Genomic DNA, 53,952 nt, shown 5'->3' on the forward strand with positions numbered 1-53,952 from the left:
TACGTGGTGAACCAGAACGAGGTTCACGACATCTCGGGGCACATCGGCTTCGAGTACATCGACGCCAGGACGGTCTATGTCGAACTCAGCCTCGACGCCGACGCCGATGCGGTGAACCGGATGGCCTCGTCTGATCAGGTCGGCGTGGCCGTGAGGGGCCAGCAGGGTCTCGGGTTCCCCACCGGCCGCGCCACGCGAGCGGTCGGCGTCGCGCGGCGCTGTCTGGCCAGCTTCCGTTGAGAGCGGTTTCCTACCTGCGCCAGCCCCCGCCGCGGGTCCAGCGGTCATCGCCGCGCCAGCGCTCGTCGCCGATGTAGCGCCCGTCGCGGTCGTACCAGCCGTAGCCGTCGCGGTACCGGTCGTAGCCGTCGAGCTGGTAGCCGTCGTCGTAGTAGGGCAGGCCCAGCATGCCGTCCTCGGCCTCCCACCAGTCGCGCGGATAGGCCCCGTCGGCGCACTCCCAGCCGTCGCCGGGGCGCCAGTACGGCTCATAGCGGCCGCGGTAGCGATCGCGGAACTGCGGGCGGCAGATCGACTGCGACCAGACGCGGTTGCCGTGCGCCTCCACGCTGGCGCGCGGTTCCCGGTAGATGACCTCCTGCATGCGGCCGGCGAAGACGTTGTCGATGATCACCGCATGGCCGGCGGCGGCCGCAACGCCGACCGTCGAGGCGCGGATGCGGCTGTCCTCGAGGCGCAGTTCGCCGCTGTAGAGGACGGCGCCCTTGTCGGACCGGCAGATGCGGCTGTCCTTGACGGAGACCGAGGCGCCCTCGACCACCACGCCCTCGACGTAGCCGCAGATGGCGGTGTTCTCGACCTCGACGCGGCCATAGTCGCGGCCCGAGCGCACCATCAGACCGATCGAGCGGGGACCGAAGCTGTTGGGCGCGTTGGTCCCCTTGAGGGTCGTGGCGGAGATGCGCGACGTCTGGCCGGGGCCGGGGATGAGCTCAAGGCCCGACTGGGCGCCGAGCACCGTCAGTTCCCAGGCGTTCAGCACCGCCCCGTCGGCGACGATGGCCGGGGCGATGGTCTGGGCGTCGAGCACGGCGTTGCGGATGTCGACCAGGCCGCCATCGGCGTAGATGGCGGCCTCGTCGCCGGCGTGGCGGAAGCCGACCCGGTTCATGACGATCTCGGCGCCGTAGCCGACGATGCAGGCCGCGTCCCCGGCGCGGGGCGAGGCGAAGACCACGTCGCGGACGTCCACCCGCACCCCCTGCGCCACCGTCATGCACGGCAGACCGTCGGGGGCCTGCAGGGTCAGCTGGTCCGTGCGGTCCCAGTCGCGCGGGTCGAAGCCGCCCTCCCCGATCAGGGTCAGCGGCTTGTCGATGTTCAGCCATCCCACGCAGGGGCCGCCGCGGGCGCGCAGCACCAGGGTTCCGCCAGGACGCACCCGACGCACCGCATCCTCGACCGCGCCCGTGCCGGGATTGCCGCCGCAGTCGACCAGCACGATCTCCTCGCCGCCGGGGCGGTAGCCGCCGGGATGGTAGTCGGGCCGCCAGTCCGGACGGTGGCGACGGTAGTCGTACCGGCGATGGTGGGCGCCGCGGCTGCGATACGTCCGGGTGGGCGGGTCGAGCAGCAGGCCGAAGTTCGGACGCGTCTGACTCTCGACCTTGGCCGCCACCTGGGCGTTCGCGCCCGGAGCATCGAGCAGGGCGAAGGCTGCGATCGCCGCGAAGATGACGGCGCCGCCGCCGATCAGGCCGATGGGGGTGCGGGTCGACATGGTTCACGCCCTCCTTAGCGGCGCTGCGAACGGGAGACCTGGGCGAGCACCGCCTGCAACCGCCCGGCCGAGGGGCCGAAGCCGGAGAGGGCGGAGTCGATGCGGAGCGCCACGGCCTGGGCCTTGTCCTGGTCGGCGACGCCCGACACCCCCAGGGCGAAGTAACTGGACATGGCGAACTTGGCCTCGGGGCTGCCCTGCCGGGCCGCCTCCTCGAACCACTTGAAGGCGCGGGCGTAGTCCGCCGGCAGGCCGATGCCCTCGGCGTACATGACGGCCAGCACCAGCTGGGCCTCGGACGAGCCGTTGACCGACGCGAGCTGGATCGCCCGGACGCGCTCCAGGTAGGACAGCCGCCCCTCCATCGGATGGCCGAGCATGGCCTCGAGCGTCTCGATCTGGCGTTTCGACAGATCTTCCGGCCGCTGCGCAGCCGTGTCGGTGATCCCCAGATAGCGCAGGGCCCGCCCGACGTGGATGAACGGCAGTTCCCCGCCCATGCGCGACAGGGCGTATTCCCAGGCGTCGCCGCGCGGACGGCTCTCGTCGGAGAACGGCACCCCCGACTGAGGCGCATCGTTGGGATAGAATTCGTAGGGCGGCGTCCACTGCCGGGCCTTGGCCTCGACGAACCCGCGGTAGCGGCTGCGTCCCGGGGCCGAGCGCTCGAAGTCGCTCATCAGCACATAGGCCCCGACGTCGCCGGTCTGCACGGCGAGATAGTTGTAGAGGTACGCGTCCACGTCGTTCCGCTGGAACAGGTTGACCGCGGTCTGGTAGCCGCGCCGGCGCCGGTCGCCGCCGGCCCGATGGTCGCCGCCCCGGCCCCAGGCCTCGCGCGCCTCGCGATTGTCCTCCGGCTCCCCGAACGGGCCATAGAGGCCGTCGTGCAGGCGGGCGAGCGTGCGGAAACCGTCGGCGTCCTGTGTCGACAGCACATAGATCACCCGGTCGCGAACCTCCTCCTGCTCCTCGCGGGTCATCTGGCCCAGCAGGCGGTCGAGGCGCTGGTAGGCGTTGTGACGTTCCCAGGCCCGGCAGTCGTCGTAGCGTGACAGGGGCCGCCATCCGCCCCAGCCGTTGCGGTTCACCCGGTTGATCGGGGCGTAACCCTCGTCGTTGGCCAGGGCCATGGCGTACCAGGTCGCCGCCTCGATCGGATCCTCGATGTTCTTGTCGGTGGCGCGCGTCGCCGAGTAGCGCGAGCCGAGCTCCAGCTGGGCGAAGAAGTCGCCGCGAAACGCCGCGCGACGCAGCGCCCGCAGCCCGGTTTCCTGGGCGTTGAACTCGGACCCGGTAAGCGACGCCGGACGCGGGCAGCTGTTTGCGCGCACGTCGCCCTGCCAGAAGCGAACGCCGCCGCGATCCCCGCAGGACGCCATGGTCAGGGCCGCCACGGCGAGCACGCCCGCCACCGCGGCCACCGCCGCGGGTCCGCGCGAGCGGCCGGACCGCGAGCGCCCCTCCTGCCTGGCTTCGCTCTCGGCCATTCTCCCTCGCACACCCCTGAACGGCGGGCTCCGCCCCTCCGTTAACCTTTGCGCGACCGAACAGTCCGGTCCAGTTAAGGTCCTGTCAAGGTTAACGCCGTTTTGCGACAAAGCGTTGCCGCAGGGCGGCCATTTTGTGACCGGTAGCGGACTCTTCGAAGCGAATCAGACAGTTGCGGGTTCGCCTGTCAGGCGAGTTCCGGACCTCTCGCCAGCGGCGGGCCGCCCGCCTATATCCGGCCCCCTCCCGGAGATTGCCCGATGTCCTACGTCGCCCGCGACGACCGCCCCGCCGACAAGGCCGAACGCTACGCCGAACTGGAAGACGAGATCCTGGCGGTGCTGGACGGCGAGCCGGACCGGGTCGCGCGGATGGCGACGGTCGCTTCGATGCTGGCCGACGCCTTCCCCGCCTTCTTCTGGACCGGCTTCTATGTGGTCGACAGCGCCAAGGGGAACGAGCTGGTGGTCGGACCCTACCAGGGCACGCTCGGCTGCCTGCGCATCCCGTTCGGGCGCGGCGTCTGCGGCGCGGCGGCGGCCACCGGGACCACCCAGATCGTCGAGGACGTCCACGCCTTCCCCGGCCACATCGCCTGCGACAGCCGCTCGGCCAGCGAGATCGTGGTCCCGGTGTCGGACGCCGACGGCCGGCTGATCGCCGTTCTGGACGTCGACGCGGTGGAGAAGGCCGCCTTCGACGCGGTCGACGCGGCCGCCCTTGAGCGGCTGATGGCCAAGGTGTTCGCCGCCTGATCATCTGCTAAGCCGGACGCACAGGAGGACGACATGACGCAACGGGTGATCGCCGTGACCGGCGGACACGGGGTGCTGGGCCGCGCGGTGGTCGAAGCGGCCGTCGCCGACGGCCTGCAGGTCGCCGTGATCGACCATGCCGCCGGTCACCCGGTCCCCGAGGGCGTTCTGGAGCTGGGCGGCGTCGACCTGACCGATGCAGAGGCCGCGTGCCGCGCCATGGACGCGGTCGGCGAGCGCTTCGGCCGCCTCGACGCCCTGCTCAACGTCGCCGGCGGCTTCGTCTGGCAGACCACCGACGACGCGGAGCCGGCGTGGGACCGGATGCACGCGCTGAACCTGAAGACGGCCCTGAACGCCAGCCGGGCCGCCCTGCCCTGGCTGAAACAGTCGGACGAGGGCCGGATCGTCAACGTGGGGGCCAATGGCGCGCTGAAGGCGGCCGCGGGCATGGGGGCCTACGCCGCCTCCAAGGCCGGGGTTCACCGCCTGACCGAGAGTCTGGCCGAAGAGCTGAAGGCGACCTCCGTCACCGTCAACGCCGTCCTGCCTTCGATCCTCGACACGGCGCAGAACCGCGCCGACATGCCCGACGCCGACCCGGCGAAGTGGGTGCGGCCGGCCGATCTCGCCCGGGTCATGCTGTTCCTGGCCTCGCCGGAGAGCCGGGCCGTCACCGGCGCCCTGATCCCGGTCGTCGGCCGCGTCTGATGCGCCCGGCCCGCTCGGTCCTGTTCCTGCCGGCCAGCAATCCGCGGGCGATCGACAAGGTCCGCAGCCTGCCCTGCGACGTCGCCATCCTCGACCTCGAGGACGCCGTCGCCCCCGAGGCCAAGTCCGACGCCCGCGCCGCCGCCGTCGAGGCGGTGCGCGCGGGCGGGTTTGCGCCGCGTCTCGGGGTCAGGATCAATGGCCTGGACACGCCCTGGGGCGAGGCCGATCTCGCGGCCCTGGCGGCCAGCGGCGTCCAGTTGATCGTCGCCCCAAAGGTGGACGACGCCGCGGCGGTTCGGAGTCTCGCAGGACGCGTTCCCGCCGGGGCGGCCCTGTGGGCCATGATCGAGACGCCGGGCGCCCTGCTCGACCTCCCCGCCATCGCCCGCGCGGCCTCGGCCACGCCGCTGGAGGCGCTGATGCTGGGCGTGAACGACCTGGCGGTCGGTCTCGGGACCGGAGCGGCGCCGGATCGTGAGCCGCTGAAGCCGTGGCTCGCCGCCGCCGTCGCGGCGGCCCGGGCGCACGGCCTGCTGGCGATCGACGGGGTATACAACGACTTCGCCGACGCCGACGGCCTGACCGCCGAATGCGCCCAGGCCCGCCTGTTCGGCTTCGACGGCAAGAGCCTGATCCATCCGTCCCAGATCGAACCGGCCAACGCCGCCTTCTCGCCTTCGGCGGAAGAGGTGGCGCAGGCGCGCGCCCTCGTGGCGGCGTTCGCCGCGCCCGAGGCGGCCGGCAAGGGCGCCATTCGCATCGACGGACGCATGGTCGAGCGGCTTCATCTGGCCGCAGCCGAGCGACTGCTGGCCCGGCTCGACCCGGGGCGCTGAGCGGCGTATCCAGTCCGTCCAGAAACAGAACGCGCCCGGTCCGGGCGCCGGAGCGCATCGGGACTCCATGACCCAAGCCGTCATCGCCGCCACCGGCCTGTTCACGCCGGAACAGTCGATCTCCAACGCCGAACTGGTGACCGCCTACAACGCCTTCGCCGACCGCTACAACGCCGACCACGCCGCCGAAATCGAGGCCGGAGCGGTCGAGCCGCTGACCCACTCCTCCGCCGAGTTCATCGAAAAGGCCTCGGGCATCCGCTCGCGCTTCGTGCTCGACAAGGCGGGCGTGCTGGACCCGTCGCGGATGGCCCCCCACCTGCCCGAGCGCAGCAACGACGAGCTGTCGATCCTCGCCGAGATGGCGGTGAAGGCGGCCCGGCAGGCGCTGGAACGCTGGGGCAAGCCGGCCTCGGAGATCGGAGCGGTGATCTGCGCCGCCTCGAACATGCAGCGCCCCTACCCGGCCATGGCCATCGAGGTGCAGCAGGCGCTGGGCGTCGAGGGCTTCGCCTTCGACATGAACGTGGCCTGCTCCTCGGCCACCTTCGGGCTGAAGACCGCCGCCGACTTCATCGCTTCGGGGTCGGTGAAGGCGGTGCTGATGGTCAATCCGGAGATCTGCTCGGCCCACCTGAACTTCCGCGACCGCGACAGTCACTTCATCTTCGGCGACGTGGCGACGGCGGTGATCGTCGAGGCGGCGGATCAGGCTGTCGACGGCTGGGAAATCCTCGGCACGCGGCTGAAGACCGTCTTCTCGAACAACATCCGCAACAATTTCGGCTTCCTGAACAAGGCGGCCCTGCCGACCGGCGGAACCGAGCCGGTCGCCGCCACCGGGCTGACGGACAAGATGTTCGTCCAGCAGGGGCGGAAGGTGTTCAAGGACGTGGTGCCGATGGTGGCGGAAATGATCGTCGACCACGCCCGCGACCTGGGGCTCGACCCGGCGCAGCTGAAGCGGCTGTGGCTGCACCAGGCCAACATCAACATGAACGAACTGATCGGCCGCAAGGTGCTGGGCCGCGAGCCGACGCCGGAGGAGAACGTCATCATCCTCGACGACTACGCGAACACCTCCTCGGCCGGCTCGATCATCGCCTTCCACCTGCACCAGGACGGCTTCGCCCCCGGCGAGACCGGTCTGATCTGCAGCTTCGGCGCCGGCTATTCGGCCGGGACCGTGTTCGTGCGGAAGCGCGCCTGATGGTCGACCGGTCCGACATCGGGGCGGTGGTCGACGCCATGTACGCCTGCATCTCCGGCCCGGCCGGGCCGCGCGACTGGGCGACCCAGCGCGAGATCTTCCACCCCGACAGCCGCCAGGCGCGCACCTGGCTGGACGCCGACGGCCGGCCGGCGATGCTGGTCATGGGCCGCGACGCGTACGAGGCGAACGTCACGCCCTTCTTCGAGACGACCGGCTTCTACGAGGTCGAGATCGACCGCCACATCGACGTGTTCGGCAACATGGCCCACGTGTGGAGCGTCTACGAGGCGCGCAACGACCCGGCCGACCCCGAGCCGGAGCGGCGCGGGATCAATTCCATCCAGCTGTGCCGCGGTCCGGACGGCCTCTGGTCGATCCTGCACATGATCTGGGACAACGAGCGGCCCGGGCAGAGCGTGGGAGGCTGAACGCAGCCGTCAGTCCCGGCCCCTCCTCAGCCGAGGAACCGCGCGCGATCCTCAGCCGACGGAACCATGCACGCTTCGGTCCGTCCGAAGATGCGGTACCGGTTGCGGGCGACAAGATCGTAGGCGAAGTCCCGCGGCGCGCGCGGCGCGAACTTCAGAATCGCCATCGGCCGCGTGGACGGAAGCGCCCCCAGCACCGTCAGCGCCGCGTCGGACTTGAAGAAGATCCGCCCGCCCAGGACCACGGCGTTGGTCTCCGGGACGTCGGGGTCGATACCGAAGCGCCCGGCCAGTTCCCTGCCCCGGACCGACTGGATCGGCACTAAGGTGAACCGTCGCGCCCGGTCACGGGCGATGACGAAGCGCACCCAGCGGGAACAGAAGACGCACGCGCCGTCGAACAGGATCAGTCCGTCGGGATCATCGGGGGCGGGCTTGGGCGACCAGCGGCTCATCGCGCCACGCTGCGCCGCAAGACTGCGATCGACAAGGCGGCGTTACGCCGCCGCCACGGCCTCGATCTCGACCAGCCAGGCCTCGTCGAAGATGCCGGTGACGATCACCGTCAGTGCGGTCTGACGGCCGCCGAGCCGACGCAGCCGCACCTCGCGGTTCTCCAGGGCGTATTTCCGGTCCGACAGGAAGGTGGTCACCTTGACGAGGTTGTCCAGCGTCATGCCCGCCGCGCGCAGCTGGGTTTCGAGATTGTCCCAGGCCTGCTCGCACTGGCCGGTGAAGTCGCGCGCCAGCGAGCCGTCGGGGGCGACCGGGATCTGGCCCGAGAGGTAGAGCCAGCGGGTCGCGCCGGTCACCTCGGCGGCCTGGGCGTACTGGCCCTCGGCGGGCGGCGAGCCGTCGCCGGTCAGCGGGCGGACGACGACGGCCACGCCTCGCGCCCTATTGCCGCGCCGCGTCGGAGCGGGCGCGGACGACGGCGAACTCCGAGCTCGGCTTCCAGCCCGGCCAGTCCTCGCTGTTGGCGAGGTCGAGCCCGAGCCGGTACAGCAGGGTCAGGTTCTCCACCGCCGAGGTCAGGTCCCAGTCGGCCGACCATTCGTCGGACGGCTTGTGGTAGTCGGCGGCGAACTTCGCCCGCCACGCCGCCTCGCCGGCCGCGCGACCGCCGTCGACCCAGTCCCAGCCGTGCCAGGGCATGATCGCGGGCACGCCCATACGGGCGAAGGGGAAATGGTCGGAGCGGTAGTAGAAGCCCTGCTCGGGCATGCCGTCGTCGGAGACGTAGCGCCCCAGCGGCTCGGCCAGCGCCTGCAGCCGGTCCTCCAGCTCGTTCTGCCCCTTGCCGAAGATGGGGATGTCCCGGGTCGGGCCCGACAGGGGCAGCATGTCGATGTTGATGTCGGCGACGGTGGTCTCGAGCGGGTACACGGGGTCGGCGGCGTAGGCGTAGGCGCCCAGCAGACCCATCTCCTCGGCGGCCATGTGGGCGAAGACGATCGAGCGCTCGGGACGGGGCGCCTGGCTCAGCTGGCGGGCCATCTCAAGTACGCCGATGGTGCCCGAGGCGTTGTCCCAGGCGCCGTTCCAGATGTTGTCGCCCTCGACGCCCGGATGCTGGGCGGCCCCGCCGACGTGGTCCCAGTGGGCGGAGTAGATGATCGTCTCGTTCGGCCGCTCGGTCCCGGGGATGCGGGCGAGCAGGTTGTGGGTGACCAGGGTCTCGACGGTCTCTGACGCATCGACGGAGAGGGACACGCCGTCGAGGGCCATGGCCATGAACGAGCCGTCGGCGACGTTCGGCAGCTGGCTGACGTCAAGGCCGGCCGCCGTCGCCCACGCCAGGGCCGTGTCGTGACTGATCGCGCCGGAGAACTCGAGGTCGGCCGCGCCCGGCGTCATCGTTCGGGTACGGCTGTTGGCCCGCACCAGGCCCTGCCACTGGGGCGACCCCGCCGGCTGCTGGACGAGGGTCAGGACGCCGACCGCGCCGCGGCGGAAGGCCTCGTCGGCCTTGTAGGCGGCCGACTGGTAGTTGGTGGCGTACGGCCCGTTGAAGAGCTCGCCGTCGGGCTCTCCGGCCATGACGATGACCACCTTGCCGCGCACGTCGAGGTCGCCGTAGTCGTCCCAGTTCCGCTCCGGCGCGTAGATGCCGTGGCCGGCGAAGACCACGCCGGCGTTCTGGATCGAAGCCCGGCCGTCGTTGGTCGCCGCCCGGATCACGACCTCGGTTCCGACCGTCAGCGGATGCGCGGCGCCGTCCGGACCGGTCCAGCTCGCTGTGGCGCCCTCCACGGGCGTGAAGCGCCTGAGCTCGACGCCCTGCAGCCACTGGCCGTCCGGGCCGCCGGGCTGGAGACCCATGGCCTCGTACTGCCCCTGCAGCCACTCGAGGGTCATCCGCTCGCCCTCGGTCCCGGGATAGCGTCCCTGGAATTCGTCGGCGCTGATGGTGCGGATATCGTTGCTGATCCGCTCCGCCGAGAAGTCCTGCGCCGATGCGGCGCCGGCGGCCAGAAGCACGGCGGCGAGGGCGACGCCGCCCGCGAGCTTGCGAAACATGAAGGACTCCATCCCCGGAACGAGGAGGGCACTCTAGGGCGGCCCCGCGGGACTGCCCGTTAAGTTTTCGTCATCTGCCGGGCTCAGCGCCGGGCGTTCTCGCTGGCGGCGCGGGCCGGGCCGAACTCCGAGCCCGGCTTCCAGCCCGGCCAGGCGCGGCTGTTGGCGAGCTCCAGACCGAGGCCGTAGATCAGCGCCAGATCCTCGGCCTGCCCGCGCAGGTCCCACTCGGGCGACCATTCGTCGTCGGCCTGGTGATAGCGACGGGCGGTGTACTCGTCGCGGGCGGCGTTGCGCGGCGCGATGGGTTCGTCGAGGAACTCGCCGCCGCCGTCGACATAGGCCATCGGCACGCCGCGCTTGGCGAGCGGGAAGTGGTCGGACCGGAAGTAGCTGCCCGCGGCCGGATTGGCGTCCGGCCGGATGGTGCGACCCTGGGCCTCGGCTGCGGCCTGCACCCGCTCGTCCAGTTCCGACTGGCCGTAGCCGATGACGTCGACGTTGGCGACGCGGCCGTAGACGTTCATCGCGTCGATGTTGAACCCGGCCACCGTGGTCTCCAGCGGCCAGACCGGATTGGCGGCGTAGTATTCCGAGCCCAGCAGGCCGCTTTCCTCGGCGGTGAAGCTGATCATCACGATGGAGCGCTCCGGCCGGGGGCCCTGGCCGAAGGCGCGGGCCAGCTCCAGCAGGCCGGCGGTGCCTGTGGCGTTGTCCACGGCGCCGTTGAAGATGGCGTCGCCATTGGCGTCGGGCTCGCCGACGCCGATGTGATCCCAGTGGGCGGTGTAGAGGATGGTCTCGTCCGGGTGCGTCGTCCCCGGCAGGCGGGCGATGACGTTGCGGGTGGTCACCTGCTGGGTGGCCACGTCGAACGAGCCGCTGAAGGTCGCGCCCGGCAGCTCGACGGGACGGAAGTCGCGGCTGCGGGCCGAGGTCTTCAGGGCCTCGAAGTCGAGGCCGGCGCGGCGGAACAGGTCCACCGCCACGTCGCGCTGGATCCACGCCTCCATCGGCGCCCGCTCGGCGGCGGCGTTCTGGCGGACGATGTCGAATTGCGGACCGGTCCAGCTGTTCTGCACCGTGGCCCACCCGTAGGACGCCGGGTCGTTCTCGTGAACGATGATCGTGCCCGCCGCGCCCTGCCGGGCCGCCTCCTCGTACTTGTAGGTCCAGCGGCCGTAGTAGGTCATGGCCCGGCCGTTGAAGGTGTTCAGCGACGGATCCTCGAAGTCGGCGTCGTTGACCAGCACGACGATCACCTTGCCGCGCACGTCGACATCCTTGAAGTCGTCCCACTGGCGCTCGGGGGCGTCGATGCCGTAGCCGACGAAGACCAGCGGCTTGTCGCGCAGGTCGACCTCGGAGCCCGGCAGGCGGGTGGAGATGATGATCTCCCGACCCTGGTTCAGCGGGATGGCCTGGCCGTCCACCTCCAGCCGCGCCTCGACGTCGGAGGCCGAAAAGCGGTTCAGCGTCACGTCCTGGGTCCATGAGCCGTTCGGACCGCCGGGCTGGAAGCCCGCGGCGGCGTACTGCTCGCTCAGATAGCGCACCACCATGTCTTCCGCCGGGGTGGCGATGCCGCGCCCCTGGAAGCTGTCGTCGGACAGGACGCGGGCGTGCTCGGACAGCCGGGCCGGATTGAAGAGGGCGGCGTTGCCGCCGGATGTCGGCGTCGTGGCGCAAGCGGCGAGCAGGAAGCCGGCCGCGAGCGCGGCGGCGGAAGCGAACGGACGCATGGACAGGTCACCCTCAGCCTTTGAACAGGGGCCGGACCCTAGGGCGCCCATCGGGGGCTGTCGATGCGCCCCGCCTGCGGCGGAGGCCAACGAAAACCCGCCGGAGCGATACTCCGGCGGGTCCATCGTCTCGTCGGCTGGCGGTTCGGCCCTAGTGGGCCACGCCCTTCCAGATGCGGCGGTAGCTCATGTAGGTGATGCCGGCGAACAGCAGCAGGAAGATCAGCGTGCCGACCCCGGACTGCTTGCGCTGCACCTGCTTGGGATCCGAAGCCCAGGCGATGAAGGCGGAGACGTCGCGGGCGTACTGGTCGGCCGTCTCGGCCGAGCCGTCGTCATAGGTCACCTGGCCGTCCATCAGCGGGTTGGGCATGGCGATGAAGCCGCCCGGCGGAACGTCGTGCGACCCTTCCGGCATGAACGGCGTCAGATCGCCGGCCATGTAGGCGTTGTAGTACTGGCCCGGCCGGATCTGCAGCTCGGCCGGCGGGTTCAGGTAGCCGGTCAGCAGCGAATAGATGTAGCGGGCGCCGCCGTGACGGGCCTTGGCCATCACCGACAGGTCCGGGGGAGCGGCGCCGCCGTTCGCCGCGGCCGCGGCCGTGGCGTTGGGATACGGGTTGGGGAAGCGGTCCGCCGCCGTGCCGTCCCGCATGATCGGCTCGCCGGTCTCGGTGTCGATGTCGGCGATCTGCACTTCCTTGGCCAGCGCCCTGACGAAGCGGTTCTCGGCCGCGCTCGCCTGGTGGGCGTCGTAGAAGGGGCCGCCCGGCTCCGCGAGCGTGCGGAAGGACATCAGGTCCATGGCATGGCACGAGGCGCAGACCTCGCGATAGACCTTGTAGCCGCGCTGCAGCTGGCCCTGGTCGAAGGTCCCGAACGGGCCCTCGAAGCTGAAGTTGCCGTCGCGGAGGGCGTGGCCCTTGCCGCCGGCCGCGGCGGCCGGCTGGGCGACGAGCGCAAGGCCGGCTGCGGCCGCGATCAGGACCAGGGTCTTCTTCATGGAGCGCATCGAAGTCTCGGGGAACATGGTCGCCATCAGCCCTTCTTCTCGGTCGAAGCCGGAGCCGCCGCCGTCATGGCGTCGCCGCCGCCGGGCAGGACCGGTTCGGAGATGGTCGCCGGGATCGGCAACGGCGTTTCCTTCAGGCCGACGATCGGCATGATGATCAGGAAGAAGGCGAAGTAGTAGGCGGTGAACAGGCGCGTCAGCCACAGGTAGCTGTTCAGCTGGCCGTCGAAGAGCTGGAAGCTGGGCATGCCCGGAACGACCGGGGCGTCCGGCAGCTGGGCGCCGCACCAGCCGAGGCCGAGGCCGACCAGCACGAAGATCACGAAGAAGGTGCGCATCGCCGGGCGGTAGCGCATCGACCGCACCTTCGAGGTGTCCAGCCAGGGCAGGACGAACAGCACGCCGATGGCCGCGAACATCGCCACCACGCCGCCGAACTTGTCGGGGATGGCGCGCAGGATCGCGTAGAAGGGCAGCATGTACCACTCGGGCACGATGTGCGCCGGCGTCACCAGCGGGTTGGCCGGGATGTAGTTGTCGGCGTGGCCCAGCGCGTTCGGCATGAAGAAGACGAAGGTCGCGAACAGGATCAGGAACAGGATGATCGCGAAGCCGTCCTTCACCGTGAAGTACGGGTGGAAGGGCACGGTGTCCTTCTTCTGGCGATCCTTGGGGATCAGGATGCCGACCGGGTTGTTCTGGCCGGCGTGGTGCAGGGCCCACAGGTGCAGCACCACGCAGCCGGCGATGACGAACGGCAGCAGGTAGTGGAGCGAGAAGAAGCGGTTGAGGGTGGCGTTGTCGATGGCCGGGCCGCCGCGCAGCCAGATCAGCACCGGCTCGCCGACCACCGGGATGGCCCCGATCAGGTTGGTGATCACCTCGGCGCCCCAGTAGGACATCTGGCCCCACGGCAGCACGTAGCCGAGGAAGGCGGTGGCGATCATCAGGAAGAAGATCACGCAGCCGACGATCCAGATCATCTCGCGCGGCGCCTTGTAGGAGCCGTAGTACAGCCCGCGCAGCATGTGCAGGTAGACCGCGATGAAGAACATCGAGGCGCCGTTGGCGTGGGTGTAGCGGATCAGGTCGCCGCCGTTGACGTCGCGCATGATGCGCTCGACCGAGGCGAAGGCCAGCTCGACGTTCGGCACATAGTGCATGGCCAGAACGATGCCGGTGGCGATCTGGACCGCCAGGCAGAGGGCCAGGATGCCGCCGAAGGTCCACCAGTAGTTGAGGTTCTTCGGGGTCGGCAGCGACATGTAGTCGGCGCCGAAGCGGACGATCGGCAGACGGCTGTCGAGCCACTTCTCGACGCCGGTCTTGGGGACGTAGGTGGATTCGTGATCGCTCATGGGTCTCTCGTCCGTCCTCAGCCGATCTTGATCCGGGTGTCGGACACGTATTCGTAGTCGGGCACCACCAGGTTGAGCGGCGCGGGACCCTTACGGATGCGGCCGGACGCGTCGTAGTGCGAGCCGTGGCAGGGGCAGAACCAGCCGCCGAATTCGCCGGTGCCGAAGGTCGGGACGCAGCCCAGATGGGTGCAGTTGCCGAGCACCACGAGGTACTGCTGATGACCTTCCTTGGTTCGGGCGGCATCGCTCTCCGGCGGGCTGCCGGCTTGAGGCTCGGCCGCAAGACGCTGGATTTCGGCCGGGGTGCGGTAGCGCACGAATACCGGCTTGCCCTGCCATTTGATGACGACCTGCTGGCCCTCCTGGACCTTGGTCAGGTCGAACTCGATCGACGCCAGCGCCAGGGTGTCGGCGGCGGGGTTCATCTGGTTGATCAGCGGCCACACCGCCATCGCCCCTGCGCCCACGGCGGCCGCCCCGGCCGCGATGTGGATGAAGTCGCGGCGGGTGGCGTCGCCGCCCTCGCCTTCGGTCACGACCGATTCGGCCACGTGCTGCTCCTCATACGCCGCAGCCGCGCCCTGACGGGCGCGGCGAAATCGCGGCATGACTGGTCCTGCGGACCCGAAACTCCCGCCCGGCCCGGCCTCGCGGCCGTAAGCCGCGAGTTGCGCTGCTGCCTGAGAAACAGTCGCATTTCGAGCCGCGACAAGCCCCCGGGCCGCGCGTATGAGGGCCTTAGAATGCGTCTCGCCCTTTTTCAACCAGCCATTCCGCAGAACGTGGGGGCATGCATCCGCCTGTCGGCCTGTTTCGGCGTGGAGTTGCACGTCATCGAGCCCACCGGGTTCCGGTTCGACGACCGCGCCATGAAGCGCGCCGCCCTCGACTACGGCCCGTTGTCGCACCTCGTCCGCCACGCCGACTGGGACGCCTTCCAGCGCGACCGCGGCCCGGGCCGGCTGGTGCTGTTCACCACCCGGGGGGCGACGCCGCTGCAGGCCTTCGCCTTCCGCGAGGACGATGTGCTGCTGTTCGGGAGCGAGCCGACCGGCGCGCCGGATCACGTCCACGCGGCGGCCGACGCCCGCGTCGTCATCCCGCTCCAGCCGGGCGCGCGCTCGCTCAACCTGTCGGTCAGCGCCGGGATCGCCCTGTGGGAAGGGCTTCGGGGCGGTTGATCCGCCTCAGGGCGTCCGCCGGCGCCCCGCGGCAAAAGTGCGGCATGCAGCGGATTCTGCTCTTCGCCGGCCGGGGCCTCGCGATGCTTGGCATCGGCTTCATCTCGCTGTTCGCCCTCGACGTCTTCGGCATGGAGGGGTCGCTGGCCTGGCGGCTGGGGGGAGTTCTGGTCCATCTGGCGCCAAGCTTCGTGCTCGCCGGCATACTGGCCGTCGCGTGGAGATGGCCGGCCCTCGGCGGGGCGCTGTTCATCGCCGCCGGCCTGTCGCCTGGTCCTGCTCAGCAATCCCGTGGCGACCAACCTGCTGCTGGGCGGGCCGTTCCTGCTCGCGGGGGCGGCCTTCATCCTTGGACGCAAGGCGGCGCGCCGGCCCCGCTGAGGGCTGGATCGTTCGGTCGGGCCGTGGGACCCGACGGAGGCGGGCCCGACGGCGGCGCGCCGCCGGGCCCGCCCGCCGTCACCAGGCGCTGCGCAGGGTGACGAACACGCCCCGGCCGGCGCCGGGCAGTCGCTCGCCGACGGCGACGTCCGACCCCGTCACGCGGTTGCGGCCGGCCAGATGCGGACGGTATTCGCGATCGAGCAGGTTCTCGATCCCCGCTTCCACCGAGACGCCGGCCCCGAGTCGCCGTTCTCCCCGAAGGGAGAAGACGGCGTAGCCGCCGGTCGACGCCTCGCCGTTGGTCACGGAGACGTCGCGCTGGCGCAGGGCCCCCGTGGCCTCGAGGCCCAGCGACCAGTCCGCCTCCTCCCAGATCGCCGCCAGACGCAGGTTCGGCGGCGCGATCCGGTACAGGTCGTCCTCGATGTCCCGTCGCCGGCCGCGCACGTGGCTGGCCGTTCCCTCGACCCGCAGACGGTCGGTCAGCGCGGCGCCGAAATCGACGTCGAAGCCGTACAGCTCGGCGTCGACGTTGGCCCAGCGCAGCGGCGTGGGATCGCCGTTCGCCGCCGAGACCATCTCCACGAGCGAGTCGGCGACCCCCGGCGTGGCGTCGTAGGCGACGCCCTGGATGTAGTCGTCGACGCGTCGATAGTAGATCGTCGGCCGCGCCCAGGTCCCGCCGCGGCGCCAGTCGAAGCCGGCCTCGGCGATCCACGCGATCTCGGGACGCAGCTCCGCCTCGCCGACGTAGATGTTGCCGTCGGCGAGGCCGCCGCTGGCCTCGGTCGGGAGCCAGGAGAAGCGCTCGACCGGGTTGGGAACTCGCGTCTTCCGGGCCAGCGTCACGCGCGGCGTGAACGCGCCGAGGTTCCGCCAGAAGCGCGCGGCGACATCGTAGGCGCCGCCGCTCCACGAGCGGTCGCTCGCATTGAACGCCGTCGCGAGCCGGGTCGGGCCGACCGGCAGGGCCGGGCCGGTGCGGGCGACCCCGGCCCGGGCGCGATGGGCGTCGACCCGCACGCCGACCTCGGCCTCCACTCCCGACAGGGATCCCCGCCACTCGACATGGCCGCCGAGGCGCCCGGTCTCGATCCCGGGCAGGGAGGTGGCCAGGAAGGCGGGATTGTCGGGATGGGTGATGCTCACCGACTTGTCGGCGCGCTCGAAGTCGAGGCCGACGTTCAGGCGTCCGGCCGGCGCCTCGAACGCCAGCCGCAGGTCGCCCGACAGGCTCTCCGCATCCGCCAGCGAGAGCCGGCGCATGGCCGCCATGGCGGGGCCGGGGCGGAGGCTGAAATTGTCCATCGCGTGTTCGACGCGGCTGTGGCCCAGCGACGCCTCCACCTGCACCGGCGCGCTGGCCGGACCGGTGTAGGCCAACCGCGCGAAGTCGGTGTCGAAGTAGCGGATGTCCATGCTGAACGGCGGCGTTCCGGTCGGACCGGTCTCCTGCCCGCGCAGGTCCAGCGACAGATCGCCGGCGCCGCTGCGAACGCCGGCCGACAGGCCGTAGGTGTCGCGCTCGAAGGCGCTGTCACGGATCACCCCGCCCGGAAAACGCGTGTCGCCCCCCTCTTCCCTTGATCCGATCAGGTTCAGCCGGAAGCGCTCGTTCGCCACGCCGATCACGCCGCCGACGGCGTGGGCGTCGTCGACGGAGCGCCAGTTCGCCGCGAGGTCGCCGGCAGGAGTCAATTCCGGTCCAGGACCGAAATCGACCTGCTTCAGCTCGGCGTTCACGCCGCCGGCGAGGGCCGGTCCGTTGCGCACCGGACTGACGCCCCGGTCGACCTGCATGCGCGCGACCAGCGGCATGGGCGCGTAGTGGAGCGGCGGATCCATGGCGTTGGGTCCGCCGGTGTGGAACCTCTGGCCGTTGATCCGCACCAGAACGCGGTCGCCGAACAGGCCGCGGTACTGCACCTGTCCGGACAGGCCGCCATTGTCGACGCGGGCGCCGCCGGGCAGGCGGGCGATCAGGCCGGAGCTGTCGGCCGTCACGGCCACGCCGCCCTCGGGCCGGACATTGTCGACGACGGGGTCACGGCGAACGCCGGTGACGACGATTTCGTCCAGCAAGGACGGATCCTGCGCGTGTGCAGGAGAGGCGGCGAGCAGGGGCGCACCGAGAAACAGGGCCAGGGCCCCTCGGGTCAGTGTCATGGGAATACTCGATCTGGACGCCGGACAGCCGGCGAAACCGGGCGGCCGTCGTCAGACGAGCCTGCCCCTCGGCGGAGAAGAGATCAGACAGCCAGAGGGGGAGCCCGGGCGGGCGGCGGCGGTCCCTCGGAGGGACCGTCGATCCGCACCAGTCGCGCCGGCCGGACGGGATCCGGCGGGGTGACCGCGAAGGGCCAGCGCGGCGTCGGCGGCGGCGCCTCAGGGGCGAGTTCGGGCCCCACGCCGGCGAAGGCGCAAAGCGCCTCCCGCCGGGTCGACTCGTCTTCTCCGCCGTGATCGTCGTGGGCCGCCGGCGAATGGGCCATGGCGGGCGCGGGCGGCGCCTGATCCTCGCAGACCACGATCCGGAACCCGCCCGCGTCGAACCCCGGCATGTAGCCCGGAGCGACCAGGCCGCGGAGCACGAGCATCAGCAGCAGGGCCGGCAAGGCCGCCGCGAATCCCGCTGATTGTCGCCACCCCCGCGTCATGCCGGGGCTCTGGGCCCGCCCGGAAGCGGGCGCAACGTGGCGCTACGTCGCGGCGGACTACTCCGGCGCGGCCTCGGCATGGAGCCGCGCCAGGATCGGCCGCTCCGCCGCCTTCGACGCCGCCGTCGCCTCCACGGCGCGCATGACCCTCAGCACGTTCTCGCCGGCCAGCTTGCGGATGTCGGCCTCGCTCCAGCCGTTGCGCATCAGCGCGGCGAGCAGGCGGGGGTAGGCGTCGACGCCCTCCAGCCCGTCCGGCAGGCTGCCGACGCCGTCGAAGTCGCCGCCGAGGCCGACATGGTCGACGCCCGCCACGTCGCGGACGTGCTGGATGTGGGCCGCCACGTCGTCGATCGAGGCCCTCGGCGCCGGGTTCGCCGCCGTCCAGGCCTGCAGGCCGGCGCTCACCGCCGCGGGGTCGCCCGGATTCAGCGACTGCAGCCGGGCCTGCTCGGCCGAGCGGGCGGCGCCCCAGGCCCGCACCAGCTCGTTCACGAAGCCCGGCACGAAGGTGACCATCACCACGCCGCCGTCCTCGGCCATCATCCGCAGCACGCTGTCGGGGACGTTGCGCGGATGACCCGTGACCGCCCGGGCCGAGGAGTGGGAGAAGATCACCGGCGCCTCGGACACGCGCATGGCGTCCAGCATGGTCTCCTCGGACACGTGGCTGAGGTCGACCATCATGCCCAGCCGGTTCATCTCCTTGACCACCTGCTCCCCGAACGGCGAGAGGCCGCCCCACTTCGGCGCGTCGGTGGCGCTGTCGGCCCAGGTGGTGGTCGTGGAATGGGTCAGGGTCATGTAGCGCACGCCCGCCTGGTGGAACTCGCGCAGCAGGCCCAGCGAATCGTCGATCGAGTAGCCGCCCTCGATGCCCATCAGGCTGGCGATGCGGCCGCGCCGATGGATGCGCGCGATGTCGTCGGCGGTGGTCGCCAGTTCGAACGCCTCGGGATGGGCGGCGACCATGCGGCGGACCACGTCGATCTGCTCGAAGGTGGCCTTGGCGGCCTCGACCGGTTCGAGGCTGGCCGGGACATAGACCGACCAGAACTGCCCCCCGACGCCGCCGGCGCGCAGGCGCGGGATGTCGGTGTGCAGGTCGGTCGAGGCGTGGAGATTGGTCGTCAGATCGACGGCGTGGGGATCGCTGCCGTGGCCCTGCCGCAGCGCCCAGGGCAGGTCGTTGTGACCGTCGATCAGCGGCGTCCGCTCCAGAATGCGCCGGACCCTGGCCTCGCCCGCATCCTGGGCGGCGGCGGCGCCGACCAGCAGGGCGCAGGCGACAGTAGACAGCAGGGCGGCGCGGATCATCGTGGGACCTCCGGAAGATGGCGAAGCCGGACAGTGGCAGACCGCGATGAAGGGTCAAGGCGACGCGCCCCTCTCCCTCTCCGGGAGAGGGAGACCGCACACGAGGGCGCCAGCCCTCGTTCTCGTGCGGTCGGGCGAGGGGTCGCGCAGGTCTGTCCGGCGACGGCGGTGCGCCCCCTCATCCGACCGCCCCCGGCTTTCGCCGGGGTCGGCCACCTTCTCCCGCAAGGGGAGAAGGGCTAGGACCACGCCCATGACCGACGCCGCCGATCCCCTCGCCGAAAAGAAGGCCGAAGCTCGCGCCTGGTTCGAGACCCTGCGCGACCGCATCCACGCCGGCTTCGAGGCGCTGGAGGATCAGGCCCCGGCGGAACTCTTCCCCGGCGAGCCCGGCCGCTTCGTGCGCACGCCGTGGACGCGCGAGGCCGGCGGCGGAGGGGTCATGGGCATGATGCACGGTCGCCTGTTCGAGAAGGTGGGGGTCCACGTCTCCACGGTCTTCGGGACCTTCCCCGAGGACTATGCGAAGAACGTCCCGGGCGCGGCCGAGGACCCGCGCTTCTTCGCCACCGGGATCAGCCTGATCTGCCATCCGGTCAGCCCCCGCGTGCCGGCGGTGCACATGAACACCCGCTTCATCGCCACGACGAAGAGCTGGTTCGGCGGCGGCGCCGACCTGACGCCGGTGCTCGACGTCGACCGACGCGAGGACGCCCAGGACACGGTCGAGTTCCACGCCGCCATGAAGGCCGCCTGCGACGCCCACCACCCGGACTGGCACGCCCGCTTCAAGGCGTGGTGCGACGAGTATTTCTTCCTGCCCCACCGCAACGAGCCGCGCGGCACCGGCGGCATCTTCTACGACCATCACGACAGCGGCGACTGGACCCGGGACTTCGCCTTCACCCGCGACGTCGGCGAGGCCTTCCTCGATGTCTATTCGCGCATCGTCGCCCGACGCATGCTCGAACCGTGGACGGCGGCGGCGCGCGAGGAGCAGCTGGTCCGGCGCGGGCGCTACGTCGAGTTCAACCTGCTCTACGACCGCGGCACCACCTTCGGGCTGAAGACCGGCGGCAATGTGGATTCGATCCTCAGCTCGATGCCGCCGATGGTGAAGTGGCCCTGAGGGCCGGTCAGGCGGCTTCCAGTTCGGCTTCCATCATCACCGCCTCGATGGCGGCGAACAGGGTGTCCATGGTGATGGGCTTGGCCAGGTGGCCGTCGGCGCCCGCGGCGCGGCCGGCCTCCACATGCTCGGCCATCGCGTTTGCGGTCAGCATCAGCACCGGCGTACGGGACAGGCCCCGCTCCTTCTCCATGGCCCGGATGGCGGCGGTGGCGGTGAGACCGTCCATCACCGGCATCTGCATGTCCATCAGGACCAGGTCGAAGCCGCCTTCGCTGAACGCCTCGACCGCCTGACGGCCGTCCTCGACCGCGACCATCTCCATCGGCGTGGCCGACAGCATGATCTCGACGACCTTCCGGTTGGCGGGGTGATCATCGGCCAACAGGATGCGCAGCGGCCGGTCCTCGACATCCACCTCCGGCTCGATCCGGGCTGCCGCCGCGGCCGGCTCGGCGCGGGGAAGCGGGATGTCGAACCAGAACGCCGCGCCTTCGCCCGGGGCGCTGTCGCAATCGAGTTCGCCGCCCATCAGCTCGACCAGGGTGCTGGAGATGGCCAGGCCGAGGCCGGTGCCGCCATATCGCCGGGTGATCGATCCGTCGGCCTGCTGGAAGCGCCCGAAGATGCGCGCCTTCTGGGCGGCGTCGAAGCCGACCCCGGTATCGCTCACCCGGAAGGCGACCCGGTCCCCGTCCGCCGATGCGACGGTGAGCCGGACCGAGCCTTCGGCCGTGAATTTCAGCGAATTGCTGACCAGATTGGTGAGCACCTGCCGCACGCGGACCGGATCGCCCTCGACCCGTCCGACCAGCGCCGGGTCGAAGTCGACCTCCAGCGCCACGCCGACCTCCTCGGCCCGGGCGCGCCAGAGGGCGGCGACATCGCGCACGGCCTGCTCCAGATCGAAGGGGGCGCGCTCGAGCGTCACCTGCCCGGCCTCGATCTTGGCGCTGTCGAGAATGTCGGACAGCAACCGTTCGAGCGTGGCGCTGGACGAGCGGATCAACTCGACCATCTCGTGCTCCTGCGGCTCCAGTTCGCGTCGGGCGAGGGCGTCGGCCATCGACACCACCCCGTTCAGGGGGGTGCGAATCTCGTGGCTCATGTTGGCGAGGAACTCGCTCTTGGTCCGGCTCGCCTCCTCCGCGCGGTGTTGGGCCGCCTTCAGCCGCCGCGCCTGCCGCGCCTGCCACGCCAGGGTGGCCGCGGCGCAGAGCAGAAAGACGATGGCGATGGCGATGATCGCCTGCTGCAGGCCGGTGTTGGCGCGCGCGGTCTCGAGCTGACTCCGCCGTTCGGCCAGTTGCTGTTGCATGACGCCGGTCACCTGGTGGATGCCGGCGCTGAACTGGCGAGCGGCCAGCACCTTGCTGCCTTCCGAATGCGCGCGCAGCACGCGGAAGGCTTCCTCGGCTCGCCCTTCGGCGAACAGGATCTCGGCCTCCAGTTCCGGGGAGTCGAAGCCGACGTCGGCGCCTGCCTCCAGACGCCGGAGCGTGTCGAGGTCGCGCCGCGCCCCGGCCACGTCGCCGGTTCGGGCGCGGGCCATGCCGCGGATCGGCAGCGCGTCCAGCGCCAGGAAGGCGGCGGCGCCCAGGTCCTCGCCGTACGGGCGCAGACAGGCCAGAACCTCCTGCGATCGGCCGCGGGCGTGCGCCACGGTGGCGCAGAGGCTGGCGTCGTAGACCGAGAGGGATTCCAGCCCGGCCCGCTGGGCCAGGCGGTGGTGGGCGGCGTAGAACTGCGCCGCGTGCTGCAGGTCGCCGACCTGCACCGCCATCATGGTCAGGTTGTAGAGGCTGTCGAAGTCGGGGCGCGGATAGTCCGGGTTTGAGTAGTCGATCTCGAACCTGCGGAACGCCGCGGTCGCGCCGACCCCGTCGTTGAGGTCCTTCAGACCCATGCCGGCGACTTCCCACACGCCCGCGTGCGCCGTGGCGGCGAAGGGGTCGTCTTCCGGGATGTCGGCTTCGGCCGAGGCGAGCAGATCAAGGGCTTCGCCGGTGCGCGCCTGGTCCATCAGCCAAAGCGCGGTGAGACGGGCGGCGTGCGCCCGCACGAACCAGTCCCGGCCTTGCCTCGCCAGCCGCGACATCTCCGCCGCCACGGTCGTGTCGCCCTGGTCGTAGCGGATGGTGAGTTCGTTCAGATGCGCGATGTCGACGTAACGGTCGTCGCGCTGGCGACGGGCCGCCTCCGCCAGTCGGCGATTCCACAGCGCGGCGCTCCCGAAATCGCCCTGGTTCAGGACGGTCCAGGTGACGTGGTACAGGCGGTTCAGTCCCTCGCGATCCTCGCGCGCCATGGCGGACTCGCCGAAGGCGTCCAGCGCGGCGAACGAGGTCGAGCCGGCGCGGCGCTCCACGAAGCGGGCGAGGTCCAGGGCGTCGGATGCGCCCTCCGTCTCGCGCGGCTGCGCCATGGCTCCCGCCCCACCCAGGAGGGCGGCGAGCAGCGCCAGGACCATCAGCAAGACACGCACTATCGGCATGGGACTCCCGACCCGGAGCCTCTTCCTCGCACGGAGGTATTGAACAAGACTTAGCGTGGCCGTTGCGGGCGCGGCCGCCTTGCCGGGGCCGCGCGATCAGCCGGCGCCTTCCGGCCTCTCCAGGAACCCGCGGATCCATTGGGTCAGCACGCCGCGGTCGTCCGGCTCGCGCAGGCTGGCCAGCGCCTCGGCCGCCACGTCCGGAGGGATTCGCTCCGCCCGTCCCTCCACCAGGGCGCCCGCGTACGCCGGGCTGAACTCCGGATGGCACTGGAAACTCACCGCGTCCCCGTCCCACGCCAGCCCGGCGTAGGGTGTGAAGGCGCTGGAGAGGAGAGCCCGGGCGCCGGGGGGCGGAGCGGTCACCTGGTCCTGGTGCGAGACCGGGATGGCGATCCGGGTCGCCGCCGGCTGCATCCATGGCTCGGCGACCCGGACCTCGTATCGGTGCAGGCCGACGCCCCAGCCGCGGCCGGATTTCTCGACTCGCCCGCCGAGGGCCTGCGCCATCGCCTGGTGTCCGAAGCAGATCCCGACCAGCCGCAGCCGGCCCTTCGCCGTCCGGATCCACTCCAGCAGCGGCGAAATCCACGGATGGTCCTCGTAGACGCCGGCGGCGGAGCCGGTGATGATCGCGCCGTCGAACCGGTCCGGATCGGGCAGCGCCCCGGCCTGGACGTCGAAGGTTTCGGTCTCGAACCGGTCGCCGAGCAGGACCCGGAACATGGCGGGATAGTCGCCGTACGTCGGCGCCAGCGCGGCGGGCGGGGCGCCGGTCTCCAGGATCGCGATACGGGTCATTCAGCCTCCTCGACCCGCCCGATATGGCCGCGCCGGCGAGACTCGCAAGCGCGGATCGGCTATCCGAAGGTCATGTCCGACACGCCCGTGGTCCTGATCAACGTCTACCGCTGCGAGCCGGAGAAGCAGGCGGCGCTGATGGATCATCTCGCGGCCGTGGTCCGGGCGCAGCGCGGGCGCGACGGCTTCGTCTCGGCCACCCTGCACCGCGGGCTGAACGGGCGGGTGGCGGCGGTCTACGGCGTCTGGCGCTCGCGCGAGGACTGGAAGGCCATGGCTCGCCACCCCGAGGTGGCCGCCGCCATGGAGCCGGTGCTCGCCGCGGCGACCTTCGAGCCCCACCTCTACGAACCGGTCGAGGTCGCCTAGGTCGTCCACACCTCGGCCCGGGCGCCGTCGTCCCCCAGCGTCCCCGCCACCCAGCCGCAGATCTCCCGCGCCGCGGCCTCGCTTCCCGGCGGCGGGTTCAGCACCACCATGGCGCAGCCGTTCATCTTCATCGGATTGGTCAGCGGACGCAGCCGCGCCTCGGCGACCAGGGCCCCCTTGGCGCCGGCCTCGGCCAGTCGCCGCAGGAAGGCGTCGAAAGTCTCGAGATCCTTCAGGGGAGTCCACACCGCGACCACCGCCTTCGGATCGGCGCGAACAATGGCCGCAGCGACATCGGCGGCGCGCATGTAGTCGTCGGCCTGCTCGAACGGCGGGTCGATCAGGACAAGCGGCGCCGGGGCCCGCCGCGCCGCCGCGCGCGCCTGGTCGTAGCCGTCGCCGGCGCGGGCGTCCGCCTGCGCAAACGGCTCCAGCGCCTCGACCAGCAGATCGAGCACCGGCGGATTGAGCTCGAAGCCCAAGTAGCGGTCCTCGGCCCTGAGCCGGCGGGCGACGAGCACGGGCGAGCCCGGATACAGCCGGACGCCGCCGTGCGGATTCAGGGAGGCGACCTCGCGGGCCAGCGCCTCGATCCGCGGGGGCCGCTCGGCGGCGGCCATCAGCCGTTCGATTCCGGCTTCGGCCTCGCGCGAGCGAACCGCATCGCCGGTCAGATCGTAGATGCCAGCGCCCGCATGGGTGTCCAGGACTGTGACCGGCCCCGCCGCCTGCCGCCGTTCCAGCAGCCAGAGGAGAAGCGCGTGCTTGACCAGATCGGCGAAGTTCCCGGCGTGAAAGCTGTGGCGGTAGTTCATGGCCCTGCCTCCGCCGCATGGCGGTTACCGTCAAGAGGAACCGGCTCCGCCGGCCGCCGTTGCGCAGGGCCCGAGGAGCTTCGATGATCGATCACCCCGTCCTTTCCGAGGCCCGGCGCACGCCGCCGAAGGCGGTGGCCGAGGCGGCGCGGCGCGGCCTCGACCTGCGCGACACCCACGGCCGGGGCGGCACCGAGGTCGGCGTGCGCCGCGCCCGCCAGCTGTCCGACCGCGAGCCGGTCAGCGATCGCGACATCAAGTCGATGTACAGCTACTTCGCCCGCCACGCGGTGGACCGGCGCGGCCGCTTCTGGGGCGATCCGGACAAGCCTTCGGCCGGCTACATCGCCTGGCTGCTGTGGGGCGGAGACGAGGGCCGCGACTGGGTCGGCGGCCTCCGGGCGGCCCTGCGCGAGGTCGGCGTGTGAGCGCCGTCGACCCCGCCGCCGTTCCCGACGGCCTGTCCTACTGCAACGACGAGCAGCCGGGCATCCGCCGCACCTTGACGAAAACGGGCTTCGCCTATCACGACGCCCGCGGGCGGCCGGTCGAGGATGAGCGGACGCTCGCCCGCATCCAGGCCCTCGTCATCCCGCCGGCGTGGACTGACGTCTGGATCTGCCCCCGCGCCAACGGTCACATCCAGGCCATCGGCCGCGACGCCAAGGGTCGCAAGCAGTACCGTTACCATCCCGACTGGACCTCCCACGCGGCCACCAACAAGTTCGACCGCCTGCCGGAGTTCGCCCGCGCCCTGCCGAAGCTCCGCCGGCGGGTGGAGCAGGATCTCGCTCGCCGCGGCCCGAGCCGCGAGAAGGTGCTGGCCACCGCCGTCCGCCTGCTGGAGCTGACCCTGATCCGGGTCGGCAACGCCCAGTATGCGAAGCAGAACCGCTCGTACGGCCTCACCACCCTGCACAAGCGTCATCTCGAGGTCGGCGGCGCCGCCCTGACCTTCGCCTTCAAGGGCAAGAGCGGCGTCGAGCACGAGGTTCGGGTGCGTGACCGGCGGCTGGCCCGCGTGGTGCGGTCGCTGCAGGACCTGCCCGGCCAGCAGCTGTTCAAGTACCGCGACGCCGACGGGACGCTGTGCCCGATCACCTCCGACGATGTGAACGCCTACATTCGCGAGGCCATGGGCGAGGGCTTCTCGGCCAAGGATTTCCGCACCTGGGCAGGTACCGTTTCAGCGGCCCGGGCCCTGCGTGAGATGGGGACGCCGACCTCCCCGACCGACGCGAAGCGCAAGATCACTGTCTGCGTGAAGGCGGTGGCCGGCCTGCTCGGCAACACGCCGACGGTGTGCCGCTCGTCCTACGTCCATCCGAAGGTGTTCGAACTGTTCGAGTCCGGCCGGATCGGCAAGGCCCTGCCCGGTCCCGAGGCCGTCAGCTTCGAGCGCGCGCTGGCGAAGACCCTGGTCGCCTGACGGCAACCTCCCGGAAACCTGCGGTCCCTCACCCTGCCCGGCCGCAGGGAGATTCGGGTGTCGCATCGTTCATTCCGGTTTTCGCGCCGCCGCCGCCGTGGGCCGGCGTGGCTGCTCGTCTTGCTGCTCGCCGTCACGGCCGCCGGGGCCATGCTGGCTTCCGACCCGGAGGGCGGCGGGCGGACCGCCGCGGCCGAGGCGGAGACTCCCGCCGGAGCCGACCGGCTGGAGGGTGTCGCGCGCGTGATCGACGGCGACACGCTCGACGTCGGCGGCGTCCGGGTCCGTCTGCACGGCGTGGACGCCTTCGAGCGGGGACAGGTCTGCGACCTTCCCACGGGCGGCTGGCCGTGCGGGGCGGCCGCCACCACCGCCATGAAGTCGCGCGCAGAGGGCCGCCGTCTGGTCTGTGAGGTGCGCGACACGGACCGCTATGGGCGCAAGGTCAGCCGCTGCGAGCGGGACGGCCTGGACGTCGCAGGGGGCTGGTGAACGACGGGCTGGCCCTCGCCTACCGCCGCTACAGCGCCGATTATGTCGCCGCCGAGGAAGCCGCGCGTGCGCGGCGCGCCGGGGCCTGGGCCGGGTCCTTCGACCGGCCGGAGCAGTGGCGCCGCCGCGGTCGCCGCGATTAGGCCTTCGGCCTGACCTCGATGTAACTTGCCCCTAAGGGAGAACGGCGGTTTACGAGCCGCCTTTCGTCGGAGGGTTCACATGATTTCCGTATCCAACAACTTCCTGCGCCTCGGCGTCCTGTCGGCGCTGGTCGGCATGACGCTCGGCGTCTGGATGGGCGCCAACCAGGACTTCGTCCTCAGGCCGGTGCACGCTCATATCAACTTGCTGGGCTTCGCCTCGATGATGCTGTTCGGCCTGTTCTACCGGGCCTTCCCGGCGGCCGGTCGCGGCTGGCTGCCGCTGGCCCATTTCGGCCTGTCGGTGCTCGGCTTCCTGATCCTGATGCCGTCACTGGCCCTGATGCTGCTCCAGAAGCCGCTGTTCCTGCCGGCGATGATCGCCTCGGAGATCATGCTGGTCGCGTCGATGTTCCTCTTCGTCGTCATCGTCTTCATGGCGACGATGAAGAAGGAGCCGGCGACGGTCTGATCAGGCGGTGAGCCAGTAGCCGCGGCTGCGGGCGCTGACCGGCGCCCGCGTCGCCGCGACCCGCCACTGGATGGCGTCGCGGAAGGCGTCGGCGGCGGCGTCGCCGCTCAGCAGCCGCAGCGAGCGGATGATCCGGGTGATGCGCAGATGGTTGTGGTCGTTCGGCCGCAGCCACTGGTCGGTGCGGCGATAGAAGCGGTCCATCCGGTCCGTGGCCGCCGCCAGCGCGCACTGGGCGAGGGTCGAGGCGCGGACAGCTTCCACCGCCGCCGCATCCAGCACCGGCGCGTCCGGCACGGCCGCCGACGGCTCGTCCAGCGGGAACAGCCACTGGATGAAGTCGTGGTGGCGCTCCAGCGACGCATCGTCAAGGGCCAGCACTTCGAACAGGGTGCGGCCGCGGCCGTCGACCCCTTCCCCCTCGAGGAAGGCCAGCACCCGGCCGCCGTCGTCCATGGATCAGACTCCGGGTCTCAGGCCGCGGCCTTGTCCCAGTCCAGCACCACCTTGCCGGACTTGCCCGACTTCATCGCCTCGAAGCCCTCGCGGTAGTTCTCGTAGGACATCTGGTGGGTGATCAGCGGCTGCAGGTCGAGCCCGGCCTTCAGCAGGCCCAGCATCTTGCGCCAGGTGGTGAACATCTCGCGGCCATAGACCCCCTTGATGGTCAGGGCCTTGAGGATGATCGCGCCCCAGTCGGTCTCCATCGGCTTCGACGGAATGCCCAGCATGGCCATGCCGCCGCCCATGATCAGGGTGTCGACGCACTGTTTGAAGGCGATCGGCGAGCCCGACATCTCCAGCGCCACGTCGAACCCGACCTTCATGCCCAGCTCGTGGATGACATCGTGCAGGTCTTCCTTGGTGGTGTTCACGGTGCGCACGCCCGGCGCGACTTTCTGCGCCAGATCGAGGCGGAAGTCGTTGATGTCGGTCAGCACCACGGTGCGGGCCCCGGCGTGGCGGGCGACGGCGGCGGCCATCATGCCGATCGGGCCCGCGCCGGTGACCAGCACGTCCTCGCCGAGCAGGTCGAACTGCTGCGCCGTATGCACGGCGTTGCCGAACGGGTCGAGGATGGCGCCGATCTCGTAGGGCACGTCATCGGGCAGTTCGATGACGTTGAAGGCCGGAGCGACGACGAATTCGGCGAAGGCGCCCTGACGGTTGACGCCGATGCCCTTGGTGGCCGGGTCGAGGTGGAAGTGACCGGCGCGGGCGGCTTCGGAATTCAGGTCGATGACGTGACCCTCGGCCGAGACGCGCTGGCCGACCTTCAGGCGGCGGTCGACGTCCTTGCCGATGGCGACGATCTCGCCGGAGAATTCGTGACCGGTGATCATCGGGACCGGGACGTTCTTCTGGCTCCACTCGTCCCAGTTCCAGATGTGGATGTCGGTGCCGCAGACGGCGGTGCGGTGCACCTTGATCAGCACGTCCTCGTCGCCGGCGACCGGGATGGGGGCGTCGATGAGCTCCAGCCCCTCGGCCGGCTTCGTCTTGGCCAGGGCCTTCATGGTGTCGGTCATCAAATAACTCCGAGTTCCTTGCCGGCCTGGGTGAACGCCGCGACGGCCTGATCGATCTGGTCGAAGGTGTGCGCCGCCGACATCTGGGTGCGGATGCGGGCCTGGCCGCGCGGCACCACCGGGAAGCTGAAGCCGATGACGTAGACGCCGAGCTCCAGCATGCGCGCGGCCATGTCCTGGGCCAGCTTGGCGTCGCCCAGCATGACCGGGATGATCGGGTGCTCGCCGGGCAGCAGGTTGAAGCCGGCCCCGGCCATGGCGGCGCGGAAGCGGGCGGCGTTGGCGAACAGCTGCTCGCGCAGCCTGTCGCCCTCCTCGCCGCCGGCGATGCGGATGGCCTCAAGCGACGAGCCGCACACGGCGGGGCTCAGGGCGTTGGAGAACAGGTAGGGCCGGGCGCGCTGCTTGAGCAGCTGGACGACCGGCGTCGTGGCGCAGATGAAGCCGCCCATGGCGCCGCCCAGAGCCTTGCCGAAGGTGCCGGTGACGAAGTCGACCTTCACCCCGTGGTGGGCGTAGGAGCCGCGGCCCTGCGGACCGAGGAAGCCGGTGGCGTGGCAGTCGTCGACCATGATCAGGGCGTCGTACCTGTCGGCCAGCGCCCGGATGTCCTTCAGCTTCGCGATGTAGCCGTCCATCGAGAAGGCGCCGTCGGTGGCGATGACGATGTCGCGCGCGCCGTCGGCGCGGGCCTGCTTCAGCTGGGCCTCGAGGTCGGCCATGTCCGAGTTGGCGAAGCGGTAGCGCTTCGCCTTGCACAGCCGGACCCCGTCGATGATCGAGGCGTGGTTCAGGCTGTCGGAGACGATGGCGTCCTCGGCCCCGAACAGCGGCTCGAAGATGCCGCCGTTGGCGTCGAAGGCGGCGGCGAACAGGATGGCGTCCTCGAAGCCGAGGTAGCCGGCGATGGCCTGCTCCAGCTGCTTGTGGATCTCGAGGGTGCCGCAGATGAAGCGCACCGAGGCCGTGCCGGCGCCCCAGCCCTCCTGCGCCCTGATCCCGGCTTGGACGACCCGCTCGTCGCCGGCGAGGCCGAGATAGTTGTTGGCGCAGAAGTTCAGCACCTGGCGCCCGCCGACGGTGATCACCGGGCCCTGGCGGGAGGCGATCACCCGCTCGGGCTTGGTCAGGCCCTGGGCCTCGATGTCGCCGAGTTCCGCGGCGACGCGGTCATGGAAGCTGGCTGTCATGCGCGCTCCGCTACGCCGAATCCGCTTCGGGTTGAAGCCCCCTAGACGGTCGGCTCCGGGGCGGGCTGCGGCGCGCCGGCCAGCGGACGGATCGGGCTGACCTTCACCCGTCCGCCGCAGGGGGCGAGGTTCATGGTCAGGGATGCGGGCGAGGTGTCGCCCGGGGCGAGCACACGCACGCGGGCCGCGTTCGGGCAGGTCCGCTCGCCCTGGGCCTCGTCGGGGATCGCGCTCCACGCCAGTTCGAAGGCCGCCCGGGCCTGGGGGGCGAGGACCACCGGCGCGGGCGGCTGCCCCGGGGTGAAATAGCTGCCCGTCGCCTGCTCGCTGCGGACGGCGGTGAGATTGCGGCCCTGCGCGTCCTGCAGCGTCACCGTCGGATAGCCGGTCAGGCTGCACGGCTGCGTCCCCACGTTCTGCAGACCGATGTTGGCCACGCGATTCCCCGCGCCGGCGTCGCCGCCCTCGTTCGACAGCCGCAGCTGCGGCCCCCGGCAGGGGGGCGCCGAGGCCGGGACCAGCCCGCTGCCCTCGATCGGCGCCGGTCCCGGAGAGACCGGCCCGGAAGCCGGTCGGCTGCAGCGCTCCAGCACCGCCGTGCCGACCTCCTCGTTGGGGCCCAGGCGGCTCAGGGTGGCGTTCTCGGTGTCGCCGCGGCTGGCGATCCACCATTCCACGCCCGAGCCGACGAAGCGTGCGCCCGACGCCGACTGGGCCGTGCGCAGGACGTAATCCTGACCGCGATAGGACAGCCGGGCCGTCGCGGTGTCCGGGTAGGCGACCACAACCGACTGGCCGCTTTCGCAGGCGTAGCTGACCCGCGGCGCGCTCGGAGCCGTCGAAACCGGCTGGGGCGTCACCGGTTCGGGCGGCGCGGCGGCCTCCTCGGTGCAGGCGGCGGCGAAGGCGAAGCTGGAGACGAGGGCGCAGGCGGCGGTCAGTGAACGCATGGGCGGGCTCCCGATCCGGTGGAAAGGTTAACGCCAGCGAACGCCAAAGGCTCCGCTTGAGCAACCCCGGATCAGGCGGTCAGCAGCCGCGGCAGCTTGAAGGTGACCGTCTCGCGGGCGCCGTCATCCTCGACCAGGCTCACGTCGAAGCGCGCCCGCACCGCCTCGATCAACTCCGCTATCAGCTGTTCCGGCGCCGAGGCGCCGGCGGTGATTCCCAGCGTCGACACCCCGTCGAACCAGCTCCAGTCGACGTGGCTCGCGTCATCCACCAGCCGGGCGTCGCCGGCGCCGGCGCGGATCGCCACCTCCACCAGCCGCGCCGAGTTGGATGAGTTCTTCGACCCCACCACCAGCACCAGGTCGCAGCCCTGGCCCAGCGCCTTGACCGCCTCCTGCCGGTTGGTGGTGGCGTAGCAGATGTCTTCCTTGTGCGGGTCCGGCAGTTCAGGGAAGCGGCGCTTCAGGGTCGCAAGGATGTCGGCGGTGTCGTCGACCGACAGGGTGGTCTGGGTGGCGTAGGCCAGCGGCGCGTCGCCCGGTCGCTGGAACGCCTCGGCATCCTCGACGGTCTCCACCAGGCTGATCGCGCCGGCCGGCAGCTGGCCCATGGTGCCCACCACCTCCGGGTGGCCGGCGTGGCCGATGAGGATGACATGACGTCCGGCGGCGTGGTGACGCTCGGCCTCGACGTGCACCTTCGACACCAGCGGGCATGTGGCGTCGATGTAGAGCATCTCGCGCGCCCTCGCGGTCGCCGGCACCGACTTCGGCACGCCGTGAGCGGAGAACACCACCGGCCGGTCGTCCGGGCAGTCGTCCAGCTCCTTCACGAAGACCGCGCCCATGGCCTTCAGACGCTCGACCACATGCCGGTTGTGCACGATCTCATGGCGCACATAGACCGGCGCGCCGTACTTCTCGAGCGCCCGCTCGACGATCTGGATGGCGCGGTCCACGCCCGCGCAGAAGCCGCGCGGCGTGGCCAGGCGCACGGTCAGCGGCGGCTTTTCGGCCGGTCGGATCGACTGGTGAAGCGTCATGGCCGGAACCTAGTCGTTCGCTCCGCCCGCCGCCACCGCCCAATCGGCGCGCGCGGGTTTGCCGCGCCTCGGTTTAGCCGCTATCAGCGGCGAGCGTGCCGGCGGCGTCGGGCTGTCGCCGCCTCCTCTTGCCTGGAAGAGCATTCGATGCGTCGCGTCCTGATGGTTTCCCTCGCCTCGGCCCTGGCCGCCGCCACCCTGTCGACCGTGGCGGCGCCGTCGGTCGCGGAGGCCCAGGTGGTCGGACAGCAGCGCCAGCCGGGCCCGGGTCAGACCGCCAGCGGCCAGGAGCCCGAGCGGCGCGCGCGCGCTCCGCGCATCGCCCCCCTGCGTCGTCGCGCCGCCGCCGGTCCCTGTCCCTATGTGAAGATCCTCTACGACGCCGCGCGCTACGTGGAGCTGGGCGGCGACCGCGTGACGGCCGTCAATGTCGGCTACACCGGCGAGATCGAGGGCCTCGCCTCCGACTGCATGTACCAGGGCGACGATCCGATCACCGTCCAGACCCGGGTGCTGTTCAACTTGGGCCGCGGGCCGCTCGCCGAGGGGAACGGCCGCACCTACCGCTACTGGATCGCCGTCACCGAGCGGAACCGGGCGGTGCTGGACAAGGTCTACTTCGACCTGCCGGTGACCTTCGAGGGCGACGAGCGCACGACCAGCGTCACCCAGGACCAGACCATCGTCATTCCGCGCGCCAACGACACCATCAGCGGCGACAATTTCGAGATCCTCGTCGGCTTCGAGGTCACCCCTGAAATGGCCGAGTTCAACCGCTCCGGCAGCCGCTTCCGCGTCAACGCGGGCGTGCAGGCCGACTGATGACCGACCTCAGAACGGAACTGGGCGAAGCGGTCGCGGCCGCCTTCGCCGCCGAAGGCGTGGACCCGAAGCTGGCCCGCGTCACCCCGTCCGATCGCCCCGACCTTGCCGACTTCCAGTCGAACGGCGCCCTGGCCGCCGCCAAGGCCCTGAAGCAGAACCCGCGCGAGCTGGCGGCGAAGGTCGCGGCCCGCCTCGAGGGCGACGCGCGCCTCGCCTCGGTCGAGGTCGCCGGGCCCGGCTTCATCAACCTGAAGGTCGCCGACGCGGCCCTTGCCGCCCGCGCCGCCGAGGTGGCGGGCGACGCCGCCCACGCCGGAGCGGCCGGAGTCGAGGCCCCGCGCAAGGTGGTCATCGACTACGCCGGGCCGAACGTGGCCAAGCCGATGCACGTCGGCCACCTGCGCTCCTCGATCATCGGCGAGAGCCTGAAGCGGGTGTTCCGCTTCCGCGGCGACACGGTCTGGGGCGACGCCCACTTCGGCGACTGGGGCTTCCAGATGGGGCTGCTGATCGTCGCCGTCGGCGACGAGGGCCGGGCCGACGCCTTCATGGCCGAAGGCGACGGCCCCTTCCCGGCTCAAAGCCCGGTGACGCTCGAGGATCTCGAGCGGCTCTACCCTGCCGCCGCCGCCCGGGCCAAGGAAGACGCCGACTTCAGGGACCGCGCCCGCAAGGCGACGGCCGAGCTGCAGGCCGGACGCCCCGGCTACCGCGCCCTGTGGAAGCATTTCGTCGCCGTCAGCCGCACCGCGCTGGAGCGCGAGTTCGGGGCGCTGGGCGTGACCTTCGACCTGTGGAACGGGGAATCCGACGCCGACCCGCTGATGTCCGAGATGATCGTCCATCTGGAGACCCGCGGTCTGCTGGTCGAGGACGCCGGCGCCCGGGTGGTGCACGTCGCCCGCCCCGGCGAGACCCGCAAGAAGAAGCTGGCCGACGGCTCGGTGATCGAGGCGCCCAGCCCGCCGCCGCTGCTGGTCATCTCGTCGGAGGGCTCGGCCATGTACGGCACCACCGACCTGGCGACCATCCTCGATCGCCGGAAGAGCCTCGACCCCGACCTGATCCTCTACGTCGTCGACGAGCGTCAGGCCGAACATTTCGAGCAGGTGTTCCGCGCCAGCTATCTGGCCGGCTACGCCGCCGAGGGCTCGCTGGAGCACCTCGGCTTCGGGACCATGAACGGACCGGACGGCAAGCCCTTCAAGACCCGGGCCGGGGGCGTGCTGAAGCTGCACGACCTGATCTCCATGGCCAGGGACAAGGCCCGCGAGCGCCTGCATGAGGCGAAGCTGGGCGAGGACCTGCCGGAAGCCGAGTTCGAGGACATCGCCCACAAGGTGGCGGTGGCGGCGCTGAAGTTCGCCGACCTGTCGAACAGCCGGACCACCAGCTACATCTTCGACCTCGACCGCTTCATGAGCTTCGAGGGCAAGACCGGCCCCTACCTGCTGTACCAGGCGGTGCGGATCAAATCGCTGCTGCGCAAGGCGGCGGACCAGGGCGCGGAACCGGGTCCGATCGCCATCGGCGAGCCGGCCGAGCGCGATTTGGCCCTGACGCTGGACGCCTTCTCCCAGGCGGCCGCCGAGGCCTACGACAAGCGCATGCCGCACGTCGTCGCGGAGCATGCCTACCGGCTGGCGCAGAGCTTCTCGAAATTCTACGCCGCCTGCCCCGTGCTGGCGGCGCCGGATGCGGCCCTGCGCGGCTCGCGCCTGGCGCTGGCCAAGGCGACGCTGGACCAGCTGGTCATCGCGCTCGACCTTCTGGGCATCGACACGCCGGAGCGGATGTAGGCTAAACTTCCTCCCTCCGGAGGGAGCCGCCATGTCGCTCGACGCCTATATCGCCGGTCTGCCCAAGGCCGAGCTTCACCTGCACATCGAGGGCAGCCTCGAGCCCGAGCAGATGTTCGACTTCGCCCGCCGCAACCGCGTCTCGATCCCGTTCGACAGCGTCGAGGCCGTGCGGGCGGCCTACGACTTCTCCAACCTGCAGGACTTCCTCGACATCTACTACGCCGGCGCCAACGTCCTGCTCACCGAGGAGGACTTCCACGACCTGGCTTTCGCCTACTTCCGTCGCGCCGCCGCCGACAACGTCCGCCACGCCGAGATCTTCTTCGACCCCCAGACCCACACCGACCGCGGCCTCCCCTTCGGCGTCGTGGCCGAGGGCCTTCTGGCCGGGATGAAGCGGGCCGAGCGGGAGTTGGGCGTCTCCTCGAAGCTGATCCTCTGTTTCCTGCGCCACCTCGACGAGCACGCCGCCTTCGATGCGCTGCACCAGGCCGGGCCGTGGCTGGACCGCATCGCCGGCGTCGGGCTCGACTCCTCCGAGGTCGGCCACCCGCCCTCGAAGTTCGAGCGGGTCTTCGCCCGGGCCCGGGAAATGGGGCTGAAGCTGTGCGCCCACGCCGGCGAGGAAGGCCCGCCCGAATACGTCCGCGAAGCCCTCGACCTGCTGCGCATCGACCGCATGGACCACGGCAACCGCTCGATGGAGGACGAGGCGCTCATTGAACGCCTGGCCGCGTCGCAGATGACGCTGACTGTGTGCCCGCTGTCCAACCTCAAGCTCTGCGTGGTCAAGGACCTCAGGGACCACCCGGTCCCCGAGATGCTGCGCCGCGGCCTGCACGTCACCCTCAACTCCGACGACCCCGCCTATTTCGGCGGCTATGTGAACGACAACTACCGCCGCCTCGCCGAGGCGGTGGGGCTGACACGGGAGCAGGTGACGCAGCTGGCGCGGAACAGCTTCGAGGGGTCGTTCCTCGACGAGAGGGAGAAGGCGGCGCGGTTGGCGGAGGTCGAGGTCTACGCTGCGAAGAGCGGATGACGCACTGGGCCGGACTTGCCGCAGTCTGGATGTCCATCACCGCCTTCGGGGCGCTGGTCGCCGCGTGGTACGGGGCGCAGTTCTGGGCCGACTACCTGAAGTCGATGAAGCTGCGTCCCGGAGAGCTCCCCGGGTTCTGGCGGCCGGGCTGGGGGTGGGACCTCACGCCAATCGCCGCCTTCTACACCGACCTGCACAGGCGCTACGACAGCCGTTTCATTTCCGGGTGCGTCTGGACCTTCAGAATCGCCGTGCCCGCGACGGGACTCGCCGGCCTTGTCGCACTTGCAGCCCGGCTGGTTCGCTGACGGCGACGGGTTCCGCTCCCGCTTGACTTCCCTCCGGAGTCGAGGCCTAGGTCGCGGCGCTCTCGCGGGAGAGATCGGGGTCGTTTCGGCGGGCCCGGAGCCGAAGGCGCAACCGCCCCGGAAACGCTCAGGCAAAAGGACCGCGAGGCGCACGGACGCTGGAAAGTCGCCCTTCGGGGCGCGCCGACGGAGCAAGCCCCGGACCCGGTCCGGCGCGGAATCTCTCAGGCTTCAGGACAGCGGGGGCGCGAGGACGGCGGAGCTACCGCCAAAACACGCGACCGCGAGAGGCGCCGATGACCGATCAGTCCCTGAAGACCACGCCGCTGAACGCCGCCCACCGCGCGCTGGGGGCCCGCATGGTCGGCTTCGGCGGCTACGACATGCCGGTGCAGTATGAAGGGGTTCTGGCCGAGCACCGCTGGACCCGCGAACACGCCGGCCTGTTCGACGTCTCGCACATGGGCCAGTGCAAGATCACCGGTGCCGACGCCATCGCCCAGTTCGAGCGGCTCGTGCCCGGCGACTACCAGATCCTCAAGGCCGGCAAGCAGAAGTATTCGCTGCTGCTGAACGCCGAGGGCGGCATCATGGACGACCTGATGGCCGGCAAGCCCGACCACGACGGCCTCTATGTGGTGGTCAACGCCGGCAACAAGGACGCCGACTTCGCCCATCTGAAGGCCAACATCTCCGGCGACGCCACCCTGACCATCCTCGACGACCGCGCCCTGCTGGCCATCCAGGGCCCCGAGGCCGCCGAGGTCATGGCCGCCCACGAGCCGGTGCTGGCCGAGTTCGGCTTCATGGACTGCGCCCGGCTGATGCTGTTCGGAGTCGACTGCTACGTCTCCCGCTCGGGCTACACCGGCGAGGACGGCTACGAGATTTCGGTTCCCGCCGCCGACGCCGAGCGGATCTGGAACCTGCTGCTCTCCGACGCCCGGGTGAAGCCGATCGGACTGGGCGCCCGCGACAGCCTGCGGCTTGAAGCCGGCCTGCCGCTGCACGGCCACGACATCGACGCCTCCACCGACCCGGTCGAGGGCGCCTTGACCTTCGCCCTGTCGAAATCGCGCAAGGAGCGCGCCGACTTCCCCGGCGCCGACCGCATCCTGAAGGCGCAGGCCGACGGCCCGGGGCGGGTCCGCGTCGGCCTGCACGTCAAGGAAGGCGCCCCGGCCCGCGAGGGCGCCGAGATCGCCGACGCCGAAGGCAAGGTGGTCGGCAAGGTCACCTCGGGCGGTCCCTCGCCGACGCTCGGCAAGAACATCGCCATGGGCTACGTCCCGCCGGCCATGGCCGAGCTCGGCACGGAGCTGAAGGTCATCGTGCGCGGCAAGGCCGCCGCCGCCGAGGTGGTCGCCCTGCCCTTCGTCGCCTCCCGCTACTATCGCAAACCCAAGGCCGCCTGACGGCTTCCGGAGAACTGAGATGCGCTTCACCAAGGATCACGAGTGGGTTCGCCTCGAGGGCGACGTCGCCACTGTCGGCATCAGCAAGCACGCCGCCGAGGCGCTCGGCGACGTGGTGTTCGTCGAGACCCCCGAGGCCGGCAGGTCGGTGTCGAAGGGCGACAGCTTCGCCGTCGTCGAGAGCGTCAAGGCCGCGTCCGACGTCTACGCTCCGGTCGCGGGCGAGGTGGTCGAGGGCAACGCCGCCCTGGCCAACGCCCCGGAGACCGTCAACGCCGACCCCGAGGGCGAAGGCTGGTTCGCGAAGATCAAGGTGTCCGACGCCTCACAGCTCGACGAGCTGATGGATCGCGCCGCCTACGACCAGTACCTGGCCACCCTCTAGACCCTTCGCACGGACCCTCCCCGCCATGCGCTACCTGCCGCTGACGCCCGACGACCGCTCCGCCATGCTGGCGGCGATCGGGGCCAAGTCGATCGACGACCTGTTCGTGGACGTGCCCGAGGCGGCGCGGCGGGAGGGCTTCGTCGACCTGCCCCGCGTGGCCGGCGAACTGCAGGTCGAGCGCGCGCTGGGCGCAATGGCGGGGCGGAACGTGGCGGCCGGCTCGGTCCCCTTCTTCTGCGGCGCAGGGGCGTACAAGCACCATGTGCCGGCCACGGTGGACCATGTGATCCAGCGGTCGGAATTCCTGACCAGCTACACGCCCTACCAGCCGGAGATCGCCCAGGGCACGCTGCAGTACCTGTACGAGTTCCAGACCCAGGTCGCGAACCTGACCGGCATGCCGGTGGCCAACGCCTCGCTGTATGACGGCTCGACCGCCATGGCCGAGGGCGTGCTGATGGCCACCCGCGTGACCCGCCGCAACAAGGCGGTGATCTCGGGCGGGGTGCATCCGCACTATGTGGCGGCGACCGAAACCGTGGTCCACGCCGTCGGCGTCGAGACCCAGGTGCTGCCCGCCGCGGTGGACGCCGAGGCGGACGTCATCGCCCAGATCGGCCCGGACACGGCCTGCGTGGTGGTCCAGACGCCGAACGTGTTCGGCACGGCCACCGACGTGACGAAGATCGCCGAGGCCGCCCACGCGGCCGGGGCCCTGCTGATCGTGGTGGTTACCGAGGCCGTGTCGATGGGGCTGCTCAAGTCGCCGGGCGAGATGGGGGCCGACATCGTCGCCGCCGAGGGCCAGTCGATCGGCAACGCCCTGAACTTCGGCGGACCCTACGTCGGCCTGTTCGCCTGCCGCGAGAAGCTGATCCGCCAGATGCCGGGCCGCCTGACCGGCGAGACCGTCGACGCCGACGGCGAACGCGGTTTCGTCCTGACCCTGTCGACGCGTGAGCAGCACATCCGCCGCGACAAGGCGACCTCGAACATCTGCACCAACTCGGGCCTGTGCACCCTGGCCTTCACCATCCACATGAGCCTGCTGGGCGAGACCGGCCTGCGCCGGCTGGCCCTGCTGAACCATGAGGCGGCGGTGAAGACCCGCGACGCCCTGGCGGCGATACCCGGCGTCGAGGTGCTGACCCCGCGCTTCTTCAACGAGTTCGCGGTGCGCCTGCCGAAGCCGGCCAGCGAGGTCGTCGAGCGGCTGGCGGAGAAGCGCATCCTCGCCGGCGTGCCCTACGGCCGCCTCGCCCCCGCGGCGGGCATGGACGACGTCCTGCTGGTCGCCGCCACCGAGATCACCACCGACGCGGATATCGCGACCCTGAAGTCCGCCCTGGCGGAGGTTCTGTAATGAGCACCATGAACACCGTCGGCCGTCCGACCACGCCCAACGCCGTGGGCCACGACTACAAGCACCCGACCCTGACCGGCGGCCGGGGCCTGCTGCAGGACGAGCACCTGATCTTCGAGAGCGACGGCTGGGGCAAGACCGGCGTCGACCTGCCGGAGCCGAAGGCGGACGGCTCCGACCTTGGCGACCTCGTGCGCCGCGATCCGATCGGCCTGCCCGGCCTCTCGGAGCCGGAGGCGATGCGCCACTACGTGCGCCTGAGCCAGAAGAACCACGCCATCGACCTGGCCATCTATCCGCTCGGCTCGTGCACGATGAAGCACAATCCGCGCCTGAACGAGAAGATGGCTCGCCTGCCCGGATTCTCGGACATCCACCCGCTGCAGCCGCAGTCGACGGTGCAGGGCGCGCTGGAGCTGATGGACCAGCTGGCCCACTGGCTGAAGACCCTGACCGGCATGCCGGCGGTGGCCCTGTCGCCCAAGGCCGGCGCCCACGGCGAGCTGTGCGGCCTGATGGCCATCCGCGCCGCCCACCGGGCCGCGGGCCACGGCCTGCGCTCGGACAAGCCGCGCAACAAGGTGCTGGTGCCGACCTCGGCCCACGGCACCAATCCCGCCACCGCCGCCTTCGTCGGTTATCAGGTGGTCGAGATCGCCCAGACCGAAGACGGCCGGGTCGACATCAAGGACCTCGAGGCCAAGCTGGGCGACGACGTCGCCGCCATCATGGTCACCAACCCGAACACCTGCGGCCTGTTCGAGCGCGACATCCTCGAGATCAGCCGCCTGACCCACGAGGCCGGAGCCTATTTCTACTGCGACGGGGCGAACTTCAACGCCATCGTCGGGCGGGTACGGCCGGGCGACCTCGGCGTCGACGCCATGCACATCAACCTGCACAAGACCTTCTCGACGCCGCACGGCGGCGGCGGCCCGGGCGCGGGTCCGGTGGTGCTGTCGGAGGCCCTGGCCCCCTTCGCCCCGGCCCCGTGGGTGGTCTCGGGCGAGGACGGCTTCCGGCTGGAGGAATTCGCCGAGGGCGAGGCGGCGCAGGCCTTCGGACGCCTCTGCGCCTTCCATGGCCAGATGGGCATGTACGTGCGGGCCCTCAGCTACATGATGAGCCATGGCTCGGACGGACTGCGGCAGGTCGCCGAGGACGCGGTTCTGAACGCCAACTACATCAAGGCCCGGCTGTCGGACCTGATGTCGGCGGCCTTCCCGGAGGGGCCGTGCATGCACGAGGCCCTGTTCGACGACGAATGGCTGAAGGGCACGGACGTGACCACGCTCGACTTCGCCAAGGCGATGATCGACGAAGGCTTCCACCCGATGACCATGTACTTCCCGCTGGTCGTGCACGGGGCCATGCTGATCGAGCCGACCGAGACGGAATCGAAGCAGGAGCTGGATCGCTTCATCGAGGCGATGCGGGCGCTGGCGCAGGCGGCGAAGGCCGGCGACGTCGAGCGGTTCAAGGGCGCGCCCTTCCACGCCCCCCTGCGGCGGCTGGACGAGACCCGCGCCGCCCGGCAGCCGGTGCTGCGCTGGACGGCTCCCGAAGGCTCGAACATCGCCGCCGAATAAGGCTTCGCACCTGCGAAGCACGCTGATGTGAACGCCGCCTCCCCTCAGAGGCGTATGCTCCGGTTTGCGTAATCAGAACCAGAGCATGCGTTTGGGAGGCGCTAGCGGTCATGATGTCACGCGTACAAAAGGGGCTGATCGCCGGTCTGGCGGCCACGATCGCCGTGTCCATACTTGAAATCGCCAATCTGATGCTGGGGCCGTGGGCGGTGAGCTTCCCGCGGCTCCTGTCGGTGATGCTGCAGACGCCCGACACCATGGCGGTGGGCTGGATCGCCCACGCCGTCGTCGGGACGCTGGTGCTCGGTCCCCTGTTCGGGGTGATCTGTCCGAGGCTGCCGACCGACACGCCGGAGTCGAAGGGCATCCTGTTCGCCGTGGGAGCCTTCATCCTGATGAGCCTGACGGTCGCGCCGCTGGCCGGCGTCGGCATGTTCTTCATGCGGGCTGGCTTCGGCACGCTGGCGTGGATGATCGCCACGCACGCCGTCTACGGCATCGTGCTCGGCAACGTCTATGCGCGGCTGGTCGAGCGGGAGCGGCGGCGGGGTCACGACGTGATCCACGGCGCCCCGGCGCACTGACGAAAAAGGCCCCGCCGGCGGCAGCCGACGGGGCCTGAGCGTTTCGACTTGCCGATCGCCTAGTTGAGGCGCGAGCCCAGCTGGGCGATGGCGGCGTCGAGCATCGGATCGCTCTTCTGGCCGGCCAGACGGGCGGCAAGAATCTGCTCGGCCGCACGGGCGGCGAGATCGGCGGCCGCGGCCTTGACCTCGGCGGACGCCTGGGCCTCGGCTTGGGCGATGCGGCGCTCGGCCAGCTGCTGGCGGCGGGCCAGGCTCTCTTCCAGCTTCACCTTCGACTCTTCCTCGAGGCGGCGGGCGTCGGCCTCGGCGGCCTTCAGCATCTCGGCGGCCTGGGCTTCGGCCTCGGCCTTCTCCTGACGGATCTGGGCCAGCAGGGCCTCGGCCTCGGCGCGCAGGCGCGCGGCCTCGTCGAGTTCAGCCTGGATCTTCGCGGCCTTGGCGTCGAGGGCGCCGCCGACCAGCTTCGGCACGCCGGCGACAGCGACGATGACGAAGAAGGCGATCAGGCCGATCGCGACCCACAGTTCGGCGTTGGCCAGGTCGTAGAGGTGGGGATTGAAGAATTCCATCAGGCGGCGCCCTTCACGGCGGCGGCGGCTTCGGCGCCCGTCGGGGCCTTGCCGGTGAGACGTTCGACGATGGCCGCCGCGGTATCCGAGGCGATGGTCGCGACGTTGGACATCGCGGCGTCGCGCGTCGCCGCGATGGCGGTCTCGGCCTCGGCGATGCGGGCGGCGACGGAAGCCTCTTCCACGGCGGCGCGGGCGTTGGCCTCCTCGGTCACGCGGGCCTTGGCCGCGGCGGCGGTGGCGCGCGAGGCGGCGCGGGCCTCCTCGACCTCACGCTTGGCGGCCTCGGCCTGGCCGGCCGCTTCGGCCTGGACCTGACGGGCCGTCTCGATCGCGGTCGAAATGGTCGAGGCCCGCTCGTCGAAGACCCGCCGCATGCGCGGGGCGAAGACCCGGGCGATCAGGAAGTAGAGAACGACGAACAGGAAGACCAGGTAGACGATCTGGCCGAACCAGTGCTGGAACTCGAACTGCGGCAGGCCGCCGGACTCGTGTTCCCCGCCGTGGGCGGCCTCGGTCGTGGCGTGCGTGTCCTCGACCGCGACCGGGGCGGTCGCGTCTTCGGGCAGGACGGGTTGGGCTTGAGCGGTCATCGGTCGCCTGGTCGGGAAACTGGAAAAGCGTCAACCGGCGGCGCGGGCAGGCCGCGCCGCCGAAGGGACGATCACGAGATCCAGATCAGGATGCCCATGACGAAGGCCAGGATGCCGAGGGCTTCGGCCAGGGCCGCGCCGACGAACAGGTTGCCGATCTGCGAGCCGGCGGCCGACGGGTTGCGCAGGGCGCCCGCCAGGAACTGGCCGAAGATGTTGCCGACGCCGATGCCGGCGCCGATCATGCCGCACATCGCGATGCCGGCGCCGATGAGCTTGGCGGCTTGAGGATCCATGGTCTTAAGTCCTGTTTATCGAGGTTGGGTGGGGAGACGAACTGGTCCGGCCCTTAGTGGGCGTGGTCCAGGTTGACCACATCGTTGAGGTAGATGCAGGTCAGAACGGCGAAGACGAAGGCCTGAAGGAAGGCCACGAGGAATTCGAGCGCGGTCAGGCCGATCGTCATGCCCATGGCGAGCGGGAAGATCAGCAGGCCGAACCAGCCGGCGGCGCCGACGACGGCGGTCGCCACGAACCCGGCGAACACCTTCAGGGCGATGTGGCCGCCCATCATGTTGCCGAACAGACGAAGGGTCAGGGTGATCGGGCGAAGCAGGAAGGAGAAGAACTCGATCAGGCCGACGACCGGACGCATGACCAGCGGCGCGCCGGTCGGCCAGAACAGCTTCAGGAAGCCGGCGCCGTTCTTGACGATGCCGATGATGACCACCAGCCCGAAGGTGATGAGGCCGAAGGTGGCGGTCACCGCCAGCTGCGAGGTGGCCGTGAAGCTGAGGAACATGCCCAGCAGGTTCATCCCGAGGATGAACAGGAAGATGGTGAACACGAACGGGAAGTACTTCTTGCCGTCGTGCCCGATGATCGAACTCGTCATCCCGTCGATCATGCCGAACAGGGTCTCGCCCACCGCCTGCAGTCGGCCCGGAACGACCTTCGCCCCGGAGGTGACCAGGGTCAGGAAGCCGACCACCACGACGAAGGCGATGGTCATCGCCAGATGCGAGTTGGTGAAGGCCAGGTGCACGGTGCCGACGACGGGCAGGGTCACTTCGCCGAAGTCGAGCCACTCGTAAGGCGTGACCTGGAACTGGTGTAGCGGATCGGCCATTGGTCGATCAGGCTCCTTCGTCTTCGTCGTCGAAGGGAACCGACGTCGGCTCCCCAAACTTGTTGGCCTCGGCCATCAGGCGCTGCGCCGTGCGCCACGCCATCCACACCGATACGGCGAAGCCCAGCAGGACGCCGCCGATGAGTCCGACCGGCGAGGCGCCGGTGAAGTAGTCAAACACCCAGCCGAGCGCGAGGCCCACGAAGACGCCGCCGAGGAGATCGGCGATGATCTTCCAGGCCTGGCTGGCCGCCGCATGACCCGCCATCTCCTGGGAGATCCGCGGGGTGGTGCGCGTCTCCAGATCGGATGCGCTCTTCGTGAGACGAGCGATCGCCTCTTCGCGCGATTCCGGTGGCAGGGACATGGCGGCCTCAGCGCCCCGACACGGATGCCGAGGGGGGTCTGAATTCGGCGCGGAACCTATAGGCGGGACCCCCGCAGGTCAAGGCGGCGCGATCCTGCGCTAGCTTGTTGAAAACTCGCACGATTGTGTCACCTCATCGCCAGCGTGGCGAACGGTCGCTGCCGAACGGGCGGGATTCGCGCAGGACGGTTCGTCCTCCGACGGTTGTCCGTCGCAGGCTGGGAAGGGAGCGGGGCGCCGGGCCTTCGCCCGGTCTGTGCATTGAGAGTGACCGTATTCGGCGGAAGCCTGCGCCCCGCGTGGTCGTTTTCCGTTCGCCCCGCCGACTGGCGGCCCTGTTCGGGCCTTGAAGGCTCGCCGGTTCGGCCTTGCGGCGTCGCCGGGAGGCGGGACTTTCCGGATCATGTCCGCATCGACCCCGCCTGGTTGGGGCGCGCGGCGAGCAAGGGACGTCATCCACTCGACGTCCACGAGGACCCCGGGACTCTCCTCCACCCCGACTTCATCGCTCGACCACAGCCCGCCGTCGTCGAGGTCGTGGATCCGACGCCCTCCCCATCGACGGGATGGCAGGCAGTCTAGGGGTGGTTCTTCCCATGGCGGGGAAATGACGCTGCCTGCCCCGGTTTGTTCAAGGAAAACAAGGGCCGATACGCGTGAGATAGGTGATTTAGACATTAACTCCCGGCGCCGGGGATGGGGTCTGGCGCCGCTGGTTCATCACAACGGGCACAAAGGATTCACAAAGGACACGACGGGACCGGCGTATTCCGCGGAGCCCGCAGGGCGACGCCTTCGAATCCGGTTGCGGGCCTGCGGCCCGCGGGCGGCAGAGACGGGCGTGCCCCCTTGGTGTTCTTCGTGCCCCTTCGTGTCCTTGGTGATGAACCAGCGATGCGGACCGCGGGCGAGGACGAAGGGGGCTTGCCCTCCCCCTCCACCACGCTGCGCGTGGTCCCCCTCCCCCTGCGGGCGAGGAATAGAAGAGGTCAACCGCCCTGGAGGCAGCGGCGGCCGGCGTAGAGGCCGTTGAGGTAGAACCAGCGATTCTGGACGGCGAGAGCTTCGGCCTGGCGGCGCTCACGTTCCTCGCGGGTCAGGGCGTCGGCCCCGGCGAACAGCAGGCCCGCGCCGGGGATAAGCATGGCCGCGCCCGCTTTGGCGATCTCGCCCAGTCCGCCGCCGGAGGGCGTGCCGCCCATGTCGGCGCTGAGCGCCGCCGCCTCGTCGGCGATCTGCCGGCAGGTCAGGCGCTCGTCGGCCGAACGGATCACGGGAGCCGGCCCTTCCACGGCCCGGGCGGGTTCCGCGTCCGCCCCGGGTCGCTCGGGCGCGTTCGCTTCCTGCGCGAGGGCGGGGGCGGCGGCGAAAGCCAGGGTCGCGAAGACGGCGGCGGCCAGGGTCGGACGTGTCATGTCGGTCGAACTCCACTCCACCCCCCGACGGGGACAGAACGGGGCGCGGCCGCAGGAGTTGCCGGATCAGGCGCGGACGGCGCGGCTGGCCTCGACGCCGAGCGCCTGCAGGGCGGCGGCGGCGATGTGGGAGGCGTTGAGGCCGGCCGTCTCGTACTGGGCGAACGGGGCCTCCTGGTCCTGGAAGACGTCGGGCAGGTGAAGGGTGCGGACCCTGAGCCCGGCGTCCAGGGCGCCCTTTTCGGCCAGCAACTGCAGCACGAAGGCGCCGAAGCCGCCCATGGCCCCTTCCTCCACCGTGATCAGGGCCTCGTGCTCGCGGGCGAGCCGGAGGATCATCGCCTCGTCCAGCGGCTTGGCGAAGCGGGCGTCGGCGACGGTGGCCGAGACGCCGCGCGCGGCCAGGGCCTCGGCGGCCTTGAGCGATTCCTGCAGCCGGGTGCCGAGCGACAGGATGGCCACGGCCGTGCCCTCGCGGACGATGCGGCCCTTGCCGATCTCCAGCGGGGCGGCGAGTTCCGGGATGTCGACGCCGACGCCGTCGCCGCGCGGGTAGCGGAAGGCGGACGGGCGGTCGTCGATCTCCAGCGAGGTGGCGATCATGGCGGCCAGCTCGGCCTCGTCCGACGCCGCCATCAGCACCATGCCCGGCAGGGCGCCCATGTAGCCGATGTCGAACGAGCCGGCGTGGGTCGAGCCGTCGGCGCCCACCAGTCCGGCGCGGTCCATGGCGAAGCGCACCGGCAGCGACTGGATGGCCACGTCGTGGACGACCTGGTCGTAGCCGCGCTGGAGGAAGGTCGAATAGATGGCGCAGACCGGCTTCATGCCGTCGGCGGCGAGGCCGGCGGCGAAGGTGACGGCGTGCTGCTCGGCGATGCCGACGTCGTAGGTCCGGTCCGGGAAGGCCTGGCCGAACAGGTCGAGGCCGGTGCCCGAGGGCATGGCGGCCGTGATGGCCACGATGGAAGGATCGCGCTGGGCGCGCTTGATCAGCTCGGTCCCGAACACCTTGGTGTAGCTCGGGGCGTTGGAGGCCGGCTTCGACTGCTTGCCGGAGACGACGTCGAACTTGACCACCGCGTGCAGCTTGTCGGCGCTGCTCTCCGCCGGGGCGTAGCCCTTGCCCTTCTGGGTGACGACGTGGACCAGAACCGGGCGGTCGGTGATGGCCGCGGCGTTCCTCAGGATCGGAACGAGGTTGTCCATGTCGTGCCCGTCGATCGGGCCGACGTAATAGAAGCCCAGCTCCTCGAAGAAGGTGCCGCCGGTGACCATGCCGCGGGCGTATTCCTCGGCCTTCTTCGCCGCCTGCTTGAACGGGCGGGGCAGGTGTTCGGCGAACTTCTTGCCGATCTTGCGCATGCCCCGGTAGGTGCCGCCGGAGACGAGGCCGGCGAGATAGGCGCTCATGCCGCCGACCGGCGGGGCGATCGACATGTCGTTGTCGTTGAGCACCACCATCAACTGGCCCCGCGTGGCCTCGACGGCGTTGTTCATCGCCTCGTAGGCCATGCCGGCGGACATCGAGCCGTCGCCGATGACGGCCACGACGCGGTTGGTCCCGCCCTTCTGGTCGCGGGCGGCGGCGAAGCCGAGGGCGGCCGAGATCGAGGTCGAGGCGTGGGCGGCGCCGAACGGGTCGTATTCGCTCTCGGAGCGCTTGGTGAAGCCGCTGAGGCCGCCGCCCTGGCGCAGGGTGCGGATGCGGTCGCGCCGGCCGGTGAGGATCTTGTGCGGATAGCACTGGTGGCCGACGTCCCAGATCAGGATGTCCTTCGGCGTCTCGAACACGTGGTGCAGGGCGACCGTCAGCTCGACCACGCCGAGGCCGGCGCCGAGGTGGCCGCCGGTGACGGAGACGGCGTCGATGGTCTCGGCCCGCACCTCTTCGGCCAGTTGCTTGAGGCGCGGAATGTCGAATCCGCGCATGTCGGCGGGAAACTTGACCTGGTCGAGAAGCGGGGTGTCGGGCATGCGAGCGGGTACCTGGGCCTTCCTGTCCAACACGCTCTAGCGCATTTCGCTGCCGGTCGGGGACAGGAGGAGCTGAAAAAGAGATGCGGGGCGGTTCGTCCGGGGTCAGTTCCGCCGCTGCAGCACGTAATCGACGCTGGCCTTGAGGATGTCCGCGTCGGGGCCGAACGGGTCGAGGTGGGACCGGGCCTGATCGGCGAGGTGGCCGACGCGGCGGCGGGCGGCGTCGACGCCGAGCAGGGTCACGAAGTTGGTCTTGCCCTGGGCCTCGTCCTTGCGGGCGGCCTTGCCGAGGATGTCCTCGTCGCCCTCGACGTCGAGCAGGTCGTCGACGATCTGGTAGGCGAGGCCGATGTCGTGGGCGAAGCTGGTCAGGGCCTGGCGCTCCGTGTCGCGGGCGCGGGCGACGATCAGCGGAATCTCGAAGGCGTAGGTGAACAGGGCCCCCGTCTTGAGCCGCTGCATGCGGGCGACGCCGCCGAGGTCGTCGCGCACGCCCAGCAGGTCGATCATCTGGCCGCCGGCCATGCCGCGGGCGCCCGAGGCCATGGACAGACGGGCGGCGAGCTCGCAGCGCACGCCCGGGTCGTCGTGGGTGTCGGGGTGCAGGACGATGTCGAAGGCGGCGGTCTGCAGGGCGTCGCCGGCGAGGATGGCGGTGGCCTCGTCGTAGGCGCGGTGCAGGGTCGGGCGGCCGCGGCGGACGTCGTCGTCGTCCATGGCCGGCAGATCGTCGTGGACGAGGCTGTAGGCGTGGACGCACTCCAGCGCGCAGGCGGCGCGCAGCACCGGCCGCTCCTCGATGTCGAACAGGCGGGCGGCCTCGAGGGCGAAGAAGGGCCGCAGCCGCTTGCCCGGGCCCAGGGCGGCGTAGCGCATGGCCTCGGTGAGTCGCGATTCCGGCCCGTCGGCGCGGGGCAGCAGCTCGTCGAGGGCCACGGTGACGAGGTCGGCGACCTCGGCGACGCGGTCGATGACGCCCTGCTCCGGCGAATTGGCGGCCAGCACGGTCAGAACAGCCTCCCGCCCACCGGCACGTCGCGATCGACGCCGACGAGGACCACCTTGCCGTCGGCGTCGGGGAAACCCAGCGTCAGGACCTCGGACATGAAGGGGCCGATCTGGCGCGGCGGGAAGTTGACCACGGCGGCGACCTTGCGGCCGTGGAGCTGCTCGAGGGTGTAGTGCTCGGTGATCTGGGCCGAGGACTTCCGGACGCCGAGGTCGGGGCCGAAGTCGATGGTCAGCTTGAAGGCCGGCTTGCGCGCCTCGGGAAAGGGTTCGGCCCGGACCACCTCGCCGACGCGGATGTCGACCTTGAGGAAGTCGTCGAAGGCGATGCGCTCGGACGGGGCTCCGGACATCACTCGAAGGCGGCCGGCTCGGCGCCGCGCGGCTGGCCGTCGGGACCGACGACGATCTTCTCGACGCGCAGCTGGGCGGCCTTGAGCCGCGTCTCGCAGTGGGCCTTGAGGCGCGCGCCCTCCTCGTAGAGGGCGATGGACTCCTCGAGCGGCGCCTGGCCGGATTCGAGCTTTTGGACGATCTGTTCGAGGCGCTGCAGGGCGTCCTCGAAGCTGAGGTCGGCGGGAATGGCGGAAACGTCGGTCATCGCGGCGACCCTAGAGGGGGCCGTTCGCGGTCTCAAGCGACTCATCGCGCGCGACCGGCCTTCGGCCCGCCCGGCCGCGTCAGCGCTTCTCGTAGCGGCGCTGGGACCAGTATTTGTAGCCCTGGTTGTGGACCAGCTTCCAGCCGTCGGCCTTCAGGCGGCGGCCGACCATGTGGTTGAAGTAGCCGTGGGCGAGGACCAGGACGTCCTGGCCGGCCTCGGCGCGGGCGATCAGGGCCTGGGCGGCCTGTTCGGCGCGGATCTCGGCCTGGGCGCGGGTCTCCTGGCCCTCGTGATGGTTGAAGGCGTGCCACCAGATGCGGGCCACGGCGCCCCAATACTTGGGCGGCAGCCTGAACCAGGAGGGGAAGTGCGGCGGCGGCAGGGGCGCCTCTATGAACAGGGCGTCGGACATCACCTCCTTGCCGGCGGCGACGGCGGCGGCGGTCTCCTGGGCGCGCTGCCGGGTGGAGGCGTAGATGGCGCCGGCGCCCTCGGCGGTGGCCACCAGCTCGGGCGGGGGCGTCTGGCCGGCGCGCAGGCCCCCGACCTCGTAGCGGGCCCACCAGTCGCGGTACTGGTCGGAGGTCAGCAGGCATTTGCGCGACAGGGCCGGCTCGCCGTGACGGGCCAGGATGATCGCGCCCGGGCGCACGACGACGAGGGCCGCGGAGGCCGGGGCGGACGGTTCCGCAGCGGTGTCTCGGGCGGGGGCTGACATGCGCGGCAGGTCGGAAAGTCCCATGCGATCCGACCCTTCGTCCTCCCCCAAGACCTGGATGCGGTCGGCCGCCGGACGGCCGGACCCGGTCAGGTGGTAGCCGCCTGCGGGCGAGGTGACAACCTCGTCGGCGCGGGCGGTCGGCGGGGACGGGTGGACGGACCGGCTCACCCGGCGAGACTAGGCCGACGCAACGGTCTTGTCGCGCCCGGATCGAGGCGCTAGGCGCCGGAGATGACCGACGCCGTGATCCGCCCCGCTGAAGACGCCGACGCCGCCGCCCTCGGCGAGCTGGGCCGGCAGACCTTCATCGACACCTTCGTGACCGGATTCGGCATCCCCTACCCGGCCGACGACCTGGCGGCGTTTCTCGACGCCAGCTTCAATGCGGAGACGATCCGCACCAAGCTCAGGGAGCCCGGCGCGGCCTGGTGGGTGGCGGAGAAGGACGGCCGGCTGCTGGCCTTCGCCAACACCGGCCCGAACACCCTGCCCCACCCCGAGGCGCGCGCCAGCCATGCGGAGCTGCGGCGGCTGTACGTGTCGAAGGCCGCGCAGGGCCTCGGGCTCGGGACCCGGCTGCTGGAGACGGCGCTGGCATGGATGGAGGCGCACACCGACGGTCCGCTGTGGATCGGCGTATGGAGCGGCAACCTGAAGGCGCAGAAGCTTTATGCGGCCTGGGGCTTCGAGAAGGCGGGCGAGTACCAGTATCCGGTCGGCCGCTGGATGGACGACGAGTTCATCCTGCGGCGGGGATAGGCGGAACCGCCGGCGCCCGACCGCCGTTGGCCGCTCATGCGCGACGTTCGGATCGGCACCTCCGGCTGGGCCTACAAGGACTGGAACGGGCCGTTCTATCCGGATGAGGTGACGGCGGCCGGACGGCTGGCCTACATTTCGCGCCGCTTTCGCACGCTGGAGATCAACGCCAGCTTCTACCGCATGCCGACAGACAAGGCCGTGGCCGGGTGGCGCGAGCAGACGCCGGACGACTTCCTGTTCGCCTGGAAGGCCTCGAGGTTCATCACCCACAACAAGAAGCTGAAGGATCCGGGGGAGCCGCTGGCGTACATGTTCGAACGGATCGCCGGACTGGGGCCGAAGACCGGGCCGATCCTGTTCCAGCTGCCGCCCAACCTGCATCGCAACGACGAACGGCTGGAAAGCTTTCTCGACGCCCTTCCGGCCGGGCGCCGCTACAGCGTCGAGTTCCGCCATCCGGGCTGGTACGCCGACGAGGTGCTGGAGATGCTGCGCCAACGGAACGTGGCGCTGTGCCTCTCGGACCATCACCATGCCCCCGCGCCGTGGGAGGCGACGGCGGACTTCGTCTATCTGCGCGGGCACGGCCCGGGCGGGCGCTATCACGGCCGCTATGGCGAGGCGGCGCTGCGGGACTGGGCGGCGGCGGTCCGGACGTGGCGCAAGGACCGCGAGGTGTTCGTCTACTTCGACAACGACATCAAGAGCGCCGCCCCGGCCGATGCGGACCAGCTGATCGGGCTGCTCGGCGCCTAGCTCCAGGCCGCGACGGCGGGGGAGTAGGCGTCGAGGGATTCGAGCAGGGTGGAGACGAGGCGCTGCTCCTCCTCCGTCAGCTCGGGGCGCCAGATATCGAAGATCAGGACCACGCGGTTGCGGTCGCTCTGGTTGATCGCTTCATGTTCGATCGTGTCGTCGAACACCCAGGCCTTGCCCTTCTCCCACTCCCTGACCTCGTTTCCGACGCGGAACCGGCAGTTGGGCGGGACGATCAGCGGGAGGTGGCAGATCAGGCGTGTGTTCACGGCCCCGGTATGCGGCCGGATGTGGGCGCCGGGCCTGAGCTGCGAGAACATCACCTGGGGCGAGCGGCCGGGCACGCGGCACAGCGGGACGGACTCCAGCGCGGCCATGGTGCGCGGGCACTGTTCCGCCGCCGGCGTCGGCGCCCCGTTGACCAGGAAGCAGGAGCTCCAGTCCATGCTGTCGATCAGCGGGTAGTCTTTCTGGCTGGGCAGATCGGGTATGGTCTTCAGGTAGGGCGAAAACCGCTCGTCCCCGGCCAGCAGCTGCTCGAGCTCGGCCGTGATGGCGTCCGTCTCCGCCTCCAGCGCTTCCAGCCAGGGGAACATCTCCCGCGGAAAGAACTGCACATGGGGCAGCTCGGGGAGGAAGAAGTTGCGAGGCTGCTGGAAGTAGGCCGTCTTCTTGCCGCTGGCGAGATCCAGCGCCTGACTGAATCTCGGGCTGGAGGTCGTCTCGTCGTAGCCGGCCGCGGCCAGGTCGCGGCGCAGGTGGCTGAAAAGATCGCGGGTCAGTCCGTCCTGAACCTGCCGGGCGCGGCGCACCCCGTCCTGAATGTCGGGAGGCAAATCGGTGCGGCCCTCGCCGAACTCGCGAACCGCGCGATAGAAGATGCTGGCTTCCCGGTTGGCCTGGCGCGCCCCGAGCAGGTCGGCCTTCAGAAGGCAGGCCCGGAGATTGCCCGGCTCGAGCTGCAGGGCTTCATCGACCGCTCGTTCAGCCTCGTCCCGGCGGCCGAGCCGGGCCAGGGCCCAGCCCCAGACCGACAGGATGGCGGCGTTCGTCTCGCCGCGGGAAACGGCGGGCTCCAGCAGCGATCGGGCTTCTTCCCACGCGCCCTTCTGGAGGGCGGCGACCGCGCGATCCGCGGCGGAGGGCTGGGCCGGCGAAGCTGACATGACGACTCCCTATCCGCAGGCCTGTCGATCCTCAAGGCGTCGGACAGATTTCGCCCGCCGCGGGTTCCTGATAGGCCTTGGCCCCATGCTGCTCCCCTTCTTCACCGCCCTGCGCGACGCCAAGGTGCCGGTGTCGATGAAGGAATGGCTCCATCTGATGGAGGCCATGGACCGCGGCCTGGCCGGCGGTCGGGTGGAGGATTTCTATCACTTGTCGCGGGCGGTGCTGGTCAAGGACGAGAAACACTACGACCGCTTCGACCAGGTGTTCGGCAAGGTGTTCGCCGGGGTCGAGACCGTGGGCGCGGGCGAGGACCTGACCACCGACATCCCGGAAGACTGGCTGCGGCTGCTGACCGAGAAATACCTGAGCGACGAGGAGAAGGCGCAGATCGAGGCGCTGGGCGGGTTCGACAGGCTGATGGAGACGCTGAAGCAGCGGCTCGAGGAGCAGAAGGGCCGCCACGAGGGCGGGAACAAGTGGATCGGCACCGGCGGGACCAGCCCGTTCGGACACGGCGGCTACAATCCGGAAGGCGTGCGCATCGGCGGACCGGGGCGGCAGGGTCGGGCGGTGAAGGTGTGGGAGAAGCGCGAGTACCGGAACCTCGACGACCAGGTCGAACTGGGGACGCGCAACATCAAGGTGGCGCTGCGCCGCCTGCGCCGGTTCGCGCGGCAGGGGGCGGCCGACGAGCTGGACATCGACGCCACCATCGACGGCACGGCGCGTCAGGGCTGGCTGGACATCCACATGCGGCCGGAGCGGCGCAACACCATCAAGGTGCTGCTGTTCCTCGACATCGGCGGGTCGATGGATGCCCATGTGAAGATGTGCGAGGAGCTGTTCTCGGCCGCCCGGACCGAGTTCAGGCATCTGGAATTCTTCTACTTCCACAACTGCCTCTACGAGGGGGTGTGGAAGGACAACCGGCGCCGGCACACCGAGAAGATCCCGACCTGGGACCTGCTGCACAAATACCCCGCCGACTGGCGCGCCCTCTTCGTCGGCGACGCGACCATGAGCCCCTACGAGGTGACCATGCCCGGCGGCTCGGTCGAGCACTGGAACGAGGAGGCCGGGGCGGTGTGGCTGAAGCGGGCCACCCAGCAGTGGGACCGGGTGGCGTGGCTGAATCCCGCGCCGGAGCGGTACTGGGGTTATTCGCCCTCGGTGGGCCTGATCCGCGAGCTGGTGGACGAACGGATGTATCCGTTGACGCTGGAGGGGCTCGAGCGAGCGATGCGGGCGCTGGCGAAATGAGCTAGGCTGTCACCCGCCACAGGAGGACGCCCATGCTCGCCGCCGTCATCGCCGTGCTGCTGCAGCAGGCTTCCCCGGCGGCCGCGGACGA

General features: G+C 70.6%; 60 protein-coding genes and 2 riboswitches (2 of these 62 only partly in view). Of the genes, 28 read left to right on the top strand and 32 right to left on the bottom strand.

Translation table 11 applies throughout. The features are described from left to right. Positions 1-240: the 3' portion of a hypothetical protein gene (locus BM333_RS06920; protein WP_092308904.1), read on the top strand. It extends 345 nt beyond the left edge of the window; only the last 240 of its 585 coding nucleotides appear in the window; the start codon falls outside the window, past its left edge; it ends in the stop codon at positions 238-240. A 10-nt stretch (positions 241-250) separates the two neighbouring features. Here the strand turns inward: BM333_RS06920 and BM333_RS06925 are convergent, their stop codons facing one another. Together BM333_RS06925 and BM333_RS06930 are read right to left on the bottom strand one after the other, a co-directional pair. After that, on the bottom strand, positions 251-1,741 hold the full coding sequence (locus tag BM333_RS06925; protein ID WP_092308907.1) for a hypothetical protein: 1,491 nt from the start codon (positions 1,739-1,741) through the stop codon (positions 251-253). A 14-nt stretch (positions 1,742-1,755) separates the two neighbouring features. Next, a complete protein-coding gene (locus BM333_RS06930; protein ID WP_092308910.1) occupies positions 1,756-3,231 on the bottom strand; it encodes a tetratricopeptide repeat protein in 1,476 nt (491 codons plus the stop codon). Between the two features lie 261 nt (positions 3,232-3,492). Between BM333_RS06930 and BM333_RS06935 the strand changes: the two genes are divergently transcribed. The 5 genes from BM333_RS06935 (at position 3,493) to BM333_RS06955 (ending at position 7,178) form a co-directional block, all read left to right on the top strand. Next, complete coding sequence (locus BM333_RS06935; protein WP_092308913.1) at positions 3,493-3,987, top strand: GAF domain-containing protein; 495 nt, start codon at positions 3,493-3,495, stop codon at positions 3,985-3,987. Between the two features lie 33 nt (positions 3,988-4,020). Next, entirely contained in the window at positions 4,021-4,698 is a 678-nt protein-coding gene (locus BM333_RS06940) for an SDR family NAD(P)-dependent oxidoreductase (protein ID WP_092308916.1), read from the top strand. Further along, complete coding sequence (locus tag BM333_RS06945) at positions 4,698-5,537, top strand: HpcH/HpaI aldolase/citrate lyase family protein (RefSeq protein WP_092308919.1); 840 nt, start codon at positions 4,698-4,700, stop codon at positions 5,535-5,537. The genes BM333_RS06940 and BM333_RS06945 overlap by 1 nt, the downstream gene beginning before the upstream one ends. A gap of 67 nt (positions 5,538-5,604) precedes the next feature. Further along, positions 5,605-6,747 carry a beta-ketoacyl-ACP synthase III gene (locus tag BM333_RS06950; protein ID WP_092308922.1) on the top strand — a complete coding sequence of 381 codons (1,143 nt, stop codon included), beginning with the start codon at positions 5,605-5,607 and terminating at the stop codon, positions 6,745-6,747. Beyond that, positions 6,747-7,178, top strand: a complete 432-nt coding sequence (locus tag BM333_RS06955; protein ID WP_092308925.1) for a Cif family virulence factor — start codon at positions 6,747-6,749, stop codon at positions 7,176-7,178. The genes BM333_RS06950 and BM333_RS06955 overlap by 1 nt, the downstream gene beginning before the upstream one ends. A gap of 26 nt (positions 7,179-7,204) precedes the next feature. On the opposite strand, the gene BM333_RS06960 is transcribed toward BM333_RS06955, so the two are convergent. The 7 genes from BM333_RS06960 to petA all read right to left on the bottom strand — a co-directional run bounded on the left by BM333_RS06960 (position 7,205) and on the right by petA (position 14,364). Further along, positions 7,205-7,633 carry a thiol-disulfide oxidoreductase DCC family protein gene (locus tag BM333_RS06960; RefSeq protein ID WP_092308928.1) on the bottom strand — a complete coding sequence of 143 codons (429 nt, stop codon included), beginning with the start codon at positions 7,631-7,633 and terminating at the stop codon, positions 7,205-7,207. A gap of 42 nt (positions 7,634-7,675) precedes the next feature. Continuing rightward, a complete protein-coding gene (locus tag BM333_RS06965) occupies positions 7,676-8,065 on the bottom strand; it encodes a RidA family protein (protein WP_245777179.1) in 390 nt (129 codons plus the stop codon). Between the two features lie 10 nt (positions 8,066-8,075). Beyond that, the gene (locus BM333_RS06970; protein ID WP_092308931.1) at positions 8,076-9,698 is read right to left on the bottom strand and encodes a M28 family peptidase; all 1,623 of its coding nucleotides are present in this window, start codon (positions 9,696-9,698) and stop codon (positions 8,076-8,078) included. An 83-nt stretch (positions 9,699-9,781) separates the two neighbouring features. Continuing rightward, entirely contained in the window at positions 9,782-11,440 is a 1,659-nt protein-coding gene (locus BM333_RS06975) for a M28 family metallopeptidase (protein WP_092308934.1), read from the bottom strand. Between the two features lie 151 nt (positions 11,441-11,591). Next, positions 11,592-12,443 (bottom strand): cytochrome c1, encoded by an 852-nt coding sequence (locus BM333_RS06980; RefSeq protein ID WP_092309642.1) that lies wholly within the window; start codon positions 12,441-12,443, stop codon positions 11,592-11,594. 35 nt (positions 12,444-12,478) lie between these two features. Further along, on the bottom strand, positions 12,479-13,810 hold the full coding sequence (locus tag BM333_RS06985; RefSeq protein WP_092308936.1) for a cytochrome b: 1,332 nt from the start codon (positions 13,808-13,810) through the stop codon (positions 12,479-12,481). A gap of 17 nt (positions 13,811-13,827) precedes the next feature. Further along, a complete protein-coding gene (petA, locus tag BM333_RS06990; RefSeq protein WP_245777181.1) occupies positions 13,828-14,364 on the bottom strand; it encodes a ubiquinol-cytochrome c reductase iron-sulfur subunit in 537 nt (178 codons plus the stop codon). 192 nt (positions 14,365-14,556) lie between these two features. Here petA and BM333_RS06995 point away from each other — a divergent pair, with 192 nt between their 5' ends. Together BM333_RS06995 and BM333_RS07000 are read left to right on the top strand one after the other, a co-directional pair. Next, positions 14,557-14,994, top strand: a complete 438-nt coding sequence (locus tag BM333_RS06995) for a tRNA (cytidine(34)-2'-O)-methyltransferase (protein ID WP_092308942.1) — start codon at positions 14,557-14,559, stop codon at positions 14,992-14,994. A gap of 44 nt (positions 14,995-15,038) precedes the next feature. Next, positions 15,039-15,476, top strand: coding sequence for a DUF7670 domain-containing protein (locus BM333_RS07000; protein ID WP_092308945.1), 438 nt, complete (start codon positions 15,039-15,041; stop codon positions 15,474-15,476). Here the strand turns inward: BM333_RS07000 and BM333_RS07005 are convergent. The 3 genes from BM333_RS07005 to BM333_RS07015 all read right to left on the bottom strand — a co-directional run bounded on the left by BM333_RS07005 (position 15,454) and on the right by BM333_RS07015 (position 19,352). Then, complete coding sequence (locus BM333_RS07005) at positions 15,454-17,544, bottom strand: TonB-dependent receptor (protein WP_092308949.1); 2,091 nt, start codon at positions 17,542-17,544, stop codon at positions 15,454-15,456. The two genes, BM333_RS07000 and BM333_RS07005, sit on opposite strands and share 23 nt — an antisense overlap. Positions 17,545-17,627: 83 nt before the next feature. Beyond that, the gene (locus BM333_RS07010) at positions 17,628-17,993 is read right to left on the bottom strand and encodes a hypothetical protein (protein WP_092308952.1); all 366 of its coding nucleotides are present in this window, start codon (positions 17,991-17,993) and stop codon (positions 17,628-17,630) included. Between the two features lie 99 nt (positions 17,994-18,092). Continuing rightward, the gene (locus BM333_RS07015; RefSeq protein ID WP_092308955.1) at positions 18,093-19,352 is read right to left on the bottom strand and encodes a dipeptidase; all 1,260 of its coding nucleotides are present in this window, start codon (positions 19,350-19,352) and stop codon (positions 18,093-18,095) included. Between the two features lie 253 nt (positions 19,353-19,605). On the opposite strand from BM333_RS07015, the gene hemF reads away from it, so the two are divergent. Then, positions 19,606-20,481: an oxygen-dependent coproporphyrinogen oxidase gene (gene hemF / locus BM333_RS07020; RefSeq protein ID WP_092308958.1), complete on the top strand. Its 876-nt coding sequence runs from the start codon at positions 19,606-19,608 to the stop codon at positions 20,479-20,481. Positions 20,482-20,488: 7 nt separating this feature from the next. Here the strand turns inward: hemF and BM333_RS07025 are convergent, their stop codons facing one another. Together BM333_RS07025 and BM333_RS07030 are read right to left on the bottom strand one after the other, a co-directional pair. Next, positions 20,489-22,975, bottom strand: coding sequence for an ATP-binding protein (locus tag BM333_RS07025; protein WP_092308961.1), 2,487 nt, complete (start codon positions 22,973-22,975; stop codon positions 20,489-20,491). 96 nt (positions 22,976-23,071) lie between these two features. Further along, positions 23,072-23,776, bottom strand: a complete 705-nt coding sequence (locus BM333_RS07030) for a type 1 glutamine amidotransferase (RefSeq protein WP_092308964.1) — start codon at positions 23,774-23,776, stop codon at positions 23,072-23,074. A gap of 72 nt (positions 23,777-23,848) precedes the next feature. Here BM333_RS07030 and BM333_RS07035 point away from each other — a divergent pair, with 72 nt between their 5' ends. Further along, positions 23,849-24,145, top strand: a complete 297-nt coding sequence (locus BM333_RS07035) for an antibiotic biosynthesis monooxygenase family protein (protein ID WP_092308967.1) — start codon at positions 23,849-23,851, stop codon at positions 24,143-24,145. Here BM333_RS07035 and rlmJ read toward each other — a convergent pair. Continuing rightward, positions 24,142-24,960: a 23S rRNA (adenine(2030)-N(6))-methyltransferase RlmJ gene (gene rlmJ / locus BM333_RS07040; RefSeq protein WP_092308970.1), complete on the bottom strand. Its 819-nt coding sequence runs from the start codon at positions 24,958-24,960 to the stop codon at positions 24,142-24,144. The two genes, BM333_RS07035 and rlmJ, sit on opposite strands and share 4 nt — an antisense overlap. Before the next feature lie 83 nt (positions 24,961-25,043). Here rlmJ and BM333_RS16110 point away from each other — a divergent pair, with 83 nt between their 5' ends. The 5 genes from BM333_RS16110 to BM333_RS07060 all read left to right on the top strand — a co-directional run bounded on the left by BM333_RS16110 (position 25,044) and on the right by BM333_RS07060 (position 27,496). Continuing rightward, positions 25,044-25,388 carry a hypothetical protein gene (locus BM333_RS16110; protein WP_092308973.1) on the top strand — a complete coding sequence of 115 codons (345 nt, stop codon included), beginning with the start codon at positions 25,044-25,046 and terminating at the stop codon, positions 25,386-25,388. Further along, entirely contained in the window at positions 25,385-26,389 is a 1,005-nt protein-coding gene (locus BM333_RS07050; RefSeq protein ID WP_245777182.1) for a DNA topoisomerase IB, read from the top strand. Before BM333_RS16110 ends, BM333_RS07050 begins: the two co-directional genes overlap by 4 nt. A gap of 57 nt (positions 26,390-26,446) precedes the next feature. Then, positions 26,447-26,881 carry a thermonuclease family protein gene (locus BM333_RS07055; RefSeq protein WP_092308976.1) on the top strand — a complete coding sequence of 145 codons (435 nt, stop codon included), beginning with the start codon at positions 26,447-26,449 and terminating at the stop codon, positions 26,879-26,881. Further along, complete coding sequence (locus BM333_RS15910; RefSeq protein WP_177221822.1) at positions 26,878-27,024, top strand: hypothetical protein; 147 nt, start codon at positions 26,878-26,880, stop codon at positions 27,022-27,024. Before BM333_RS07055 ends, BM333_RS15910 begins: the two co-directional genes overlap by 4 nt. A 79-nt stretch (positions 27,025-27,103) precedes the next feature. Further along, positions 27,104-27,496, top strand: coding sequence for a hypothetical protein (locus BM333_RS07060; protein ID WP_092308979.1), 393 nt, complete (start codon positions 27,104-27,106; stop codon positions 27,494-27,496). On the opposite strand, the gene BM333_RS07065 is transcribed toward BM333_RS07060, so the two are convergent. The 5 genes from BM333_RS07065 to ispH all read right to left on the bottom strand — a co-directional run bounded on the left by BM333_RS07065 (position 27,497) and on the right by ispH (position 32,208). Continuing rightward, positions 27,497-27,952, bottom strand: coding sequence for an opioid growth factor receptor-related protein (locus BM333_RS07065; RefSeq protein ID WP_092308982.1), 456 nt, complete (start codon positions 27,950-27,952; stop codon positions 27,497-27,499). Between the two features lie 17 nt (positions 27,953-27,969). Then, a complete protein-coding gene (gene tdh / locus BM333_RS07070) occupies positions 27,970-29,025 on the bottom strand; it encodes an L-threonine 3-dehydrogenase (protein WP_092308985.1) in 1,056 nt (351 codons plus the stop codon). Continuing rightward, entirely contained in the window at positions 29,025-30,215 is a 1,191-nt protein-coding gene (locus tag BM333_RS07075) for a glycine C-acetyltransferase (RefSeq protein ID WP_092308988.1), read from the bottom strand. Before BM333_RS07075 ends, tdh begins: the two co-directional genes overlap by 1 nt. A gap of 41 nt (positions 30,216-30,256) precedes the next feature. Then, positions 30,257-31,165: a DUF4232 domain-containing protein gene (locus tag BM333_RS07080; protein WP_092308991.1), complete on the bottom strand. Its 909-nt coding sequence runs from the start codon at positions 31,163-31,165 to the stop codon at positions 30,257-30,259. Positions 31,166-31,236: 71 nt separating this feature from the next. Then, positions 31,237-32,208, bottom strand: coding sequence for a 4-hydroxy-3-methylbut-2-enyl diphosphate reductase (ispH, locus tag BM333_RS07085; RefSeq protein ID WP_092308993.1), 972 nt, complete (start codon positions 32,206-32,208; stop codon positions 31,237-31,239). A 147-nt stretch (positions 32,209-32,355) separates the two neighbouring features. Here ispH and BM333_RS07090 point away from each other — a divergent pair, with 147 nt between their 5' ends. The 9 genes from BM333_RS07090 to BM333_RS07130 all read left to right on the top strand — a co-directional run bounded on the left by BM333_RS07090 (position 32,356) and on the right by BM333_RS07130 (position 41,524). Then, on the top strand, positions 32,356-33,030 hold the full coding sequence (locus BM333_RS07090) for a Tat pathway signal sequence domain protein (RefSeq protein WP_092308996.1): 675 nt from the start codon (positions 32,356-32,358) through the stop codon (positions 33,028-33,030). After that, positions 33,030-34,832: an arginine--tRNA ligase gene (argS, locus tag BM333_RS07095; RefSeq protein ID WP_092309000.1), complete on the top strand. Its 1,803-nt coding sequence runs from the start codon at positions 33,030-33,032 to the stop codon at positions 34,830-34,832. Before BM333_RS07090 ends, argS begins: the two co-directional genes overlap by 1 nt. Before the next feature lie 31 nt (positions 34,833-34,863). Further along, positions 34,864-35,877 carry an adenosine deaminase gene (locus BM333_RS07100; RefSeq protein WP_092309003.1) on the top strand — a complete coding sequence of 338 codons (1,014 nt, stop codon included), beginning with the start codon at positions 34,864-34,866 and terminating at the stop codon, positions 35,875-35,877. Continuing rightward, positions 35,874-36,185, top strand: a complete 312-nt coding sequence (locus BM333_RS07105) for a hypothetical protein (RefSeq protein WP_092309006.1) — start codon at positions 35,874-35,876, stop codon at positions 36,183-36,185. The genes BM333_RS07100 and BM333_RS07105 overlap by 4 nt, the downstream gene beginning before the upstream one ends. A 55-nt stretch (positions 36,186-36,240) precedes the next feature. Next, positions 36,241-36,338: riboswitch (glycine riboswitch) on the top strand. Between the two features lie 3 nt (positions 36,339-36,341). Next, positions 36,342-36,427, top strand: a riboswitch (glycine riboswitch). Positions 36,428-36,481: 54 nt separating this feature from the next. Further along, complete coding sequence (gcvT, locus tag BM333_RS07110; RefSeq protein ID WP_092309009.1) at positions 36,482-37,600, top strand: glycine cleavage system aminomethyltransferase GcvT; 1,119 nt, start codon at positions 36,482-36,484, stop codon at positions 37,598-37,600. Positions 37,601-37,619: 19 nt separating this feature from the next. Continuing rightward, entirely contained in the window at positions 37,620-37,985 is a 366-nt protein-coding gene (gene gcvH, locus BM333_RS07115; RefSeq protein ID WP_092309011.1) for a glycine cleavage system protein GcvH, read from the top strand. A 25-nt stretch (positions 37,986-38,010) separates the two neighbouring features. Continuing rightward, positions 38,011-39,351: an aminomethyl-transferring glycine dehydrogenase subunit GcvPA gene (gene gcvPA, locus BM333_RS07120; RefSeq protein WP_092309013.1), complete on the top strand. Its 1,341-nt coding sequence runs from the start codon at positions 38,011-38,013 to the stop codon at positions 39,349-39,351. Then, positions 39,351-40,940, top strand: a complete 1,590-nt coding sequence (gene gcvPB, locus BM333_RS07125) for an aminomethyl-transferring glycine dehydrogenase subunit GcvPB (protein WP_092309016.1) — start codon at positions 39,351-39,353, stop codon at positions 40,938-40,940. The genes gcvPA and gcvPB overlap by 1 nt, the downstream gene beginning before the upstream one ends. A 113-nt stretch (positions 40,941-41,053) precedes the next feature. Next, entirely contained in the window at positions 41,054-41,524 is a 471-nt protein-coding gene (locus BM333_RS07130) for a DUF6789 family protein (RefSeq protein ID WP_245777183.1), read from the top strand. Between the two features lie 59 nt (positions 41,525-41,583). On the opposite strand, the gene BM333_RS07135 is transcribed toward BM333_RS07130, so the two are convergent. The 11 genes from BM333_RS07135 to BM333_RS07185 all read right to left on the bottom strand — a co-directional run bounded on the left by BM333_RS07135 (position 41,584) and on the right by BM333_RS07185 (position 49,910). Next, positions 41,584-42,096: a F0F1 ATP synthase subunit B gene (locus BM333_RS07135; protein ID WP_092309020.1), complete on the bottom strand. Its 513-nt coding sequence runs from the start codon at positions 42,094-42,096 to the stop codon at positions 41,584-41,586. Beyond that, positions 42,096-42,689: a F0F1 ATP synthase subunit B family protein gene (locus BM333_RS07140; RefSeq protein WP_092309022.1), complete on the bottom strand. Its 594-nt coding sequence runs from the start codon at positions 42,687-42,689 to the stop codon at positions 42,096-42,098. The genes BM333_RS07135 and BM333_RS07140 overlap by 1 nt, the downstream gene beginning before the upstream one ends. Before the next feature lie 71 nt (positions 42,690-42,760). After that, positions 42,761-42,985 carry a F0F1 ATP synthase subunit C gene (locus tag BM333_RS07145; protein WP_056619394.1) on the bottom strand — a complete coding sequence of 75 codons (225 nt, stop codon included), beginning with the start codon at positions 42,983-42,985 and terminating at the stop codon, positions 42,761-42,763. A 53-nt stretch (positions 42,986-43,038) separates the two neighbouring features. Continuing rightward, positions 43,039-43,818, bottom strand: a complete 780-nt coding sequence (locus BM333_RS07150) for a F0F1 ATP synthase subunit A (protein ID WP_092309024.1) — start codon at positions 43,816-43,818, stop codon at positions 43,039-43,041. 7 nt (positions 43,819-43,825) lie between these two features. Continuing rightward, positions 43,826-44,185, bottom strand: coding sequence for an AtpZ/AtpI family protein (locus BM333_RS07155; protein ID WP_092309026.1), 360 nt, complete (start codon positions 44,183-44,185; stop codon positions 43,826-43,828). A 989-nt stretch (positions 44,186-45,174) separates the two neighbouring features. Next, on the bottom strand, positions 45,175-45,600 hold the full coding sequence (locus BM333_RS07160) for a hypothetical protein (protein WP_092309028.1): 426 nt from the start codon (positions 45,598-45,600) through the stop codon (positions 45,175-45,177). A gap of 66 nt (positions 45,601-45,666) precedes the next feature. Further along, entirely contained in the window at positions 45,667-47,577 is a 1,911-nt protein-coding gene (dxs, locus tag BM333_RS07165; protein WP_092309030.1) for a 1-deoxy-D-xylulose-5-phosphate synthase, read from the bottom strand. A gap of 105 nt (positions 47,578-47,682) precedes the next feature. Then, positions 47,683-48,552 carry a polyprenyl synthetase family protein gene (locus BM333_RS07170; protein WP_092309648.1) on the bottom strand — a complete coding sequence of 290 codons (870 nt, stop codon included), beginning with the start codon at positions 48,550-48,552 and terminating at the stop codon, positions 47,683-47,685. 35 nt (positions 48,553-48,587) lie between these two features. Next, positions 48,588-48,941, bottom strand: coding sequence for a tRNA-binding protein (locus BM333_RS07175; RefSeq protein WP_092309032.1), 354 nt, complete (start codon positions 48,939-48,941; stop codon positions 48,588-48,590). After that, positions 48,941-49,189 (bottom strand): exodeoxyribonuclease VII small subunit, encoded by a 249-nt coding sequence (locus BM333_RS07180; protein ID WP_092309034.1) that lies wholly within the window; start codon positions 49,187-49,189, stop codon positions 48,941-48,943. Before BM333_RS07180 ends, BM333_RS07175 begins: the two co-directional genes overlap by 1 nt. Positions 49,190-49,268: 79 nt before the next feature. Further along, complete coding sequence (locus BM333_RS07185) at positions 49,269-49,910, bottom strand: histidine phosphatase family protein (protein WP_092309651.1); 642 nt, start codon at positions 49,908-49,910, stop codon at positions 49,269-49,271. A 234-nt stretch (positions 49,911-50,144) separates the two neighbouring features. Here BM333_RS07185 and BM333_RS07190 point away from each other — a divergent pair, with 234 nt between their 5' ends. Further along, on the top strand, positions 50,145-50,672 hold the full coding sequence (locus tag BM333_RS07190; protein ID WP_092309036.1) for a GNAT family N-acetyltransferase: 528 nt from the start codon (positions 50,145-50,147) through the stop codon (positions 50,670-50,672). A 36-nt stretch (positions 50,673-50,708) separates the two neighbouring features. Continuing rightward, complete coding sequence (locus BM333_RS07195; protein WP_092309038.1) at positions 50,709-51,431, top strand: DUF72 domain-containing protein; 723 nt, start codon at positions 50,709-50,711, stop codon at positions 51,429-51,431. Here BM333_RS07195 and BM333_RS07200 read toward each other — a convergent pair. Next, positions 51,428-52,597, bottom strand: coding sequence for an aspartyl/asparaginyl beta-hydroxylase domain-containing protein (locus BM333_RS07200; protein ID WP_092309040.1), 1,170 nt, complete (start codon positions 52,595-52,597; stop codon positions 51,428-51,430). The genes BM333_RS07195 and BM333_RS07200 overlap by 4 nt on opposite strands. 85 nt (positions 52,598-52,682) lie before the next feature. Between BM333_RS07200 and BM333_RS07205 the strand changes: the two genes are divergently transcribed. Both BM333_RS07205 and BM333_RS07210 read left to right on the top strand, forming a co-directional pair. Next, positions 52,683-53,861 (top strand): vWA domain-containing protein, encoded by a 1,179-nt coding sequence (locus BM333_RS07205; protein ID WP_092309042.1) that lies wholly within the window; start codon positions 52,683-52,685, stop codon positions 53,859-53,861. A 32-nt stretch (positions 53,862-53,893) separates the two neighbouring features. After that, positions 53,894-53,952: the beginning of a hypothetical protein gene (locus tag BM333_RS07210; RefSeq protein ID WP_092309044.1), read on the top strand. 454 nt of this gene lie beyond the right edge of the window; the window shows 59 of its 513 coding nt (coding positions 1-59); it begins with the start codon at positions 53,894-53,896; its stop codon lies beyond the right edge, outside the window.

The organism is Brevundimonas viscosa, assembly GCF_900116065.1.
GTDB classification, from domain to species: Bacteria; Pseudomonadota; Alphaproteobacteria; order Caulobacterales; family Caulobacteraceae; genus Brevundimonas; species Brevundimonas viscosa.

Excerpts from the sequence above, each read along its gene's own strand:
- BM333_RS07105 (WP_092309006.1), top strand. The coding sequence starts at position 35,874 with ATGACGCACTGGGCCGGACTTGCCGCAGTCTGGATGTCCATCACCGCC.
- BM333_RS07160 (WP_092309028.1), bottom strand. The coding sequence starts at position 45,600 with ATGACACGTCCGACCCTGGCCGCCGCCGTCTTCGCGACCCTGGCTTTC.
- BM333_RS07100 (WP_092309003.1), top strand. The coding sequence starts at position 34,864 with ATGTCGCTCGACGCCTATATCGCCGGTCTGCCCAAGGCCGAGCTTCAC.
- gcvPA (WP_092309013.1), top strand. The coding sequence starts at position 38,011 with ATGCGCTACCTGCCGCTGACGCCCGACGACCGCTCCGCCATGCTGGCG.
- BM333_RS07080 (WP_092308991.1), bottom strand. The coding sequence starts at position 31,165 with ATGCGTTCACTGACCGCCGCCTGCGCCCTCGTCTCCAGCTTCGCCTTC.
- BM333_RS07035 (WP_092308967.1), top strand. The coding sequence starts at position 23,849 with ATGTCCGACACGCCCGTGGTCCTGATCAACGTCTACCGCTGCGAGCCG.
- BM333_RS06985 (WP_092308936.1), bottom strand. The coding sequence starts at position 13,810 with ATGAGCGATCACGAATCCACCTACGTCCCCAAGACCGGCGTCGAGAAG.
- gcvH (WP_092309011.1), top strand. The coding sequence starts at position 37,620 with ATGCGCTTCACCAAGGATCACGAGTGGGTTCGCCTCGAGGGCGACGTC.
- BM333_RS07180 (WP_092309034.1), bottom strand. The coding sequence starts at position 49,189 with ATGACCGACGTTTCCGCCATTCCCGCCGACCTCAGCTTCGAGGACGCC.
- BM333_RS07015 (WP_092308955.1), bottom strand. The coding sequence starts at position 19,352 with ATGATCCGCGCCGCCCTGCTGTCTACTGTCGCCTGCGCCCTGCTGGTC.
- ispH (WP_092308993.1), bottom strand. The coding sequence starts at position 32,208 with ATGACGCTTCACCAGTCGATCCGACCGGCCGAAAAGCCGCCGCTGACC.
- BM333_RS16110 (WP_092308973.1), top strand. The coding sequence starts at position 25,044 with ATGATCGATCACCCCGTCCTTTCCGAGGCCCGGCGCACGCCGCCGAAG.
- BM333_RS06955 (WP_092308925.1), top strand. The coding sequence starts at position 6,747 with ATGGTCGACCGGTCCGACATCGGGGCGGTGGTCGACGCCATGTACGCC.
- BM333_RS07005 (WP_092308949.1), bottom strand. The coding sequence starts at position 17,544 with ATGACACTGACCCGAGGGGCCCTGGCCCTGTTTCTCGGTGCGCCCCTG.
- BM333_RS07175 (WP_092309032.1), bottom strand. The coding sequence starts at position 48,941 with ATGTCCGGAGCCCCGTCCGAGCGCATCGCCTTCGACGACTTCCTCAAG.
- BM333_RS07205 (WP_092309042.1), top strand. The coding sequence starts at position 52,683 with ATGCTGCTCCCCTTCTTCACCGCCCTGCGCGACGCCAAGGTGCCGGTG.
- gcvPB (WP_092309016.1), top strand. The coding sequence starts at position 39,351 with ATGAGCACCATGAACACCGTCGGCCGTCCGACCACGCCCAACGCCGTG.
- BM333_RS07075 (WP_092308988.1), bottom strand. The coding sequence starts at position 30,215 with ATGACAGCCAGCTTCCATGACCGCGTCGCCGCGGAACTCGGCGACATC.
- BM333_RS07190 (WP_092309036.1), top strand. The coding sequence starts at position 50,145 with ATGACCGACGCCGTGATCCGCCCCGCTGAAGACGCCGACGCCGCCGCC.
- BM333_RS07065 (WP_092308982.1), bottom strand. The coding sequence starts at position 27,952 with ATGGACGACGGCGGCCGGGTGCTGGCCTTCCTCGAGGGGGAAGGGGTC.
- rlmJ (WP_092308970.1), bottom strand. The coding sequence starts at position 24,960 with ATGAACTACCGCCACAGCTTTCACGCCGGGAACTTCGCCGATCTGGTC.
- BM333_RS06935 (WP_092308913.1), top strand. The coding sequence starts at position 3,493 with ATGTCCTACGTCGCCCGCGACGACCGCCCCGCCGACAAGGCCGAACGC.
- BM333_RS07030 (WP_092308964.1), bottom strand. The coding sequence starts at position 23,776 with ATGACCCGTATCGCGATCCTGGAGACCGGCGCCCCGCCCGCCGCGCTG.
- BM333_RS07135 (WP_092309020.1), bottom strand. The coding sequence starts at position 42,096 with ATGGAATTCTTCAATCCCCACCTCTACGACCTGGCCAACGCCGAACTG.
- gcvT (WP_092309009.1), top strand. The coding sequence starts at position 36,482 with ATGACCGATCAGTCCCTGAAGACCACGCCGCTGAACGCCGCCCACCGC.
- BM333_RS07150 (WP_092309024.1), bottom strand. The coding sequence starts at position 43,818 with ATGGCCGATCCGCTACACCAGTTCCAGGTCACGCCTTACGAGTGGCTC.
- BM333_RS06940 (WP_092308916.1), top strand. The coding sequence starts at position 4,021 with ATGACGCAACGGGTGATCGCCGTGACCGGCGGACACGGGGTGCTGGGC.
- dxs (WP_092309030.1), bottom strand. The coding sequence starts at position 47,577 with ATGCCCGACACCCCGCTTCTCGACCAGGTCAAGTTTCCCGCCGACATG.
- BM333_RS07145 (WP_056619394.1), bottom strand. The coding sequence starts at position 42,985 with ATGGATCCTCAAGCCGCCAAGCTCATCGGCGCCGGCATCGCGATGTGC.
- BM333_RS07185 (WP_092309651.1), bottom strand. The coding sequence starts at position 49,910 with ATGTCAGCCCCCGCCCGAGACACCGCTGCGGAACCGTCCGCCCCGGCC.
- BM333_RS06995 (WP_092308942.1), top strand. The coding sequence starts at position 14,557 with ATGCGTCTCGCCCTTTTTCAACCAGCCATTCCGCAGAACGTGGGGGCA.
- argS (WP_092309000.1), top strand. The coding sequence starts at position 33,030 with ATGACCGACCTCAGAACGGAACTGGGCGAAGCGGTCGCGGCCGCCTTC.
- BM333_RS06960 (WP_092308928.1), bottom strand. The coding sequence starts at position 7,633 with ATGAGCCGCTGGTCGCCCAAGCCCGCCCCCGATGATCCCGACGGACTG.
- BM333_RS07155 (WP_092309026.1), bottom strand. The coding sequence starts at position 44,185 with ATGTCCCTGCCACCGGAATCGCGCGAAGAGGCGATCGCTCGTCTCACG.
- BM333_RS07200 (WP_092309040.1), bottom strand. The coding sequence starts at position 52,597 with ATGTCAGCTTCGCCGGCCCAGCCCTCCGCCGCGGATCGCGCGGTCGCC.
- BM333_RS07025 (WP_092308961.1), bottom strand. The coding sequence starts at position 22,975 with ATGCCGATAGTGCGTGTCTTGCTGATGGTCCTGGCGCTGCTCGCCGCC.
- hemF (WP_092308958.1), top strand. The coding sequence starts at position 19,606 with ATGACCGACGCCGCCGATCCCCTCGCCGAAAAGAAGGCCGAAGCTCGC.
- BM333_RS07140 (WP_092309022.1), bottom strand. The coding sequence starts at position 42,689 with ATGACCGCTCAAGCCCAACCCGTCCTGCCCGAAGACGCGACCGCCCCG.
- tdh (WP_092308985.1), bottom strand. The coding sequence starts at position 29,025 with ATGACCGACACCATGAAGGCCCTGGCCAAGACGAAGCCGGCCGAGGGG.
- BM333_RS07000 (WP_092308945.1), top strand. The coding sequence starts at position 15,039 with ATGCAGCGGATTCTGCTCTTCGCCGGCCGGGGCCTCGCGATGCTTGGC.
- BM333_RS06925 (WP_092308907.1), bottom strand. The coding sequence starts at position 1,741 with ATGTCGACCCGCACCCCCATCGGCCTGATCGGCGGCGGCGCCGTCATC.
- BM333_RS06980 (WP_092309642.1), bottom strand. The coding sequence starts at position 12,443 with ATGAAGAAGACCCTGGTCCTGATCGCGGCCGCAGCCGGCCTTGCGCTC.
- BM333_RS06970 (WP_092308931.1), bottom strand. The coding sequence starts at position 9,698 with ATGTTTCGCAAGCTCGCGGGCGGCGTCGCCCTCGCCGCCGTGCTTCTG.
- BM333_RS07195 (WP_092309038.1), top strand. The coding sequence starts at position 50,709 with ATGCGCGACGTTCGGATCGGCACCTCCGGCTGGGCCTACAAGGACTGG.
- BM333_RS06945 (WP_092308919.1), top strand. The coding sequence starts at position 4,698 with ATGCGCCCGGCCCGCTCGGTCCTGTTCCTGCCGGCCAGCAATCCGCGG.
- BM333_RS06975 (WP_092308934.1), bottom strand. The coding sequence starts at position 11,440 with ATGCGTCCGTTCGCTTCCGCCGCCGCGCTCGCGGCCGGCTTCCTGCTC.
- BM333_RS07060 (WP_092308979.1), top strand. The coding sequence starts at position 27,104 with ATGATTTCCGTATCCAACAACTTCCTGCGCCTCGGCGTCCTGTCGGCG.
- BM333_RS07090 (WP_092308996.1), top strand. The coding sequence starts at position 32,356 with ATGCGTCGCGTCCTGATGGTTTCCCTCGCCTCGGCCCTGGCCGCCGCC.
- BM333_RS06930 (WP_092308910.1), bottom strand. The coding sequence starts at position 3,231 with ATGGCCGAGAGCGAAGCCAGGCAGGAGGGGCGCTCGCGGTCCGGCCGC.
- BM333_RS07130 (WP_245777183.1), top strand. The coding sequence starts at position 41,054 with ATGTCACGCGTACAAAAGGGGCTGATCGCCGGTCTGGCGGCCACGATC.
- BM333_RS06950 (WP_092308922.1), top strand. The coding sequence starts at position 5,605 with ATGACCCAAGCCGTCATCGCCGCCACCGGCCTGTTCACGCCGGAACAG.